The 48,792-nt window shown below is 32.2% G+C and carries 42 protein-coding genes; 20 read left to right on the plus strand and 22 right to left on the minus strand.

From position 1 onward, the window contains the following. From AC9UFV_RS04310 to AC9UFV_RS04355, 10 genes are all read left to right on the plus strand, one after another. The coding region (locus tag AC9UFV_RS04310; RefSeq protein ID WP_509573150.1) for a T9SS type A sorting domain-containing protein at positions 1 to 1,687 on the plus strand (1,687 nt) is incomplete at its 5' end. Positions 1,688 to 1,854: 167 nt separating this feature from the next. Further along, entirely contained in the window at positions 1,855 to 4,665 is a 2,811-nt protein-coding gene (locus tag AC9UFV_RS04315) for a helix-turn-helix and ligand-binding sensor domain-containing protein (RefSeq protein ID WP_509573152.1), read from the plus strand. A 251-nt stretch (positions 4,666 to 4,916) separates the two neighbouring features. Beyond that, entirely contained in the window at positions 4,917 to 8,000 is a 3,084-nt protein-coding gene (locus tag AC9UFV_RS04320) for a SusC/RagA family TonB-linked outer membrane protein (protein WP_509573154.1), read from the plus strand. Positions 8,001 to 8,010: 10 nt separating this feature from the next. Then, on the plus strand, positions 8,011 to 9,486 hold the full coding sequence (locus AC9UFV_RS04325) for a RagB/SusD family nutrient uptake outer membrane protein (RefSeq protein ID WP_509573157.1): 1,476 nt from the start codon (positions 8,011 to 8,013) through the stop codon (positions 9,484 to 9,486). 11 nt (positions 9,487 to 9,497) lie between these two features. Further along, positions 9,498 to 10,589, plus strand: coding sequence for a hypothetical protein (locus tag AC9UFV_RS04330; RefSeq protein WP_509573160.1), 1,092 nt, complete (start codon positions 9,498 to 9,500; stop codon positions 10,587 to 10,589). Between the two features lie 35 nt (positions 10,590 to 10,624). Continuing rightward, positions 10,625 to 12,265: a family 16 glycosylhydrolase gene (locus tag AC9UFV_RS04335; protein ID WP_509573162.1), complete on the plus strand. Its 1,641-nt coding sequence runs from the start codon at positions 10,625 to 10,627 to the stop codon at positions 12,263 to 12,265. 72 nt (positions 12,266 to 12,337) lie between these two features. After that, the gene (bglX, locus tag AC9UFV_RS04340; protein WP_509573165.1) at positions 12,338 to 14,632 is read left to right on the plus strand and encodes a beta-glucosidase BglX; all 2,295 of its coding nucleotides are present in this window, start codon (positions 12,338 to 12,340) and stop codon (positions 14,630 to 14,632) included. A gap of 8 nt (positions 14,633 to 14,640) precedes the next feature. Further along, positions 14,641 to 15,402 carry a glycoside hydrolase family 16 protein gene (locus AC9UFV_RS04345; protein WP_509573167.1) on the plus strand — a complete coding sequence of 254 codons (762 nt, stop codon included), beginning with the start codon at positions 14,641 to 14,643 and terminating at the stop codon, positions 15,400 to 15,402. A gap of 223 nt (positions 15,403 to 15,625) precedes the next feature. Then, positions 15,626 to 16,210 carry an RNA polymerase sigma factor gene (locus AC9UFV_RS04350; RefSeq protein ID WP_509573170.1) on the plus strand — a complete coding sequence of 195 codons (585 nt, stop codon included), beginning with the start codon at positions 15,626 to 15,628 and terminating at the stop codon, positions 16,208 to 16,210. A 56-nt stretch (positions 16,211 to 16,266) separates the two neighbouring features. Next, the gene (locus tag AC9UFV_RS04355; RefSeq protein WP_509573173.1) at positions 16,267 to 16,410 is read left to right on the plus strand and encodes a hypothetical protein; all 144 of its coding nucleotides are present in this window, start codon (positions 16,267 to 16,269) and stop codon (positions 16,408 to 16,410) included. Between the two features lie 17 nt (positions 16,411 to 16,427). On the opposite strand, the gene AC9UFV_RS04360 is transcribed toward AC9UFV_RS04355, so the two are convergent. After that, positions 16,428 to 17,087 (minus strand): endonuclease III domain-containing protein, encoded by a 660-nt coding sequence (locus AC9UFV_RS04360; RefSeq protein ID WP_509573176.1) that lies wholly within the window; start codon positions 17,085 to 17,087, stop codon positions 16,428 to 16,430. An 88-nt stretch (positions 17,088 to 17,175) separates the two neighbouring features. Here AC9UFV_RS04360 and bcp point away from each other — a divergent pair, with 88 nt between their 5' ends. From bcp to AC9UFV_RS04375, 3 genes are all read left to right on the plus strand, one after another. After that, a complete protein-coding gene (gene bcp / locus AC9UFV_RS04365) occupies positions 17,176 to 17,628 on the plus strand; it encodes a thioredoxin-dependent thiol peroxidase (RefSeq protein WP_509565555.1) in 453 nt (150 codons plus the stop codon). A 313-nt stretch (positions 17,629 to 17,941) separates the two neighbouring features. Next, entirely contained in the window at positions 17,942 to 18,340 is a 399-nt protein-coding gene (locus tag AC9UFV_RS04370) for a hypothetical protein (protein WP_509573178.1), read from the plus strand. Further along, a complete protein-coding gene (locus tag AC9UFV_RS04375; RefSeq protein WP_509573181.1) occupies positions 18,330 to 18,827 on the plus strand; it encodes a helix-turn-helix domain-containing protein in 498 nt (165 codons plus the stop codon). The genes AC9UFV_RS04370 and AC9UFV_RS04375 overlap by 11 nt, the downstream gene beginning before the upstream one ends. Positions 18,828 to 18,927: 100 nt before the next feature. Here AC9UFV_RS04375 and AC9UFV_RS04380 read toward each other — a convergent pair whose 3' ends face one another. Further along, a complete protein-coding gene (locus AC9UFV_RS04380) occupies positions 18,928 to 20,385 on the minus strand; it encodes a TonB-dependent receptor (RefSeq protein ID WP_509573184.1) in 1,458 nt (485 codons plus the stop codon). Positions 20,386 to 20,477: 92 nt separating this feature from the next. Here AC9UFV_RS04380 and AC9UFV_RS04385 point away from each other — a divergent pair, with 92 nt between their 5' ends. Then, positions 20,478 to 21,242 carry an MBL fold metallo-hydrolase gene (locus AC9UFV_RS04385; RefSeq protein ID WP_509573187.1) on the plus strand — a complete coding sequence of 255 codons (765 nt, stop codon included), beginning with the start codon at positions 20,478 to 20,480 and terminating at the stop codon, positions 21,240 to 21,242. Between the two features lie 2 nt (positions 21,243 to 21,244). Next, complete coding sequence (locus tag AC9UFV_RS04390; RefSeq protein WP_509573188.1) at positions 21,245 to 21,745, plus strand: hypothetical protein; 501 nt, start codon at positions 21,245 to 21,247, stop codon at positions 21,743 to 21,745. Positions 21,746 to 21,756: 11 nt separating this feature from the next. Here the strand turns inward: AC9UFV_RS04390 and AC9UFV_RS04395 are convergent, their stop codons facing one another. The 9 genes from AC9UFV_RS04395 to truA all read right to left on the minus strand — a co-directional run bounded on the left by AC9UFV_RS04395 (position 21,757) and on the right by truA (position 32,659). Beyond that, entirely contained in the window at positions 21,757 to 22,404 is a 648-nt protein-coding gene (locus AC9UFV_RS04395; protein ID WP_509573190.1) for an alpha/beta hydrolase, read from the minus strand. A 2-nt stretch (positions 22,405 to 22,406) separates the two neighbouring features. Further along, positions 22,407 to 22,733, minus strand: coding sequence for a hypothetical protein (locus AC9UFV_RS04400; RefSeq protein ID WP_509573192.1), 327 nt, complete (start codon positions 22,731 to 22,733; stop codon positions 22,407 to 22,409). Between the two features lie 15 nt (positions 22,734 to 22,748). Next, positions 22,749 to 24,002, minus strand: a complete 1,254-nt coding sequence (locus AC9UFV_RS04405) for a dihydroorotase (RefSeq protein WP_509573194.1) — start codon at positions 24,000 to 24,002, stop codon at positions 22,749 to 22,751. Further along, positions 23,999 to 25,927 (minus strand): BatA domain-containing protein, encoded by a 1,929-nt coding sequence (locus tag AC9UFV_RS04410; RefSeq protein WP_509573196.1) that lies wholly within the window; start codon positions 25,925 to 25,927, stop codon positions 23,999 to 24,001. The genes AC9UFV_RS04405 and AC9UFV_RS04410 overlap by 4 nt, the downstream gene beginning before the upstream one ends. A 140-nt stretch (positions 25,928 to 26,067) precedes the next feature. Next, on the minus strand, positions 26,068 to 27,420 hold the full coding sequence (locus AC9UFV_RS04415) for a DEAD/DEAH box helicase (RefSeq protein ID WP_509573198.1): 1,353 nt from the start codon (positions 27,418 to 27,420) through the stop codon (positions 26,068 to 26,070). A gap of 105 nt (positions 27,421 to 27,525) precedes the next feature. Continuing rightward, positions 27,526 to 28,398 (minus strand): hypothetical protein, encoded by an 873-nt coding sequence (locus AC9UFV_RS04420; RefSeq protein ID WP_509573200.1) that lies wholly within the window; start codon positions 28,396 to 28,398, stop codon positions 27,526 to 27,528. A 176-nt stretch (positions 28,399 to 28,574) separates the two neighbouring features. After that, positions 28,575 to 29,963, minus strand: a complete 1,389-nt coding sequence (gene lpdA, locus AC9UFV_RS04425; protein WP_509573202.1) for a dihydrolipoyl dehydrogenase — start codon at positions 29,961 to 29,963, stop codon at positions 28,575 to 28,577. 164 nt (positions 29,964 to 30,127) lie between these two features. Next, positions 30,128 to 31,882, minus strand: coding sequence for an ABC transporter ATP-binding protein (locus AC9UFV_RS04430; protein ID WP_509573204.1), 1,755 nt, complete (start codon positions 31,880 to 31,882; stop codon positions 30,128 to 30,130). A gap of 42 nt (positions 31,883 to 31,924) precedes the next feature. After that, complete coding sequence (gene truA / locus AC9UFV_RS04435) at positions 31,925 to 32,659, minus strand: tRNA pseudouridine(38-40) synthase TruA (protein ID WP_509573206.1); 735 nt, start codon at positions 32,657 to 32,659, stop codon at positions 31,925 to 31,927. A gap of 207 nt (positions 32,660 to 32,866) precedes the next feature. Between truA and AC9UFV_RS04440 the strand changes: the two genes are divergently transcribed. Beyond that, a complete protein-coding gene (locus tag AC9UFV_RS04440; RefSeq protein WP_509573208.1) occupies positions 32,867 to 33,361 on the plus strand; it encodes a metallophosphoesterase family protein in 495 nt (164 codons plus the stop codon). A 103-nt stretch (positions 33,362 to 33,464) separates the two neighbouring features. On the opposite strand, the gene AC9UFV_RS04445 is transcribed toward AC9UFV_RS04440, so the two are convergent. Next, a complete protein-coding gene (locus tag AC9UFV_RS04445) occupies positions 33,465 to 33,878 on the minus strand; it encodes a DUF4293 domain-containing protein (RefSeq protein WP_509573210.1) in 414 nt (137 codons plus the stop codon). A 182-nt stretch (positions 33,879 to 34,060) separates the two neighbouring features. On the opposite strand from AC9UFV_RS04445, the gene rho reads away from it, so the two are divergent. Continuing rightward, positions 34,061 to 35,773: a transcription termination factor Rho gene (rho, locus tag AC9UFV_RS04450; RefSeq protein ID WP_509573212.1), complete on the plus strand. Its 1,713-nt coding sequence runs from the start codon at positions 34,061 to 34,063 to the stop codon at positions 35,771 to 35,773. Positions 35,774 to 35,841: 68 nt separating this feature from the next. Here the strand turns inward: rho and AC9UFV_RS04455 are convergent, their stop codons facing one another. From AC9UFV_RS04455 to AC9UFV_RS04470, 4 genes are all read right to left on the minus strand, one after another. Next, positions 35,842 to 36,942 (minus strand): endonuclease, encoded by a 1,101-nt coding sequence (locus AC9UFV_RS04455; RefSeq protein ID WP_509573215.1) that lies wholly within the window; start codon positions 36,940 to 36,942, stop codon positions 35,842 to 35,844. Between the two features lie 84 nt (positions 36,943 to 37,026). Next, positions 37,027 to 38,244 (minus strand): RsmB/NOP family class I SAM-dependent RNA methyltransferase, encoded by a 1,218-nt coding sequence (locus AC9UFV_RS04460; protein ID WP_509573217.1) that lies wholly within the window; start codon positions 38,242 to 38,244, stop codon positions 37,027 to 37,029. Positions 38,245 to 38,317: 73 nt separating this feature from the next. Then, a complete protein-coding gene (locus tag AC9UFV_RS04465; protein ID WP_509573219.1) occupies positions 38,318 to 40,279 on the minus strand; it encodes a KUP/HAK/KT family potassium transporter in 1,962 nt (653 codons plus the stop codon). Positions 40,280 to 40,434: 155 nt separating this feature from the next. Beyond that, the gene (locus tag AC9UFV_RS04470; protein WP_509573221.1) at positions 40,435 to 41,424 is read right to left on the minus strand and encodes a hypothetical protein; all 990 of its coding nucleotides are present in this window, start codon (positions 41,422 to 41,424) and stop codon (positions 40,435 to 40,437) included. Between the two features lie 122 nt (positions 41,425 to 41,546). Here AC9UFV_RS04470 and AC9UFV_RS04475 point away from each other — a divergent pair, with 122 nt between their 5' ends. Beyond that, positions 41,547 to 42,596, plus strand: coding sequence for a WD40/YVTN/BNR-like repeat-containing protein (locus tag AC9UFV_RS04475; RefSeq protein WP_509573223.1), 1,050 nt, complete (start codon positions 41,547 to 41,549; stop codon positions 42,594 to 42,596). 7 nt (positions 42,597 to 42,603) lie between these two features. Here the strand turns inward: AC9UFV_RS04475 and folE are convergent, their stop codons facing one another. The 3 genes from folE to AC9UFV_RS04490 are packed head-to-tail and all read right to left on the minus strand — an operon-like array spanning position 42,604 to position 44,179. Beyond that, positions 42,604 to 43,203 carry a GTP cyclohydrolase I FolE gene (gene folE, locus AC9UFV_RS04480; RefSeq protein ID WP_509573225.1) on the minus strand — a complete coding sequence of 200 codons (600 nt, stop codon included), beginning with the start codon at positions 43,201 to 43,203 and terminating at the stop codon, positions 42,604 to 42,606. A gap of 13 nt (positions 43,204 to 43,216) precedes the next feature. Then, positions 43,217 to 43,900, minus strand: a complete 684-nt coding sequence (locus AC9UFV_RS04485; RefSeq protein WP_509573227.1) for an SDR family NAD(P)-dependent oxidoreductase — start codon at positions 43,898 to 43,900, stop codon at positions 43,217 to 43,219. Continuing rightward, entirely contained in the window at positions 43,901 to 44,179 is a 279-nt protein-coding gene (locus tag AC9UFV_RS04490) for a TIGR03643 family protein (RefSeq protein ID WP_509519975.1), read from the minus strand. A gap of 109 nt (positions 44,180 to 44,288) precedes the next feature. Between AC9UFV_RS04490 and AC9UFV_RS04495 the strand changes: the two genes are divergently transcribed. Beyond that, on the plus strand, positions 44,289 to 44,876 hold the full coding sequence (locus AC9UFV_RS04495) for a pseudouridine synthase (protein ID WP_509573229.1): 588 nt from the start codon (positions 44,289 to 44,291) through the stop codon (positions 44,874 to 44,876). Between the two features lie 7 nt (positions 44,877 to 44,883). Next, positions 44,884 to 45,333, plus strand: a complete 450-nt coding sequence (locus AC9UFV_RS04500) for a tRNA (cytidine(34)-2'-O)-methyltransferase (RefSeq protein ID WP_509573231.1) — start codon at positions 44,884 to 44,886, stop codon at positions 45,331 to 45,333. Between the two features lie 2 nt (positions 45,334 to 45,335). Here AC9UFV_RS04500 and AC9UFV_RS04505 read toward each other — a convergent pair whose 3' ends face one another. From AC9UFV_RS04505 to AC9UFV_RS04515, 3 genes are all read right to left on the minus strand, one after another. Beyond that, positions 45,336 to 46,121 carry an ABC transporter ATP-binding protein gene (locus AC9UFV_RS04505; protein WP_509573233.1) on the minus strand — a complete coding sequence of 262 codons (786 nt, stop codon included), beginning with the start codon at positions 46,119 to 46,121 and terminating at the stop codon, positions 45,336 to 45,338. An 11-nt stretch (positions 46,122 to 46,132) separates the two neighbouring features. Then, a complete protein-coding gene (locus AC9UFV_RS04510) occupies positions 46,133 to 46,903 on the minus strand; it encodes a carboxypeptidase-like regulatory domain-containing protein (RefSeq protein ID WP_509519968.1) in 771 nt (256 codons plus the stop codon). 87 nt (positions 46,904 to 46,990) lie between these two features. Continuing rightward, the coding region (locus AC9UFV_RS04515; RefSeq protein WP_509573235.1) for a DEAD/DEAH box helicase at positions 46,991 to 48,792 on the minus strand (1,802 nt) is incomplete at its 5' end.

Here is a 48,792-nt window from a genome sequence, read left to right on the forward strand (position 1 = left end):
TGCAGATTTTGATGGTGGTGTTGCAACTAAAATTGCGAATCCAAATTCTGGTGGTATTAATACTTCTGCTAATGTAGCTAGAATGGTTAAAAACGCTGGTCAACCTTGGGGAGGAACATCAATGGTGTTAGCTGCTCCAATTAATTTTTCTGTTAATAAAATTTTTAAAGTAAAAGTTTATTCACCTAGAGTTGGTGCTAAAGTATTAGTTAAGGTTGAGAATTCTGCCAATGGTGCAATTAATTTTGAAAAAGAAGAATTAACTACTGTAGCTAATGCATGGGGGGAAATGACTTTTGATTTCAGTTTAATTTCTACAACAAATTCATATGATAAATTAGTTTTAATTTTTGAAAGAGGAACAATGGGTGATGGTTCAGCTAATTTTACATTCTTGTTTGATGAAATTAGATTAATAGCTCCTACTGTAGTAGTTGTGGCGCCTTCACTTCCTATAGATTTTGAATCTACAACAGTAACTTACGGTTTTACTGATTTTGATGGTGGAGTGGGAACTAAAATCGCTAACCCAAATCCAGGTGGAATTAATACTTCTGCTAATGTTGGTAGAATTGTTAAAGGAGCTGGTCAACCATGGGCAGGTAGTTACCTAACTTTAGCTGCACCAATTGATTTTTCAGTAAATAAAATATTTAAAGTTAAAGTATATTCTCCTAGAGTAGGTGCTAAACTTTTATTAAAAGTGGAAGGTGCTGTTGGAGTAGTTCCATTTGAAAGAGAAGTTGTAGGAACTGTTGCTAACGGTTGGGAAGAAATGACATTTGATTATCAAGCCGTTTCAACAACTAATCAATATACCAAATTAGTATTTATTTTCGATCTAGGAACAGTAGGTGATGCATCTGCTAATTTTACTTTCTTAGTTGATGACATTCGTTTAATTGCTCCAATTGGACCAGTTTTATCTCAAATGAATTTACCAGTTACTTTTGATGATATTACTGTAAATTATAACTTGAATTCATTTGGAGGGACTGTTTCTACTATCGAGACAGATCCAACTTTATCTACCAACAAAGTTGCTAAAGTAATTAAAAATGGTGAGACTTGGGCAGGAACTACTCTTGGGGTAGGAGCTGGAACAGCTGAGACTGGATTTAGTTCAGCTATTCCTTTCACAACAACTGAAAGAAAAATGAATGTTAGAGTATGGTCTCCAACTGCGGGTACTCCAGTACGTTTAAAAGTGGAGGTTGCGGGACAACCTACGCAATCTGTTGAAACAGAAGCATCAACTACTGTTGCTAATGGATGGCAAGTTATGGAATTCAATTTTGACACTCCAACAACACCTGCAACAACACCATTTAACCCTGCATTTGCATATAACAAAGCATCTATCTTCTTCAATTTTGGTACTGCTGGATCAGGTCAAACTTACTATTTTGACGATATGAGATTCGGTGCTGCTGCTTTAGGTGTTAATTCTTTTAATGCTTCAAACATCAGAATGTATCCAAATCCAACATCATCAGTTTTCACAATTGAAGCTAATGATGTGATTGAAAATGTTACTTTATTCAATGTACTTGGTCAACAAGTTCTTGCAAAAACCGCTAATGGTAATTCTGTTACTTTAGATGTTGCAAATCTTCAAACTGGAGTTTACGTTGTTAAAACAGTAATCGGAGGAGTTGTTTCAACTTCAAGATTAGTAAAAAATTAGTTTAGTAAATAGTTTATATTGTTTAGAAAACACGTTCCGAAAGGGACGTGTTTTTTTTATTAGTTAATTAAGAATATAGTATAAATGAATTTAATAAATATTGAGTTTTATATTGTTTAATTTGATTTTTTTTTATCTTTATAATCCCTTAAAATTAATATATTATCATGTTTAATAATAAATTCTATTTTTTAATAGTATTCTTACTAAGTTTCCAATTTTCATTCTGTCAAGAGTTTCCTCCTATCGTGAAATACAATCCCGTTACCTATGGCGCTGGAAATCAAAATTGGATGATATCGCAGGATAAAAATGACTTTATTTATTTTGCAAATAATGAAGGATTATTAGAATATAACGGAACTACTTGGAGTTTATACCCATCGCCAAACGAAACCATTATTCGTTCTGTTAATGTAATTGACAATAAAATTTATACAGGTTGTTACATGGAATTCGGTTACTGGATTCGTCATTCAAATGGCCAACTAAAATATACTTCATTAAGCAAATCATTAAAAAACAAAATTCAAGACGACGAACAGTTTTGGAACATTTTGAATTACGACCAATGGGTCATATTTCAGTCTTTAAATAAAATATTTATTTACGATACAAAAACAGGAAAATTCAATATTATTGCTCCTAAAAACGGAATTGTAAAATCATTTAGAACCAACAATTCTATATATTATCAATCTCCCGGTGAAGGTCTTTTTGAAATCGAAAATGGAATTAGTAAATTAATTTCAAATAATATTATTTTTCAAAAAGGAAGAATCGTATCTGTTTTTTCTACAATTGAAGGTTTATTAATCCAAACCCAATCGGATGGATTGTATAAATTAATAGCTGGAAATGTTACTAAGTCGCCAACCTTCATGGATTCTGGGATTTCATCAAGTACAATTTATAGTTGTAGAATTTTATCGGACGGCAGTTTTGCTTTAGGAACTGTATCCAATGGAATTTTTATAGTTTCTAGAGAAGGAAAAATAAAATACCACATTACTCAGAATAAAGGACTTAGTAATAATACTGTTTTATCTCTTTTTGAAGATTCTGATAAAAATTTATGGCTCGGTTTAGATAATGGGATTAATTGTATAAACATTCAATCGCCAGTTAGAAGTTTTGCTGATAATACTGGAATTCTTGGGACTGTATATACTTCAATTGCTCATCAAGGAAAATTATATATTGGGACCAATCAAGGTTTGTTTTACAAAAGTTATGGATCTAATGATGATTTTCAATTTATCAGCGGTACCAAAGGACAAGTTTGGTCGTTGTTTGAAAATCAAGGCACTCTTTTCTGTGGCCATGATTCTGGAACTTTTATTATAAATTCAGGTGTTGCAACTTGTATTTTCTCTCAATCGGGTACTTGGAAATTCTCAAAAGTTCCAAATCATAGTAATTTATTACTTCAAGGAAATTATTACGGAGTTTCAGTTTTGGAGAATCTAAACAACAAATGGGTTTTTAGAAATAAAATAACAGGATTCGATTATTCTTCGCGTTATTTTGAAATTACCAATTCTCTAGATGTTTTTGTGAGTCACGAATACAAAGGGGTTTTCAGATTTAAGTTGGATCAAAATCTATTGAAAACCAATAAATTCTTTACATACAAAACACCAACAAAAGGAAAAAATGCAAGTTTAGTAAAATTCAACAATCAAATATATTACGCTTACAAAGACGGAATATTAAAATTAAATTCAAAAACGAATGAATTTGAGAAAGATAAATTATTAAGTTCTGTTTTCGAAAACGACGAATATACATCAGGGAAAATGATTGTAGATAATTCAAATAAAATATGGTTGTTTTCAAAAAATTACATTCATTATTTTACCTTGAGTAAATTAAGTTCTGACTTAAAACAAAACAATATACCAATTCCTGCCGCATTAACGAACTCAATGTCGGGTTTTGAAAATATTACTCAAATTTCAAATTATGGCTATTTAATTGGTACTACTGATGGTTATTATACGATGAACATCAATGACTTGAGTTTTAAAAATTATAATGTTTCTATTTCAAATATTAGTGTCAATAAAATTAATGAGACTTCCTTTTTTGCTCCAATAACCGAAGAAGGGGAGTTTAAACATGCTGAAAACAATGTGACTTTCAACTATACTGTTCCTGAGTATAATAAATATATTAATGCTGAATACCAATACTTGCTTGAAGGTGTTCAAGATGAATGGAGCGAATGGAACGCAAAGTCTTCAGTGAGCTTTAAGAATTTATCGCCAGGTGAATATACTTTTAAAGTTAGAGCTAAAATTGCAAATTCTACACCAGAGAATATGGCAACCTATACTTTTGTTATTTGTAAACCTTGGTATGCAACCAATTTTGCAATTATCTTTTATTTAATTGTAATTATGGTTTTAGGCCATTTTATAAACAAAGCATACAAAAACTATTACCATACACAAAGAGAAAAACTAATTGAAGAAAACAACTTGTTGCTTGAAATAAAAGAGCTTGAGAATTCACAAGAATTAATGAAGATTAGAAACGAACAGCTTTCTCAAGATGTGGATAATAAAAACAAAGAGTTGGCGGTTTCAACAATGAGTTTAATCAAGAAAAATGAATTATTAGCATTGATAAAAGAAGATTTAAAGAATACTTCTGAAGAAAGTAATAATAGTATAAAATCGGTGATTAAGAATATTACAAAGAATATTTCTGAAGAGGATTCTTGGACTGTTTTCAAAGAAGCCTTTGATAATGCAGATAAGGACTTTTTGAAGAAAGTTAAGTTGGCGCATCCTTCACTTACGCCCAATGATTTGCGACTTTGTGCCTACCTAAGATTGAACCTTTCATCGAAAGAAGTGGCCCCTTTGATTAACATATCTGTTCGAAGTGTGGAGATCAAGCGCTATCGATTGCGTAAAAAAATGGAATTGCCGCACGAACAAGGCCTTGTTGAGTATATATTATCAATATAAAGCTACTTTGTTATTATCTATTTAACTATACAACGCCACAACATTAAACTGTTTTATCATTGTTTTTTCATTAATTTTTAAATAAATTTTATACAAAAAACCTCAATAAAAGCCTGGTATAATTGATTTTTATTTACGTTTAATCACTCTCAAAATATTATTTCATATTGTATGATTTTTGTTGTGGTTACTTTTAATTTTTTTACGCCACTTAACAATATTTTTATATTCCTAAAACAAACCAATTTATTATGAAATCAAAATTAATGTTTATTGCTTTTGTGCTCTTTTCTTCAATAGGTTATTCCCAATTGATAGAAGTTAGCGGAAAGGTAATTGATTCCAAAACAAATACACCATTAGTAGGTGTAAATGTTGAAATTCAAAACACCTCACAATTTTTAATTACCGATGTTGATGGTAACTTCAAATTTTCTAAAGTTCCTGCCGGGGCTAAGTTGATTTTTAGTTTTGTTGGCTACAAAAATTATGAAATAAAGGTTAATAAATCTCAAAAAATAACCATTGAAATGCAAGCGTCTTCTGAAGCTTTGGATGAAATTGTCGTGGTTGGTTACGGATCTAAAAAGAAGCGTAATGTTACTGGTTCTGTTTCGGTTGTTTCAAGCAAAACAATTGATGATTTAAAACCGATTAATGCTACACAAGCTTTACAGGGAACTGTTGCTGGAGTCGTAGTAACTAGTGGTTCTGGAGCTCCAGGTTCTGGTTTTAATATTCGAATTAGAGGTATTTCTTCCAACTCAAATAACGCTCCTTATACCTTAATTGATGGTTATGAAGGGGATATTAGTTTGTTAAACCCTTCAGACATTGAATCGGTAACGGTTTTAAAAGATGCTCAAGCTTCTGTATATGGTTCTAAAGGAGCTAATGGTGTTATTTTAGTGACTACCAAAATGGGTAAGAAAAATTCTAAAGTTAAAGTTTCATTTAACTCTTATTTTGGTTACCAAGAAACTACTAAAAAAATTAAATTGTTAGATGCTACTGAGTACGCTCTTTTATTAAATGAAAGTTATGGAAACGGCGGACAAGCATTGCCTTATCCAATTGTAACTGGTTTAGGAAGTGGTACTGATTGGCAAGATCAAGTTTTTGAAAAAGCGGGTATTTCTAATAAAGATTTTTCTTTGACAGGAGGTTCCGATAAAATTACGTTTTCTTTAAGTGCTTCTAACATTGCTCAAGATGGTATCATAGGATTGGATAAATCAGGATTTGATAGAAGCAATGCGAGAATATCTTTAGGAATTGATATTTCTCCAAAATTAAATTTCTCAACTAACTTAATTTATACCGATTACAATAGAAAGAGTTTAAGTGAAAATGGAATTGGGTCAGTTTTATTTAATGCGATTAATACTCCAGCAACATTAACTCCATATGATGCAAATGGAAATTATACTCTTGTACCTGCTACTCCTGGTTTTGGTAATGAAGTAATCAATCCATTGGCTCAAATTGAAAATACCTATAACAATTATAACCAGCAAAGAATCAATGGTAATTTTGTATTGCAATACAAACCAATAAATGATATAAAAATTACTGCTAGATATGGTTTTGATTCGGCTAATGATGTTGGAAAAACATTTAGCAAAAGAATTGATTATGGAAATTCAAAAGTTTTTAACGTAACCAATAACAGTGTTTCTCAAAAAGCCACTCGTTTTAGCAGTTATACATTTGATTTATTTGGTGAATATGAAAAAACATTTTACGAGGATCACAAAATTAAATTAACTGTTGGTGGAACTCTATATGAGAATAGAGGAGAAGGTTTATTTGCTACAGGATTTAACGTACCTTACAACTCTTGGCAATTTGCAGATATCGCTTTAGCTGGAGCACCTACTTTTGTAGATTTAGAAATTGATCCAAATTCACTTCCAAGACCAGGAATTGTTACTAATGGATCTTATAAATCCACACCTTATAAAAGACCTTCAATTTTTTCTACTTTAGATTATAATTATAAAGAAAAATATTTGTTGTCTTTCATTTTCAGAAGAGATCAATCAAGTAGCTTCTCTGAAAATAATAGTGTTGCCTATTTCAAATCAATATTAGGAGGTTGGCTAGTTTCTCAAGAAGATTTCTTCAATAAAAATGGAGTTGTAAACTTCTTGAAATTAAAAGCTAGTTATGGTACTTTAGGAAATGATGTTGCTCCTGCAAATGCCTACAGATCACAATTATCTGGGGAAGGGGTTTATGTATTTGATAACGTAATTACTCCTGGTGTTGCGGTAGGAACAATTCCAAATAAAGATTTAAGATGGGAATCAGATACTAAAATCGATTTAGGTTTTGAATCTAAATTATTCGACAATAAATTAGAAATAACAGCTGATTATTTTAACAATACAAGAACAGATTTAATTATTGGTGGAGTGCCAATTTCAGGAATTAACGGTGGATATGCACCAGGTTCAGGAGCTCCTGCCGTAAATGCTGGTAAAGTTAAAAACTCTGGAATTGAATTGGTTTTGAATTATAAAGATAATATCAATGATTTTAAATACGATATAGGATTTAATATTACTACTATCAATAATGAGGTATTGGAAGTAAATAATTCTACTAATTTTATTGAAGGTGGTGCATTTGCAATCGGACAATTGCCTCCTACAAGAATGGAAGTGGGCCAACCAATTGGAGTTTTCTATGGTTTACAAACTGACGGTATTTTCCAAAACCAAGCTCAAATTAACGCATCTCCTGTTCAGAACTTGGGTTCACCAACTTCACCTGGAGATATAAAATTTAAAGATGTGAATGGTGATGGTGTAGTTGATTTTAAAGATAGAACGTACATTGGGAAATCTATCGCAGATTACACACTTGGATTCAATATTAATTTGAGTTACAAAAACTTCGATTTATTAACTTATTCATATGCTTCTGTTGGTAACGATATGATTCGTAATTATGAAAGAACAGAGAACAAGTTGAATAAACTTAATTATCAATTGGATCGTTGGACTGGGGAAGGAACAAGCAATACTGTACCAAGAGTAACAACTGGGGCTTCAAGTAACAATTTGTTTTCTAGCTATTTTGTTGAAGACGCTTCTTTCTTAAGAATTCAAACCATTCAATTAGGATATTCACTACCTAAAAAGGTTATCGATAGTTTTGGAATTTCTAAATTCAGATTATACGGTTCTATAAATAACGTATATACCTTCTCAAAATACAGAGGATTTGATGCAACTGCAAATACTGGAGATCCTATTGCAGGAGGAATTGATTCTGGATTCTATCCAATGCCAAGAATAATTTCAATTGGTTTAAATCTTAATTTTTAATCTCTTTAAAATGAAAAAATATACTATTCTAGCCGCTTTTTTATTAGTAACAACATCAGTTGTAACTATTTCTTGTTCTAAGGAATTTATAAATGAAGAAGCTCCGTACACTATCGATTCTGAAAACTATTTCAACTCAGAAGCCGATTATAATAGAGCCCTAATAGGTGCTTACGATATGTTGCAATCAACTTACATTAATGTAATGTTAGGAGAAATTGCATCGGATAATACCTTATCTGGTGGTGAAAGTGCTACCGATGTAATTGGTATCCAACAAATAGATGAAATGACACACACTGCTGTAAATCCAAACTTAAAAGACGTTTGGAATTGGATGTTTGCAGGTGTTCAACGTTGTAACTACATCATGGAATTTAAAGATAAAACAGATTTTGCTAACAAAAATCAAGTTATCGGTGAAACAAGATTCCTAAGAGCGTATTACCATTTTGAATTGGTTAAATTCTTTGGTGGAATTCCATTGAAAGGAGATAAAAGATTTAGTGTAAATGATGAAAAATCAATCCCAAGATCTTCAACTGCCGATGTTTATGCGTCAATTGAAGCTGATTTACAATTTGCTATCAATAACCTAAATCCAATCGCTTCTCAAAAGGGTAGAGCTACTAAAGGTGCAGCTCAAGCGCTATTAGGAAAAGTTTATTTGTACCAAAATAAATTTGTCGAAAGTGCTGCTGTATTGGAAACTTTAATTACATCAAACTCGTATTCATTAGTTAGTAACTACAATACTATTTTTGAAAATTCAGGTGAAAACAATGCGGAATCCGTTTTTGAAGTTCAATATACTGATGCTGAAGGGGCTAGTTTTGGATGTCTCCAATGTAGTGAAGGTAATGTAGCTGTAGGTTTCAACGGAATTAGAAATTATGTAGGACCACTTTTTGATTCTGGATATAGTTTCAATGTTCCAACCCAAGAAGCTTACAATGCATTTGAAACCGGAGATAGAAGAAGAGATGTTGCAATATTGAACATCGCCGCTTGGGCGACTTTAAATACTGGAGTTTCATATGGAACTGGTTACAAACACACTGGTTTCTTCAATAGAAAGTACATTGCTCGTCAGGGTGATGCTAATGTTGGCGATCAAAACTTAACCAATCCAAATAATTACCGTTCAATTCGTTATGCTGATGTGTTGTTAATGGCAGCAGAAGCTTACAGCCGCTCAGGGAATAATGCAAAAGGACAACAATATATAAATGCAGTTAGAGATAGAGCATTTGGCGATACCAACCACAGAATTACACTTACAGGTCAGTCTTTGACAGATGCAATTTGGACAGAAAGAAGATTAGAGTTATTGGGTGAAGGTCACCGTTTCTTTGATCTTGTTCGTACAGGAAAAGCGGTTGGAAGAATTACGGGCTTTGTCGCAAATAAAAACGAGTTATTTCCATTGCCATTTGAAGAAATTCAATTTTCAAATGGAAATTGGCAACAAAATATTGGATACTAAAAATTAGAACTATGAAAAATATTAAATTATTAATAAGCCTATTCGTTTTGACCATTCTAACAGGATGTTCAAAAGAAAGTGAAGAAATAAATTTAGATGCTATTGCTGCACCTTCAAATATTTCTGCAAAAATATCTATAGCTCCTGATAATACTGGAACAGTAACAATTATTCCGATAGGGGAAGGAATTTCTCAATTTGAAGTTTATTATGGTGATACAACGGCACAACCTGCTTTATTAGGCGCTGGTGTTCCTACAACTCATAGATATAATGAAGGAAATTATACTCTTAAAATTGTTGGAATTACTTTAAATGGAAAAAGAACAGAAAGAACATTTCCTTTGGCAATTTCATTTTTTCCGCCCACCAACTTGGCAGTGAATTTAAGTATTTCTTCATTAAATACAATGGAAATTAATGTAACTGCAACAGCTGATTTTCAAACTAATTTTAAAATCTATTATGGTGAAAATCCTAATGAAGTTCCAGAAACATTCTTAGAAGGAGAAACAAAAACGCACGTTTATACTAATCCTGGAACTTACCAAGTTAGAGTTTTTGCTGTGAGCGGAAGTGCTCAATCGGCAGTTCCATTTACAAGAATGGTAACCGTTACAAGATCGGTACTTTTATTATTACCAGTTGATTTTGAATCGACTTCAATCAATTATTCTTTCTTGAATTTTGATGGAGGAAACTCAATAAGAGTAGCCAATCCTTTTCCATCAGGAATTAACACATCGGCATTTGTTGCAAGAATGGTTAAAGGACCTGGACAAGTTTGGGGAGGAAGTTTATTATCACTTTCTTCACCGATTGATTTTTCAGTGAACAAGAAATTTAAAGTAAAAGTTTATTCTCCAAGAGCGGGCGCTAAATTGTTATTGAAAGTCGAAAACTTGACCAATTCAGGCATCAATTTTGAAAGAGAGGTAACCATAACCACAGCAAATGCTTGGCAGGAACTAACATTTGATTATACAGCTATTTCCACAACAAATTCATATCAAAAACTAGTATTTATTTTTGATTTGGGAACTCAAGGAGATGCTTCTGCAAATTATACTTTCTATTATGACTCTGTAATTTTGACTAATTAATTGTGATTGATTTTCATAAACTTAAAAATATAAAAATGAAAAAAATATTAAATTTTGTATCCGTAATTGCATTATTCTTTTTGGTAAGTTGCCAAGAGGATATTTATACATTTGGTGATATTGACACCCCATCAAATTTTGTAGTTACCGCTCAGGTCTTAGGCCAAAATGCTACAACTGCACCAAATGGTGACGGAAGTGGAAAAGTTTTATTTACTGCAAAAGCTGATAATGCAATTTCCTACCGATACATTTTTGGTGATGGAACTACAACTAATGCGCCTTCAGGTATTTTTGAAAAAAGATACAATCAAACAGGTTTAAATACTTTTACTGTGACGGTAATTGCAACAGGTAAAGGCGGAGTAGCAGCAACTACAACTTTAGATGTAACTATTTTAAGTAATTTTGAAGACCCTGAAGCAGTACAATTTTTAACTGGAGGTTCACAAAAAACTTGGTATTTTTCAGCTTCTGAGCCTGGACACCTTGGCGTAGGACCAAACAGCACGGACGATACTCAAAATTATTTTCCACTTTGGTACCAAGCAGCTCCATGGGAAAAAGCAGCATCAGCTGAAAGCTCTTGCCTTTATGCAAATGAATTGGTTTTTTCTAAAGTGGGTAACCAATTAAAATTCCAATTAAACAATCAAGGACAAACGTTCTTTAATAAAGATTTTCAAAGTGTAGCTGGTGGAACTGCCGGTTACGATTTTTGTTATAATTATAATGCAGGTGGTTTGAAAAATGTAAATCTAGGACCGTCTGAATCAGTAGTTATGTCTAGCCCAAGTGCTGCAACTCGTACACGTGGAACGATGATGAATTTCTCTGACGGTGGTTTTATGGGTTATTATATTGGTCAAAGTTCTTATGAAATCTTATCAATTTCAGAAACTAGAATGGTAGTTCGTGCCGTAATGGGAGGAAATCCAGCTTTAGCTTGGTACCATACTTTTACATCGGTTCAACCTACACAAGATGCAACTGATTATTCTAATTTGGTGTTTTCAGATGAATTTGCTACCGATGGAGCTCCTGACCCAACTAAATGGGGTTATGACTTAGGTGCCGGAGGTTGGGGTAATGGTGAACTTCAAACGTATACAAATAGTCCAACAAATGCAGTTGTTCAAGGTGGAAATTTAGTAATTACAGCCGTTAGAAATGGAAATTCTTATACTTCAGCTAGATTAAAATCGGAAAATAAATTCGAATTTAGATATGGTAAAGTAGAATTTAGAGCGAAGTTACCTGCGGGAGCTGGAACTTGGCCTGCACTATGGATGTTAGGGCAAAATTACGCAACGAATACTTGGCCTGCTTGTGGAGAAATAGATATTATGGAGCACAAAGGTTTTGAACCAAACATAATTCACGGTACAGTTCACTATACAGGTCGTTCAGGTGGTAATGGAGTTACTTCACGCATTACAGCAACAAATGTTTCTAGTACTTATCATATATATAAAGTTATTTGGAGCCCACAATCTATCCGTTTTTATGTAGATAATGTATTGTTCCACACTGTATTAAATACAAATTCACTTCCTTTCAACAGCGACTTCTTCTTAATTATGAACGTTGCCATGGGAGGAACATTTGGAGGGCCTGTAGATCCAGCATTTACACAATCTTCAATGTCGGTTGATTACGTAAGAGTCTACCAATAAAAATATGATATTGATAACAACAAGCAATTATTTATTGCTTGTTGTTTTTATGAATAATTGAATTATCATTTGATGAAAAACCTATTAAAATCTCTAATTGTATTAATTACCATATTCTTTTTAAGTTGCTCTGCTCCAAAAGCAGTAGTAGTTACTAATAATACTAAAAATCCAATTGATCTAAAAGTGGATTCTATTTTAAAACTAATGACTTTAGAAGAGAAAGTAGGTCAAATGAATCAATACAATGGTTTTTGGGATATTACTGGACCCACACCAAAAGACGGTCAAGCAGCAAAAAAATATGCAGATTTAAAAAACGGTATGGTTGGAGCTATGCTAAATGTAAAAGGGGTAAAGGATGTTCGCGCTATTCAAAAAATTGCAGTTGAACAAACTCGTCTTGGTATTCCATTGCTTTTTGGTTTTGATGTAATTCACGGATATAAAACTATTAGCCCAATTCCATTAGCTGAAGCTGCAAGTTGGGACCTACAAGCAATTAAAAATTCGGCTTCTATGGCTGCTGAAGAAGCTTCTTCGGTAGGTATTAATTGGACTTTCGCACCAATGGTTGATGTTGCTCGTGATGCTCGTTGGGGTCGCGTAATGGAAGGGGCTGGTGAAGATCCTTATTTGGGAAGCCAAATTGCGACTGCAAGGGTTCAAGGTTTTCAAGGTGATAATTTTAAATCAAATAAGTCAATTATAGCTTGCGCCAAACATTTTGCTGGTTACGCTTTAGCAGAATCAGGTCGTGACTATAATACGGTTGATATTGGAGAATCGACTTTACAAAATATTATTTTACCTCCATTTAAAGCTGCTTCTGATGCTGGAGTAAGAACTTTTATGAATTCTTTCAATGAAATTAGTGGTATTCCTTCAACTGGGAATTCCTATTTGCAAAGAAAAATCCTAAAAGGAGAATGGAATTTCAATGGTTTTGTAGTTTCTGACTGGGGTTCAATTGGAGAAATGATCAATCATGGTTATGCTAAAGATAATAAACAAGCTACTGAAATTGCCGTGAACGCAGGATCAGATATGGACATGGAATCTAATGCTTACGTTGAAAATTTAGTAAACCTTGTTCGTGAAGGCAAAGTTAGTGAAAGCCTTATAGATGATGCTGCCGGACGAATTCTTAAAGTGAAATTTGAATTGGGATTATTCGAAAATCCCTATAAATATTGTGATGAAAATAATGAAAAACAAACCGTTGGAAAACAAGCTTTTCAGGACGGAGTTTTAGATGTTGCTAAAAAGTCGATTGTACTTTTGAAAAATGAAAATGAAGTTTTACCACTTAAAAAATCAGGTTTAAAAATCGGATTAATTGGTGCTTTGGCAAATGACAAAACAAGTCCGTTAGGAAGTTGGAGAATTGCTGCCGATGATAATACTGCCGTTTCTGTTTTAGAAGGAATGCAAAAATACAAAGACAACCAACTTACTTACGCTAAAGGTGCTGATGTAACTATTGGAAGAACGCAATTCGTTTGGGAAACTAAAATTAACACCACAGACAAATCAGAATTTGCGGAAGCGATTGCCTTAGCAAAAAAAGTAGACGTTGTTGTAATGGTTTTAGGTGAACATGGATTGCAAACAGGTGAGGGTAGAAGTAGAACCGACTTAGGATTACCTGGAGTTCAGCAAGAGTTATTAGAAGAAATATATAAAGTAAATCCTAATATTGTTTTAGTTTTAAATAACGGTCGTCCATTAGTAATTCCATGGGCTGATGCTCATATTCCAGCAATTGTTGAAGCGTGGCATTTAGGAACTCAAAGTGGAAATGCAATTGCACAAGTACTTTATGGCGATTACAATCCAAGTGGAAAATTGCCAATGACTTTTCCAAGAAATGTGGGTCAAGTGCCAATATATTATAATTATAAAAATACAGGAAGACCTACAATGAGTGAGCCTGAAAGTGTATTCTGGTCGCATTATTCAGATGAAAAAAACACGCCGCTTTATCCATTTGGTTATGGGTTGAGTTATTCTAAATTTGAATATTCTAATCTGAAATTAAGTACAAATTCATTGTCGAAAAATGGTGAAATTAAAGTTAGTTTCACACTCAAAAACACTGGTAAAGTAGCTGGAAAAGAAGTTGCTCAATTGTATATCCGTGATTTAGTTGCTAGCACTACAAGACCTGTAAAAGAACTTAAAGGATTTGAAATGGTTGAATTGCAACCAAACGAATCTAAAGAAGTTATTTTTACTATTAACGAAAAAACACTACAGTTCTTCACTGCAAATTCAAAATGGGAAACAGAAGCAGGTGATTTTAAAGTATTCATTGGCGGAAGCTCAAATACTACTCTTGAAGGTAGTTTCCAATTTTTAAATTAACGAGCTTGATGAAAAAATTACTTATTGTTCTTGTTTTAATTAGCAGTCTTAATTATGCTCAAACCCAAAAACGAAAATTGGTTTGGAAAGAGAATTTCGATTCTAAAACTCTAAATCGCGATTCTTGGAATTTTGATATCGGAAACGGATGTCCCGATTTGTGCGGTTGGGGAAACAATGAACGTCAAATATATACAGAAACAAACCATACTTTAAAAGACGGGAATTTAATCATTCAAGCCAAATTAGAGAATGAGGTATTTACTTCTACAAAAATCACTACTAAAGGCAAAAAGCAATTCCAATACGGTCGTTTTGAAGCCAGAGCTAAATTACCCGTTGGTCATGGTTTATGGCCTGCTTTCTGGATGTTGGGATCTAATATTTCTTCAATTGGATGGCCAAAATGTGGTGAAATTGATATCCTAGAATACATTGGCCGAGAGCCACATATGGTTTTTACTTCTTTGCATACGCAAGACAGTCATGGAGAAACTATCAACACCAAGAAAACAAAATTTGAGAATATCGAAGAGGGCTATCATATTTATGCAATGGATTGGACAAAGGATAAAATTGAATTTTTCGTTGATTCCAAATTGGTATATACCTTTCAACCAAGTGTAAAAAATGATGATACTTGGCCTTTTAACCAACCTTTTTACCTAATTGTAAATCTAGCCGTAGGGGGTAATTTTGGTGGTCCAGAAGTAGATAAATCAGTTTTTCCACAGCAATTTTATATAGATTACATTAAAGTCTATCAATAGCTGATTATTATTCAATATCTCCCTTGATTTATTAAACATATATCATACTTTTTTATATTTTATTGCATTATAAATGTTAAATTTTTAAATTTTATTTGTTTTATAAATTTTATTTATAGTATATTTGTCTCAATATTAATCTTAATTTAACATTTGCCTATACAAAAAACTACTTTTTAGAGATAATTCTCCAATTTTATTTTAACAACTAAAAAGTATTTTTATGGCTAATGTACAAACCTCAGACGCGTTATTGGTAAAAAATTACATAGCAGGTGATGAAAATTCCTTGTCTATATTAATCAACAGACACCAATCTAAGATTTACGGTTTTATCTATTCTAAGTTATCAGATAGAGATATAGCAGACGATATCTTTCAAGATACTTTTATTAAAGTAATTAAAACCCTGAAATCCAATTCTTACAATGAAGAAGGAAAATTCTTACCATGGGTTATGCGAATTTCTCACAACTTGATTATCGATTATTATAGAAAAAACAAAAAAATGCCAATGTTCAGAGAAACAGAGGATTTTTCAATCTTTTCTATCATGTCAGATAATGTTCCAAACATCGAATCTCAATTGATCACTTCACAAGTAGAATCCGATTTAAGAAAATTAATCGAAGAACTACCTGAAGATCAAAAAGAAGTTTTGGTGATGAGAATGTATCAAGACCTAAGTTTTAAAGAAATCTCAGAGTTAACAGGGGTTAGCATCAACACTGCCTTAGGTAGAATGCGTTATGCAATCATGAACTTAAGAAAAGTTATTGACAAACATCAAATTATATTAACAAATTAATACTATTTGAATACCTTTTTCGTTATAATAAAAATAGAAATTAATTCTAATCAATTATGGCGAAAATTTACTCTAAAGAAGCTTTAGAAATTTCAAAAAAATTACCAAAAAAAGAAACAATTCAATTCTTATTGAACTATTCAAAAGCCTTGAATATCGTTAAAGTGGGTAATAAAAATTTCGAAATTCTAGCTAACTAATTAAAATCCCGATAACTTTATCGGGATTTTTTTTTGTAGTAATCCTCAATCACCGATTTACGGCCGATGGTTTTCGTAATAATATCCGTATCTAAATTCCAACCTCGAGCGGGAGAATATTCACGTCCGTACCAAATAATTTGCAAGTGTAAATCGTTCCATAGTTCTTCTGGGAATATCCGTTTTGCATCTTTCTCTGTTTGAACCACGTTTTTTCCATTCGTTAAATTCCATCGGTACATTAACCTGTGAATGTGCGTATCTACTGGAAAAGCGGGAACCCCAAAAGCTTGCGACATCACCACACTTGCCGTTTTATGTCCCACAGCCGGAAGTTCTTCTAGGGCTTTGAAATCCTGAGGAACTTTGCCGTCGTATTTATCAATTAATATTTGCGACAAGCCATAAATTCCCTTAGATTTCATAGGCGATAAACCGCAAGGACGAATAATTTCCTTAATTTCTTCCACGGTCATTTTCACCATATCATATGGATTGTCGGCATTAGCAAACAATAGTGGCGTGATTTTATTAACTCTAACGTCAGTACATTGCGCCGAAAGCAACACCGCAACAAGCAAAGTATACGGGTCTTTGTGGTCTAGCGGAATCGGAATACTAGGGTATTTTTCTTTTAACGTATTTATAACAAATGTTATTCGTTCTTGCTTATTCATTTTTCGTTAAATTTGAATCGTAAATTTACTACAATTATTGTATTGATTTTCATTTTCAAATAAGCAGTTTCAATTTAAAACACATACCATGACAACATTAAAAAAAGGTGATAAAGCCCCACAATTTTCAGGAGTAGATCAAGATGGAACTACTCATAAACTAGCCGATTACAGCGGAAAAAAGTTAGTAGTTTTCTTTTATCCAAAAGCAAATACACCAGGTTGCACCGCTGAAGCCTGCGATTTAAGAGACAATTTTGAGCGTTTCCAAGCCAACAATTATGCTATTTTGGGCGTAAGCGCTGATTCTCAAAAAGACCAAGCTAAATTTAAGAATAAGTTTGAATTTCCTTTTCCACTTTTGGCAGACGAAGACAAATCGGTAATTCAGGCATTCGGAGTTTGGGGACCTAAAAAATTCATGGGTAAGGAATACGACGGAATCCACAGAACGACTTTCATTATCGATGAAAACGGACTTATTGACGAAGTTATTTCCGATGTAAAAACCAAAGAACACGCAAGCCAAATTCTAAAATAGTTTTTTAATTATTGGGAGCAAAACCTCTAGTTTCCATTCACGATTAGTCCCGCTATTCGCTGTATCTGTAGTGGCGAACCCCGCCACAACAGGATGCCGCTACTATCGGGGCTAGTTGTTCATGTTTAGATTTTTCAAACTGAAAACACCTTTGATTTGTCAATCGGATTTTATTTCAGCTTCTATTAGATGCTGAAACCAATTCAGCATGACAAATACTTAAATTATAAAATTTAATGTTAAATATTCCTCCCAATGATTGGGAATATAATTATAATTGATATATTTGTATTTATATTATAAACCATACAAAATGATGTTAGAATTGCCGAATAATGCAGAGAATATTACTTTAATTCAAAATTTTTTAGACGAAACTAGAAGGAGACTCATTGAAGGTGTAGAAATTACATTTACAGGTAAAGCTAATTCAGAATTGCAAGTTCTAGTTTTGGATTTCGATATAGAACTTGACGATATAGAGGAGGCGATAGAAAATTTAACTACAGAAAATTATTATAGGGGTATCGACCCGTCGACTTCTTCCGATTTTAATGTTTGTGCTTTTTGCACTAAAATAGGAAAAAGTAATGTAGAAATTTATCTAAAATATGGATTAGAAGTTAGTGGTTTACAGATACTATTATTTTCAAATCATTTGCCAAAACACCCAATGGCACAACCTTTTAAAAATTTGAACTATGGAAAATAAAAAAATATTAACAAGAGATAATTCAACTACTAACGAGTTATCTGCTGTTGTGAAAAAAGAATACAAAGGAGTAAAATTAGAATATAATGAGTTCTATTATTTGGATTATTCTGTAGATGAAAATACAGGTAAAATAAATACAGATTCAAAAGAGAAATATTATACAAAAAAGCAAATGGAACGCAATATAAAAGCATTGAAAAATGCCTATCATATTGCTAAAGGAGCTGCTTCACCCAACGAAATAATCGATTTTAGAAACAAATACAATATTTCGGCATCTATGTTTAGTGTAATATTAGGTTTTAGCAAAAACACCATTTCTAATATTGAAAATGAAGGCATTACTTCCTTGTCTAGCGGTAGATTGATAAAAATGTGCCTTGAAAATAAAAAAGTGATATACAAATACGTTCAATTGTGCGATGCAATCGATAATGTAAAAAAAGAAGAGATATCAAAAAGATTAATGGAAGAATGTACTTAATTTAATAATTGTTAATGTTGCTAAATTTCAAGATGCTGAAACCAATTCAGCATGACAAAAACAAAAAAAAGCCAGGAAAATTTCCTGGCTTCATAATTATTTAGTTATTGATTTCCAATACTTTATTTGGGTCGTAACCAAAAAGATGGTGTTTTTTAATGATTTCGCTAATTCCTTGTGGAAGCATAATTTCCCAACCCGATTGTCCCTCGCTAATCATTTTTAGAACTTCCCTAGAGAAAATTTCTAAATTTTGAGGGTCATAATCTTCAATATCTATTACTTTACCATTGAATTTAAAGAATTTGTACAACTCTTTCATTCGTGGGTGAACTTTTAAATTCTCAGAATTAATAATCTCTTTATTATCTCCAATCATTGGATATAGGAAAACTTTTAAATCGCGATAGAATAATTTTCCAAACGCCTCCAAAATCCCTCCACTTAAATGGCGGTAGTATTTTTCGTCAAAAATATCAACTAAATTATTTACTCCCATTGCCAATCCCATTCTGGATTTAGTATAATTTGAGAAATATTCAACCACACGATAAAATTCTTGGAAGTTCGAAATCATAACGGTTTGTCCTAACGAACAAAGTAATTCAGCTCTGTCCATGAAATCGCGTTCGTCAATTTCTCCGTCAGAACGCAAGTTAGAAAGTGTAATTTCAAAAACAACTAATGTATTTTCTTTATCAACCTTATTTTCATTGAGGAACATTTTTAAGGAATGCTCGTACATGTCCATATTTACCTTAGTTACCGGTCTAAAACTACCACGTAGCGCTAAGATATTTTTCTTATACAAAATCGCAGCAGGCAATATATTATTTCCGCTTGGGTCAAACATCACCGCGTCGGTCATTCCGTTTTTAACGAGTTGCAAACTCATTAATCGGTTGTCAACATTGGCAAAGCGAGGACCAGAAAAATTGATGGTATCAATTTCTAATTGGTCTTTGTCTAAGTGATCGTATAAATAGCGAAGAAGTTTTTTAGGATCGTTGTATTTGTAGTAAGCGCCATAAATTAAATTAACTCCTAAAATACCTAAAGTTTCTTGTTGTAAACGAGCATCCGTTTCTTTAAATCGAATGTGAATTATAATTTCGTTTATTGCTTCGTCTGGTTCAATTTGGAATCGGATTCCAACCCATCCGTGACCTTTAAATTTTTTAGCAAAGTCAATTGTAGCTACCGTATTCGCGTAACTAAAAAACATTTTATTAGGATGTTTTTCACGACTTAATCGGTTTTCAATTAAGGCATATTCGTGAGAAAGCATTTTTTTTAAGCGACTTTCAGTAACGTATCTTCCGTCTTCCTCATCGCCGTAAATAGCGTCACTAAAATCTTTATCATACGCCGACATTGCCTTTGCAATTGTTCCAGAAGATCCGCCAGCTCTAAAAAAATGTCTAACCGTTTCTTGTCCAGCACCGATTTCCGCAAATGTCCCGTAGATATTTTCGTTTAAATTAATACGAAGTGCTTTGTCTTTAATTGAAGGGATTTGTTCGATGACTTTGTCACCTTTTAATTTAATTTCAGTCACTTTTTTATGATTTACAATAAACTTGTTTACAAAGTTAGTAAAATAGCACCTCAATAAAAGAATTTTAATATTATTTTTGTAAAAAAAATTAGGTGAAAGTTTATTTTTTGGGCACAGGCACTTCACAAGGAATTCCAGTAATTGGTAGTAATCACCCTGTTTGCTTAAGCGAAAATCCAAAAGACAAAAGACTACGAGTTTCAGTTTGGGTTTCGTGGGATAACTTTTCCTTAATTATAGATTGCGGCCCTGACTTCAGACAGCAAATGTTAGCTTCAAAATGCCCAAAAGTGGATGCCATTTTATACACCCACGAACATGCCGATCACACCGCTGGTTTAGACGATATCCGACCTTTTAATTTTAAACAAGGTGATATTCCAATTTATGCACACCAACGTGTTTTAAACAATTTAAAAAGACGCTTCGATTATGTTTTTGAAACAGAAAACAAGTATCCAGGTGCTCCAACAGTTTCTACTTTTGAAGTGGTAAATAATGAAACGTTTGAATTGGGAGGAAAAGAAATTACCCCTATAAATGTCATGCACGGAAGTCTTCAAGTTTTTGGTTATCGAATTGAATCTTTTGCTTATTTAACCGATGTTAAAACTATTGACAATCAAGAGCTTGATAAATTAAAATACCTTGATATTTTGGTAATCAATGCTTTACGGGAAGAACATCATAATACCCATTTTAATTTGCAGGAGGCTTTGGATTTTATTGCATTGGTCAAACCAAAAAAAGCCTATTTAACTCACATAAGTTATCATCTTGGTTTTCACGATGAAGTTCAAAACAAACTTCCCGAATCTGTTTATTTAGCTTACGATAATCTTGAAATAAATTTATAAATATGAAACATTCTCTATTACTTTATCTTTTCATTCTGGCATTATTATTTAATATTTTTACTTATGCCTATTATTCAAAACAGGTAGAATTTCAAAATACGCAAATAGAGAAATTGACTAAAAAGTTAAATTCAAAAGAGAAAGAATTTAATTCAAAACTTCAGGACGCAAATTATTTTTCTCTTGATAATAATAAAAAAGCACAATATTATTTCACTTCAAATCCCGATCAAAAAAGTGATGTTTCTAAATTAGTTCCTGAAATTAAAGAAGCATTATTAAAATTGAATGAAAATCCGAATGGAAATCCTTATACATGTCAAAAAAAGTTAGGAAATAATAAATTTGTCATTAACAAAATTAAAGTGATCAATTACCGATGGATTATAGCAGATTTCAATGATGGTGATAACTATGGGGAAGTCTTATTGAAGTATTTTGTAAAAGAAAATAACACCTTTACATTTGAAATCAATCAATCATTGATGTTTCCAAAAAAGTAATATTTTAGGTATTATTTTCCCTGCAACCAATCTTTTAAATCAAAAAAGTTCTGTGGAGAAACGCCATGACCAATAGGATATTCTTTATAGGTAGAATTTATCCCTAAACTTTTCAAAATAGGATCTGTTTTACGCGCCCATTCTACAGGAATTACTTGATCGACAGTTCCATGAGAAGCAAATACTTTTAAATTACTAAAATCATTGTTTTGGTAATTTTCACTATTTATATCCAAGTTTAAATAGCCGCTCAATGCACCAACACGTTGAACAATATTTGGATTAGAAAGCGCAATTGAATAACTCAAAATCGAACCTTGGCTGAAGCCAATTAAGGTAATATTGGAACTATCAATTGGGAATTTTACTTTCAATTCTTCGATGAATTTAACCACTAAATCTCTTGATAATATTGCCTGATCGTGATCAGAAAATTTATTTTGATCGGCATCAAAATTAATCGCATACCAAGCATAGCTACCATATTGTAGATCATAGGGTGCTCTAGGGGATATTACATAATATTCTTCGGGTAATTCAGAAGCGAATGAAAACAAGTCGGAATCATTACTTCCATAACCGTGTAATAATAGCAATAATGGATTTTTTTCTACAATTATTTTTGGTTCGCGAATTTGATATTCTAATGATAATTCCATTATTATGAGATGGTTTTAAACCAATTTTGAAAATAGTGACCTAAAATTGGAATTGGTTTTTCAGATCCACTAATTGCGCTAAATATTCCATAAGTCCATAATATGGAAACTGAAATCCACATTGGAACAGAAATAAAAAGGGAGTTGAAATTACTAATTATTAATCCTAAAGAAATGAATGTCAATGAAATACCCAATGCTTGACGAATGTGAAATGAAGCATATGAATTTTTATTTTCACTATTCATAGACATTGCAATAAGTACACCCACAATTAAAATATAGCTTGTAATTGCTATTGTTTTTCCTTCTTCAACAGAATTTTCCATTTTTAATTTAAATATTTATGATAAAACTAATTTTCCTTGATTGTAAATTCCATATACTTTTCCTTTCATTTGAGCTCCTAAAAAAGCTGAGTTTTTCGATTTTGAAAGGATGTTTTCTTTTTCAAATGTCCAATTTCCATTTGGATTGAAAAGAGTAATATTGGCTTTTTCGCCTTCTTTTATTGTTGAACTTTCAATTCCGAAGTGGCTTTTACCCGAAGTTAATTTTTCAATTATTTTTTCTATTGCTATTTCGTTAGTTAGTGCTCCAAAAGCAGATTCTAATCCGATGGTGCCGTATTTAGCTCCTTCAAATTCCATTTTCTTGTGCTCAATGTCAATCGGATTATGATCGGAAGTGATCATATCAATGGTATTATCATTAATTCCGGCGATTAGCGCTTTTCTGTCATCATCAGTTCGTAAAGGTGGTGAAACTTTGTATCTTGTGTCAAATCCTTCTAATTTTTCATCGGTTAATACCAAATGATGAACTGCTGCGCTACAAGTGACATTTAACCCTTTTGCTTTAGCATTTCGAATTAATTCTACCGATTTAGCTGTTGAAATAGTTGGTATGTGCATTTTTCCACCTGTGTATTCTAATAGAAATAGGTTGCGAGCTATTTGGAGTTCTTCAGCCAAATTTGGAATTCCTTTTAATCCTAATCTAGTAGAAACAACCCCTTCATTTACCACACCATTTCCTTTAATGTTGGTATCTTGTGAGTAAGCGATAATTAATCCATCAAAATCTTGAACGTACTGTAATCCTATTTTTAGTAGGTTGGCATTGTCTATATTTTTATTGTAATCTCCAAAAGCGACTGCACCAGCATTTTTCATATCGAATAATTCGGCCATATCTTTTCCTTCGCTTTCTTTTGTGAAAGCTCCTATTGGATATAATTCCGTAGCAGCTCCTTCGGTTTTATTTTTTACAAAATTAATTTGCGATTGATTGTCAATAATAGGGAAGGAGTTGGGTTGTAAAGCGACCGCTGTGAAACCGCATTTTGCAGCTACATTTAATCCGTTTGCAATAGTTTCTCGATCTTCAAATCCTGGCTCACCAAGCGAAACACTACAATCGAACCAACCTTCTGAGAGGTGTAAATTTTCTAATTTTATTTCTTCAAAACCATTTTCATTTGGAATTTTACTTCCAATTTTTTCAATGATTCCTGAATTAATTTTCACGTCAACCTTCTGATTATGGAAAGGACTTTTAGAATCAATTATTGTAGCTTCACGGATAATTAGGTTCATTTTACTAATTTTTGAATTAATACTTCTAAAAATAAAAATAATAAGGCCAATATTACAAATATTTTCCAAATTTCGTCATTACTTCGGTCAGAAAGTAAACTATTAAATACAGTTTCTATTGATTTAACTACCTTATAGTCAGATAATAATTGGCTTTTCGATTGCTCTAAATTGCTTTCTGAACGATTGTAATTAAAACTGATGTTTCTAACAACTTCGTCTTTTTTGTAAATTCCAAAATTCCCTGCAAAGATAGGGTAATCATTGAATTGTAATTTAACTTTATTGTTTAATATTTGCTGAGTTGGTATAAACTTTTCATCATTATTTTTAACCTCCAAAATTTCATCCTTTGATAAATTTGTTTCAACTAAAAAAGGTTGATTTTCACCAATTTTCAATGCATTAACTCCTGTTTTTTGAACGCTTTGAGCCATATTATAAAATATTGGAACTATTAAAGGCGAATTTTGAAAGTTTGAATTCAGCTTATTAATTGGAGCAGCAAAAACATAAACATTGGAAACTTGATTTTGAAGGGAAGTCAGAAAACAACTTTGGTCTGCGTAACTTAAAATTGCTGGTTTTGTGGTTTTTAACTCAAAATTTTGCTTCGTATTTGGATATTGAAAATTATCAATTTTTTTCTCAAATACCGATTGAAATAATGGGTGTTGAAAAGCAATTTTAGTAATTAATCTGTTTTCATTTTGGTAATTACCAAATTGAATTTGACCAAATGTTCCTAAAAATCGATTGGTGTCTGTAATTTTACTTTCTGCCGATGGAATAAATACTAGATTACCACCTTTTTCAACAAATGATTTTAAATTAGTTACCAATGCTTGAGGCAAATTATCAAGTTCATTCAATACAATTGCGTCTTGTTTTTCAATAGTATTGTAATCTAATGTTTCAATCGTAGAATTGCTATAATTGAATTCTTCAGTAGTATAAATGCGATTTAAGAATCCACTTTTTTCTGTTTTACCAATGCTAATAATATTTGTTTTTTCAGGCTTAGTAATGCTAAAATAATAAGTATTGTCGTATTTCAAACTGGCATCATTAATTGAAACATAACCGTTAAAATCTTTCTTGGGAATTGTAAAATTAATTGCAGTTTCTGATTTTTCAAATTTAACTAATGTCTTGGCAACTAGTTTGTTATTGTTGTACAAACCAATTGGAATTGCATTGTCCTGTTCGCCATAAGATTTTAGGTCGACACCAATTTCATAAAAATCGTTCAGTGTTTGATTCATATAAACACTGTCAATAGCAATATTATTTCTTTGTTCTGCTTCAGGATTAATGAAGTAGGTGTTGAAATTTCCGTCAATGCTTTTTAGTTGTTTTGGTTTTAATCCAATAGCGTCGCTGATGATAATTACATCTTTATTTTTGGCACTTTTTCTAGATTTGATTTTCGCCATTGCACTCTCCAATTGAAATGGTAGTGGGCTGTAAGTGATATTTTGAACTTCTTTTTGAATTGATTTAATGTCGGTATTCCAATAAGTTTCGTTATTGGTAATCAAAGAAAAAGTTTGATTTTCAGGAGTGTTTTCTAACAACTCTTGAACCGCTCTTTTCAACAATTCTCCTTTATTTCCTTTTGCTTGCATCGAATAGGAATTATCCAAAACGATATACATTTCGTTGGAAATATTTTTAGAATCTTTGGCTTTGAAAAAAGGTTGAGCAAATGCGATTATTAAAGCGGTTAATAATAATAATCGGGTAGCTAATAACAACCATTTTTTAATTTTTGAACTTTTGCGGGTTTGAATAGAAAGTTCTTTTAAGAAGCGAACGTTCGTGAAATATTCTTTTTTAAAACGACGCAATTGAAACAAATGAACCAGAATTGGAATCACCAACACAAAAAGAAAATAAAGTAGTTCCGGATGTTTAAATTGCATTCTTAATTTTGTTTGTCAAAAATACTACTTTTTCTTATTGTTCAAATCATATTTACTTTATAAATTGATATTATTGACAGGAAAACGCTAATAATTTAATTTACCTAGCTTTAGATAGTTTGCTTTATTATTAAGATTGCTTATTTTTTATCTTTTCTTTTCTTGTCTCTAGTTTTAAGCATGTTACGATTAACTGAACCGGAAACTTTCTTTTTGGTTTTTGAAGGTCCTCCAAGATTCACTTTTTTATTCTTTTTAGCTTTCTCATGAAATGCTCCATTTCCGTCTAATTTTGGTTTTTTAAGAAGGAATTTTATCGGTTGCTTGTCTTTTTCAGGCTCTATTAATTTGGTTGAAATTTCAACTTCTTCAGGAAATTCAACAACTTCAATTTCATGATTCATTAATATTTCTACTTCAGTAATTAGGTCAGCTTCACGAGGTGTGATAAAACTAATTGCTGTTCCGGTGGCGTCTGCACGCCCTGTTCTACCAATTCTATGCATGTACAATTCTGGCATTTCAGGAGCCTCAAAATTGATTACGTGAGAAATATTGGAAATATCCAAACCTCTAGCCATAATATCAGTTGTAATAATTCCCCTCAATTCTCCTTCTTGAAATGAAGCCATCGTACTCAAACGATAATTCTGAGATTTATTAGAGTGAATTACCCCAAATTGCCCATCAAAATGTTCTTCAATACGCTCATGAAGCATATCAGAAATCTTTTTATTATTTACAAAAACTAATATTCTTTCCATCGATTCATCGCTTTCCAGCAAATGGATTAGCAGATTAACTTTGGTATTAAAATTGGGTACATTATAAGTGTATTGTTGAATATTTTCTAGCGGAGTTCCAGATGGAGCAAGGGTGACTTCTTCAGGAAAATCAAAAAAATCATTCAAAATCGCATCGACTTCATCAGTCATTGTAGCTGAAAAAAGGATGTTTTGACGTTTGTTTCTAGTCATCATTGCTAGAATGGATGTCAATTGTACTCGAAATCCTAAGTTGAGCATTTCATCAAATTCATCGATAACTAATTTCTGAGTATCATCAAAACGAATTACACTATCCAAAGCCAAATCCATCACACGGCCGGGTGTTCCCACTAAAATATCAATTCCTTCATATACGGCTTTTTTTTGAGTGTTAATGTTTACCCCTCCAAAAATTCCTAATGTTCGAACCGACATGTATTTGGTTAACTTTTCAACTTCTTCAACCACTTGAACAACCAATTCACGGGTTGGAACCAAAATTACAATTTTAGGAGTATCGGTAGCGGTGAATTTATATAACTTCAATAGCGGAAGTAAATAGGCAAACGTTTTCCCAGTTCCCGTTTGTGCAATTCCCATCATGTCGCGACCCGACATAATCACAGAAAATGATTTTTCCTGAATTGGAGTAGGGGTTACGAAACCTAAATCATCAATTGCTTTTTGAACTGATTTAGGAAGATTGAATTGCTCGAAAGTAGTCATAAAATGTAAATTTGGTGCAAATATACGTTTTTTAGACCGCTAATAGCACTTTTACTGTTTTGAAAGTTGTAGTTGTAACAGTAAATTAGCATTAAACTCGATAAACTATTGTCCTATTTTTTTTCGTAATCCAAAAAGGTAGAATGAGAAAATTGAAAATAAAAACCCTATTAGGATAATGATATAATTCATTGGTTTTTCAATTGTTAGTGACATTCGAATTAAAATGGTCGTAATTATAAAACTGGCATTTCTAAAAATGGTGAAAAACGAAAAGTGATAGGTAAAAGAAATAATCAATAGCAATACATCAACAAAAATCATGATAGAGAAAAAATCGGAATAGAAAACAGCATTTGAATTGGGATAATTTTTATCTATTTGTAAAGCAATGATCATGTCAGAACCCCAATTGTAAAAACTGCTTATACTTAACAATAATAATATTACTATCATCCCCAAAGAGACCATTTTTTTAATGTTTATAAAATTGTTAAGCTGATTAACGACTTCTGCTTTTCCATTTTTTTGATATATTTTATAGTATAAAATGGTCAAACTAAGCATTACTAATGCAGCGCAGAGATCGTACATCAAACTTATAAAATCGGGATTATAAATATTAATCGAGTTTTTTAAATCGAGTTCAGCAATATCGTGGAAGAAGCTCCGAAGCGTGATTAACGTAATTACTTCAAATTGTTTTCCCACGAATTCAGAAATTGATTTTGGAATAATTATTACTAACAGAAAAACTTCATAAAGCAAAATAAAACTAAATGGGGTGTAAATAGCTTTAAGGTAACTGTGCTGAAAATTTCGGAAAAATAAAAAATTGTTTCCTAAAAATATTAGCGCTAAATGAAGTAAAAATGAAAAAACGGCTACACGAAGAATGACTAATTCTATTTTACGTATGTTCTTTGTACTAAAATAAGTGTCGAAGTAATTGCCTAAAATAACGATGATATTATTCATAAATTCTAAGAGTTTAATGATTTATAACTTTTTGAATTTGTGGCGCTTAAACTAATTTTTTGGGATTATTTTATTCACAAATGTATATTATTTATTTTGATTCTATTCAATAAAAAAAATAAAAAAAAATCCGTTTTGAATTCACAAAACGGATTGATATCTTAAATAGATACTTTTTACAAGTGAATTACTTCGCCATAAGCATCAGCAACCGCTTCCATAACCGCTTCACTCATTGTTGGGTGTGGGTGAATCGCTTTTAGAATTTCATGACCAGTAGTTTCTAATTTTCTAGCAACCACAGCCTCCGCAATCATATCGGTAACTCCAGCACCAATCATATGGCATCCCAACCATTCTCCATATTTTGCATCGAAAATTACTTTTACAAATCCGTCAGGAGTTCCTGAAGCTTTTGCTTTTCCTGAAGCAGTGAATGGGAATTTTCCGATTTTTAAATCGTATCCTTTTTCTTTAGCTTGTTTTTCAGTCAATCCTACTGATGCAATTTCTGGAGTTGCATAAGTACAACCTGGTATATTTCCATAATCGATAGGATCTACGTGCAATCCCGCTATTTTTTCTACGCAAGTGATTCCTTCAGCAGAAGCAACGTGAGCCAATGCAGGTCCTGGAACAATATCCCCAATAGCATAATAACCTGGGATGTTAGTTTGGTAGAAATCATTTACAATAATTTTATCTCTATCAGTGGCAATTCCTACCTCTTCCAATCCAATATTTTCAAGGTTAGTTTTAATTCCAACAGCCGAAAGTAAAATGTCAGCTTCTAGAACTTCTTCGCCTTTTGCTGTTTTAACATAGGCTTTTACACCAGAACCAGAAGTATCAATTTTTTCTACCGAAGAGTTAGTCATAATATTCACTCCCGCTTTTTTCATTGAACGTTCCATTTGCTTAGAAATGTCTTCGTCTTCCAAAGGAACAATATTAGGAAGGAATTCTACAATAGTAACTTGTGTTCCCATTGCATTATAAAAGTGAGCAAATTCTACTCCAATAGCTCCTGAACCAACAACGATCATAGATTTTGGTTGTTTTTCTAATGTCATAGCTTGACGGTAACCAATAACTTTCACACCATCTTGAGGTAAGTTTGGTAATTCACGTGAACGAGCACCAGTTGCAATAATAATATGATCGGCATCGTAATCAGTAACTTTACCATCAGCAGCGGTAACAGCAACTTTTTTTCCAGGTTTCATTTTACCAAAACCATCAATTACATCAATTTTATTTTTTTTCATTAGGAATTGAACTCCTTTGCTCATTCCGTCAGCAATTCCTCTGCTACGACCTACAACTGCTGTAAAATCTTTATCAAATGATGAAACCGACAAACCGTAATCAGAAGCGTGTTTAAGATAATCAAAAACTTGTGCCGATTTTAGTAATGCTTTTGTTGGAATACATCCCCAATTCAAGCAAACTCCACCCAAGTTTTCTTTTTCAATAACGGCAACTTTAAAACCCAATTGTGAGGCTCTAATTGCAGTTACATATCCTCCAGGCCCACTTCCTAAAACTATTACATCGTATTTCATTTTTCTAATTTATTTAATTATGGTAAAAATGCAGTCGCTTAAGCTCGTGTCATTTTTTTTCTTATTTATTTAATAATGGTAAAAAAGCTGTCGCAAATTTATGAATTAATTTTTATTTGATAATAGGAAAACTTCAATTAGTTGACCAATTTTATAATGTCTATTTATGAGTTTAAAATGAACTGAGAATCGTATAAATTTTTGTAGAAACCCGAGGCTACATTTAATAATTCTTGATGTGTTCCTTGCTCCACAATGAGTCCTTTGTCCATTACAACAATTTTATCTGCATTTATGATTGTTGCTAAACGGTGCGCGATGATTATTGAAGTTCTGCCTTTAGTAATTGTTTCGGTAGCTTTTTGAATTAATTCTTCTGAGTACATATCGATTGATGAGGTAGCTTCGTCTAAAATTAATATACTTGGATTGCTAACATAAGCACGTAAAAACGCAATTAATTGACGTTGTCCCGAAGATAACATTACGCCGCGCTCCTTTACATTGTAATCGTAACCACCTGGCAAACTATTAATAAATTCATGAACTCCAATTTTTTTGGCTGCAGCCAATACTTGCTCGCGAGAAATTTCTGGATTGTTGAGTGTAATATTGTTTAATATCGTGTCGGCAAATAGGAAAACATCTTGCAAAACCACTGCAATTTGTTTTCTAAGGGAATCCAAAGTGTAGTCGTGAATATTCTGATTATCGATGTAAATGGTTCCGCTATTGATTTCGTAAAAACGATTTAGCAAATTGATAATAGTCGTTTTTCCAGCTCCTGTTGCCCCAACAATGGCGATTGTTTGCCCGGGCTGAACATTTAAATTGATTCCCTTGATGACTTCTTCATTGTTGATATAACTGAACTTTACCTCTTTAAATTCGATTGCTCCTTCAAATGTTGGTGCTTCAATTGTTCCAATGTCTTGGATGTGTTCTTTAGTATCTAATATTTCAAAAACACGATTGGCAGAGATCATTCCCATTTGCATTTCGTTGAATTTATCGGCAATTTGTCGCAATGGATTAAATAACATTCCGATATACATTGTGTAAGAAAAGATATCTCCAAAAGTAGTTGTAGTATCACCATCTAATATTCTGAAACCACCATAAAGAACGATGAAACCTAAAGTTAATGATGAAATAATATCAGCAATCGGGAAAAAGATCGAGTTGTAAAGAATTGTTTTTACCCAAGCATTTTTATGCTTGTTATTGATTTGTTTAAATTTTTCATATTCAATATTTTCTCTATTAAAGAGTTGAACGATTTTCATTCCTGTAACTCGCTCTTGTACAAAGGTATTAAGGTTAGCTATTTGATTTCTTACTTCTTCAAATGTAACTTGCATTTTACGTTGAAAAATTCGAGTTACAAATACTAATATTGGCATTGCAATGAATACAATAATTGTTAATTTCCAATTTTCTTTGAGCATGAAAAATAGAATCACAATCATTTTTAATAAGTCACTTGCAATCATAAATAGGCCTTGACTAAAAATTTTCGCAATAGATTCCATATCGGAAACCGATCTTGTAATCAATTGACCGACAGGAGCTGTATCATAGTATTTCATTTTGAAACTCAACATGTGTTTGAAGAGTTTTACACGAACGTCTTTTACGATATCTTGACCCAACCAATTCGCCCAATAAACAAAAAAGAAATTGGAGAGTACTTCAAGAATAAGTACGATTCCCATTAATGTTACGTACCATAAAAGTCCAACCTGATCGTTCGTTTTTATGTAATCATCAACGGTTAGTTTTAATAAATAAGGTCGTAAAGCAGCAAAAATCGATAAGAATATTGCAAATAAAATTACGCTATTAAATCGCCATTTATAGGGTTTAGCATATTTTAATATCCTTTTAAATACAATGGTATCGAATGCTTTTGCTTTCATATTATTTTGACAGTGTAACTTCTATTATTTGATTAAAAAGCATTATAAATAGTCATATTCAATTTTTGTTAGAAATAAACCTTGTGCAGGAACTGAAAATCCAGCTTCATTTCTATTTTTATTTTCAATAATCGAATTGAAATCAGAAATCGTGATTTTATGCAAACCAACATTTACGAGAGTTCCTACAATTGCTCGTACCATATTTCGTAAAAAACGATCGGCTGAAATGGTAAAAATCAATTGGTTGTCTTCTTGTGTCCAATAGGCTTCAGAAATAGTACAATTGAAAGTATTTACGTCGGTATTTACTTTTGAAAAACATTGAAAATCGTTGTGATTTAATAATATTTTAGCCGCTTGATTCATTAATTCCACATCTAGATTTTGTTGATAATACCAACTTTCTTCCTGAGAGAAAACGTCTTTTACAGAAGTAATATAATAGTTGTAAGTCCTTTTTTTGGCGTCGAAACGAGCGTGCGCATCCTCATGAACGGGAATTATATTGTAAATCACAATGTCTTTTGGAAGATAGGAATTGAGTTTATGAAGTATAGAATCGATTTCAAGAGTAGGAGTGTAGTCAAAATGAGCGAACATTTCTTTGGCATGAACTCCAGTATCGGTTCTTCCTGCGCCCATTATATTTATTTCTTCATTTAGTATTACTGAAAGTGCCTTATTCAAAGTTTCTTGTACAGAAGATGCGTTAGGTTGGACTTGCCAACCGTGATAATTTGTTCCGTTGTATGCTAATTTTATGAAATACCTCAAGAGACTTATTTTGAAGGGGTAAAGATACTTATTAATTTTTTCGCAACGAAATTGAAGTTGACCAAAGTTGCTTTAAATATGATTTTTTATTTGGACTTGGAATGTTTAAATTTACCACAAAATCTTAGCCCAGATTGAAAAAAAAATCCTGCGCTTTTTTGCGCAGATTGTAACGAAAAGCTGGAAATAGCTCCAAAAAAAACAATTTTGAAAAAAATACTGCTTCTTTCAGATACGCACAGTCATATTGATGATACGATTTTGAAATACGTTAATTTGGCGGATGAGGTTTGGCATGCGGGCGATATTGGTGATTTGTTAGTGACTGATACCATTAAGAAATTGAAGCCTATGCGTGCGGTTTTTGGCAATATTGATGATGATAAAGCGCGAATGGAATTTCCGTTGCACAACCGATTTATGTGTGAAGGAGTGGATGTTTGGATTACTCATATTGGCGGTTACCCAGGAAAATACAATCCGAATATTAGGACAGAAATGCAAAATAACCCGCCTAAATTATTTATTTGTGGACATTCTCACATTTTGAAAGTTATGTATGATAAAAAGCATGATTTTTTGCATATGAATCCTGGAGCTGTCGGAATTAGTGGTTTTCACCAAATGCGAACCATGTTACGATTTGAAATTGAGGGAGAGAAAATTGCAAATTTGGAGATCATTGAAATCGGGAAAAAATAGCCACCGATTCACCGATTTAATTTGCGAATAAAAACCATTAAACGAAAAAAAACCCAAACTTACGTTCGGGTTTTTCTTCGCATTAATAAACAAGTTTATAGGTTTATCGTAAACGGTCAGCAGATTTTACAAGATCTTCATCCTTTTTGATGGCTCTATTGGCCAAAGCCAAGAAAACGATAGCAACAATAGGAAGGAACATCCCAATACCTTTCTCAGAAACTTGAACAGTTTCTCCAGATAAATTTAGCGAACGGAATACAAATAATCCTAATAAAATTAAGTTCAATATGATAGTCAATCTGTTAAGAACAAATTGATGCTGTCTTTTTTTAAAATACATTATACTAATTAAAGTTAATGTTGTTGACAATCCAAAAAGTACCGTATAAAAAGAATCGTTCATGAAACGAAATTCCTTACCATCGCTCATTGTAAATAGTGGAAAAACAAAAGGAAGTGCTCCTAAAATCACTAATGCAATTAATAAATAGACTGTTTGTATTCTTTGGATCATTATTGTAAATTCTTAAAACAAAAATATTAATTAAAATTATAAAAAACACTATGATTATTAATATTATTTTGTATTATTGCATGACAATTACGTAAGTACTTCATCCTTTGAAGATTTCATTTAAAAAAAATCACACATTCTTTATTTATTATTCCACAACAATTAAATTCAAATAACATTTTATGTTTGAGATTTCTGTATTAAAAGAAATGAAGCTTTCTGAGCTTCAAGAAATTGCGAAAGCAGCCAATATTACTAAAATTACCGGTGTTAAAAAAGAAGCATTAATCAATCAGATTTTAGAAGTTCAAGCTTCGTTTTCTGAGGGAAATTCCGAGACTAAGTTGGAGAATACAAATGATGCTAAGCCTAAAAGAGCTAGGATTACTGTTGACAAAAAAACAGAATCGATTTCTTTGTTTTCTGAATCAGCTGATAAAGTTGAAGAAAATAAAGAAGCGATAAATGATAAAGCTCCAGCGGTAAACCCAAAAGAACGCAAAGTTGTAAAGTTTAAAAAAGCGGATTTTGAAGCTAAAGTTGCAGCAAAAGCAGCTACCGAAACAACTTCTGAAAGCGATAACTCAGAAAGCAATAGTGAGGAATCACCGGTTGAAAGACCTAAAAATCCAAATCAGAAGCAAAACCCAAATCAAAAACAAAATCCAAATCAGAACCCAAATCATAATCCCAACCAAAACCAAAATCAAGCTCCAAACGGAAATGTAAATCCTAATTTTAAAGGCAAGAAAAGTAATTTTGGTCATTCAGACTTTGAATTTGACGGAATTATTGAAAGTGAAGGAGTTTTAGAAATGATGTCGGAAGGCTATGGTTTTTTACGTTCATCAGATTACAATTATTTAGCTTCACCTGATGATATTTATTTATCGACTTCACAAGTTAGATTGTTTGGTTTAAAAACGGGAGACACTGTAAAAGGAGTCGTACGTCCTCCAAAAGAAGGAGAGAAATTTTTTCCTTTAGTAAAAATATTAAAGATAAATGGTCATGATCCACAGGTGGTTCGCGATCGTGTTTCATTTGAACATTTAACGCCAGTTTTCCCTTCTGAGAAATTCAGAATCGCTGAAAAACAAAGTACGATATCAACAAGAATTATCGATTTATTTTCACCAATTGGAAAAGGGCAACGTGGAATGATTGTAGCGCAACCAAAAACGGGGAAAACCATGTTGTTGAAAGACATTGCTAATGCAATTGCTGCCAATCATCCAGAGGTATATTTAATTGTACTATTAATTGATGAGCGTCCTGAGGAAGTTACTGATATGCAACGAAGTGTTCGTGGTGAAGTTATTGCTTCAACATTTGATAGAGAACCACAAGAGCACGTTAAAATTGCAAATATTGTTTTGGAAAAAGCAAAACGTTTAGTAGAATGCGGTCACGATGTGGTTGTTTTATTGGATTCAATTACGCGATTAGCACGAGCTTATAATACCGTTCAGCCCGCTTCTGGAAAAGTATTAAGTGGTGGAGTTGATGCCAATGCTTTACAAAAACCAAAGCGTTTCTTTGGAGCTGCTAGAAATGTTGAAAATGGAGGTTCGTTAAGTATTATTGCAACTGCACTTACAGAAACAGGTTCTAAAATGGACGAGGTCATCTTTGAAGAATTTAAAGGAACAGGTAATATGGAATTGCAATTGGATAGAAAAATTGCAAATAAACGTATTTTCCCTGCTATTGATTTAACGTCTTCAAGTACGCGTCGTGATGATTTATTATTGGATGAAAACACTCTTCAACGCATGTGGATCATGAGGAAGTATCTTTCTGATATGAATCCAGTTGAAGCGATGGATTTTATCAACGACCGCTTTAAGAAAACAAAAAACAATGAAGAATTTCTAATTTCAATGAACAATTAGAATTTTGAAGTAATTAAATAAAAAAAACTCCGATGAAAATCGGAGTTTTTTTATGAGGTAATTCTAAATTAATTCACACTAATTTTTTTCGTTATTGAATTATTATTTGAGGTTAACTTTAAGAAATAAAATCCCTTCGGTAAATTTTCTATAGTATAAGTTTCATTTGATTTAACTGGGTTTTTGAAATCATTTATCACTTGCCCGTCAATAGAAATTAATAAGATATCATCAATTGAAGTAGTTGTATTGATATAAATTGTCCCATTATTTGTTGGATTTGGAAACACAGATAGGCTTGCAAATTCAAATTCATTATTTGCTAAAGCACATGCTGAAGACCAAACTCGGCAAACATATTCTGGGTGATCGATATATGGATTTCTATTTCCTTGAAAATCATAAACAGCATTGTTTTTTGCAATTTCGTATGTACTTACTGGGTCCAAATTATTCCATGTAACTAAAATACTAATAAAGGTATTGGTAAAAACTTGTGTTGAAGTTCCATTAAACATTGAATAGGACCACGATGGAATTTGATCTTCATATCTTGTTGCGAAATACAATAAACATCTAGCAATATCGCCTTTAAACTCATCCAAAGGTTCGAAAACCGTACCAACATAACCCGCTGCATAACCTGAATTATTGTTACTTCCAAGTTTAGAACCATTAGTTGAGGTCCAAGAAGCCACATTTACTTTACCGAATGGGAAATTGTCACGCATTGCATTTACTTTACCATCAGTTGGTAATACAAAATGAGCATCTGAATACATAGGATAGGTTCCAGAAACCCAAACGGATTGAGGTAAAGTATGCTCTCTATTGTAACAATCTCCTTCATTGGTGTAATTACCGCATTGTTGTGATGTTGAAGAAAAGTTATAGCTATCTGGACCAGCTGGTTTTTCAGAATAAATGTCTAAAAGGGTATTGTCATTTTCATAATATCGATCTCTAAAAGCATTTTGTGTGAATAAAGTCCACAAACCACCATAATTTGAAGAAGAATTTAATGCATTTGTATTATTGTTTATAATATTAAAAAGCTGTGTTTTTAAAGTATAACCAGTTCCAGTTGCGTTATTGTAATACCCTTGAGGTATTTGAGCAAAGCTCGTTATACAAACTAGAACAGCTAAAAAAGAAAAAAAATTTTTCATAAATTATTTTAAAGAGGGAGGTAAATATAAACTAAATTCTTGTTACAAATCGAATTTAGTTTAATTTATTGATAGTATAAGCAATTATGAATTTCTCTCAAGCAAAGCCATATAAAACCCATCAAACCCTGATTCTGAAGCTAGAATTTTAGTGTCTTTTAGAAATTTAAAATTTTTACCCATTTCGGTGTTTTCCAAAAAGTTTTTAACTTGTTCTTGGTTTTCAGATGGTAATACGGAACAAGTTGCGTAAACTAATTTTCCTCCTGGTTTTACAATTCTGGAGTAACTTTCAAGAACTTCGGCTTGTACTTTTCGTATATTGTTGATGAATTCTGGTTGGAGTTTCCATTTTGCATCTGGATTTCTTTTTAATACACCTAAACCGCTACAAGGAGCATCAATCAATACTCTATCGGCTTTTTCTTGTAGTTTTTTAATCACTTTTGTAGAATCGATAATTCGGTATTCAATATTAAAAGCACCATTTCTTTTAGCTCTTAATTTTAATTGCTTCAATTTACTTTCGTATAAATCCATTGCAATTAATTGACCTTTATTTTCCATTAATGAGGCTAGGTGTAGGGTTTTTCCTCCAGCTCCAGCGCAAGTATCTACAACTCTCATTCCTGGTTGAACATCTAAAAATGCGGCAACCAATTGGGAGTTAGCGTCTTGAACTTCAAACATTCCTTCTTTAAATGCATCAGTCATGAATACGTTTGCTCTTTCTTTAAGAACTAATGCATCAGGTTGTTCTTTTAAGAAAGTAGTCTCAATATCCAAATCCATTAACAATGAATGTAGTTTTTCACGTGAAGTTTTTAAGGTATTTACGCGTAAAATAACTTTTGCTGGTTGGTTTTGAGCTGCTATTTCTGTGGACCAAACTTTTTCCCCTAATTCTTTTACTCCTAATTCGTCCATCCAATCAGGGATTGATTCTTTTAAAGCTCTAATTTTGGATAATTCGTCAAAACGACCTTTTATTTTTCGTTCAGGAGTTCCTTCTAATTGTCTCCAATCTGGAATAGGGTAACCTCTCAAAACTGCCCATACAGAGAACATTCTCCAAAGATTATCTCGATCAAATGGCTCTTTTACTTCGGCAATTTCAGCATATAATCTTTTCCAACGAACAATTTCGTAGATAGTTTCTGCAACAAACTTTCGATCGGAACTTCCCCATCGTTTATCTTTTTTTAAAGCTCTCGCCACTACTTTATCAGCATATTCTCTATCATTGAAAATCGCATTTAGAGAATCGATAGTAGTGTAAACTAAATTTCTGTGTAATCTCATTATTTTTTATTGAGGTGCAAATGTACTGCTTTTTTTCAGAAGAGAATTTTGTAAATTTTAGTGGATAAAATAGTTATTCAACTCTATTTAAATGAATTTTTTCTGGTGGGTGAAGTACCATTGGGAATTTTTCAATTTTCACTGAACTACTATCCAATCCAAAAGCTTTTTCTTCAGACAAACTGAACTTCTTAATCAAGAAATAAGCATTCATAACTAATTTTTCATGCCATAGTAAATCGCTATCATTTGATAAGAATTTTTCAGACAAAACAAATTTGAAATCTCCAAGGATATTATTTTTATTCAATGATTCATATCGGCTTGTTACATCCACTTCGCCGTTTTGCACCATGTCTTTCAACACTTCTTTAAACATTAAGTTAATTTTTGTAGGCTCTCTAAATCCTAAATTAAAGTCAATTCTGAATAAATCATCTTTGATAATTTCAGTTACTTTATATTCTGTTTTGTAGGGTTCACTTAGAATATTCACGTGAACAAACCAATATAAATCTGCTCTTTTTGGTCGTTTTTGCAATATAGAATACATTACTTTTTCTTCTATTTCATCGGTACGACTAGCATTTGTCATATAAACTAAATGCGTTGCATATTTTGGAATTGAAAAATCGGCACTTAATTCTGTTAATACCTTTTTGTAGGAATCAATTTTTACAAATTTCGTATAGTTTTTACTAATTTTCTTAGCAAAATACCAGATTGTCATTATTCCAATTAACATCAATGCTATGAACAATGTTACATATCCACCATGTGTGAATTTATTCAAATTTGCAATTAAAAAGCTAACTTCAATAACTAAATATACTGCAATTAATGGAGCAATTATCATCCATGAAACTCTTTTTAAAATCATATAGAAATTTAAAAGTATAGTTGTCATAATCATACACAAAATAATTGCTAAACCATAGGCAGCCTCCATGTTACTAGATTCTTCAAAGTGCAAAACAATCATAATACAACCTGCAAAAAGCAACCAGTTAATTGATGGAATATACAATTGACCTTTTAATTCTGTAGGATATTTAATTCTAGCTTTTGGCCAGAAATTCAATCTCATTGCCTCGTTTATTAAGGTAAATGAACCACTAATTAATGCTTGAGATGCAATTACAGCTGCTAGTGTAGCAATTACGATTCCGAAAGGTAAAAACCAACTTTCCATTATTAAATAGAATGGATTTCCATTTTTACCACCTAATGATTGTAAAGTAGCACCTTCGTGTTTCAATAAATAAGCTGCTTGACCGAAGTAATTTAAAACCAAAGTAGTTTTTACAAAAATCCAACTAATTCTGATGTTTTTTCTTCCACAATGCCCCATATCGGAGTATAAAGCTTCAGCCCCTGTAGTACAAAGGAAAACAAAGCCTAAAACGTAAAATCCTTCAGGATGGATTGTTAATAATTGGATTGCATAATAAGGGTTTATAGCCTTTAAAACCTCAATGTTATTAATCACTTGAATGGCTCCTAATATTCCTAGCATCCCAAACCAAAGTAACATCATTGGTGCGAAAAATTTTCCAACTAATTTTGTTCCAAACTGCTGGATTGTGAATAGAATAAATAGAATTCCAATTACAATTGGGATCGTATTTATATCAGGATAGTAAGTTCTAATTCCCTCTACTGCAGAGGATACAGATATCGGCGGGGTAATAATTCCGTCGGCTAATAGCGCGCTACCACCAATAATTGCTGGGACAATTAACCATTTTACTTTTGTTCTTTTTACTAATGCATACAAAGCAAAAATTCCACCTTCACCATTATTATCAGCACTAAGGGTAATAAGCACATATTTTAAAGTAGTTTGTAACGTAAGTGTCCAAAAAATACAGGAAATACCACCTAATACAATATCTGAGGTTATAGCGTTAAGCCCAAGTATGGCTTTCATTACATAAAGTGGCGAGGTTCCAATATCTCCGTAAATTATACCTAAAGTAATTAATAATCCACCTAATGATAATTTACTGTGCAGATCGTGATGATGAGAACTCATAAAAATAGTTTAAAAAAAGTCTACAAATTTATTACTATATAATTTAATATTGATTAATGATTGCATTTTTTTTTTATAATATTGAAATTGACTTTAATAAAAAAAAAGCACCGTTTCTATAACGGTGCTTTATTTTTATTCTAATAATCAAATATTTATCTTCTAGAATTCGAGTTTCTGTTTTCTCTTGGCGAATTATTCCGAGGAGTTTTTTCTTTATTTTGCCTTCCTCTAGGAGCATTTGATTCTGATTGATTTCTTCGTGGAGTAACAGATTCAGTTCTTGTATTTTGTCTTGGATTTGCGTTTTGATTGTTTTGCCTTGGAGTTTCAACCTCGCTTCTAGAATTATTTCTTGGAGTGACTCCATTGTTATTATTTGCTCGATTATTATTATTTGAAGATCGTGTTCGATCCAACTCATAGCGATTGGAAACATTTATATTTCTATTTTCAAATGAGCGTTCTGGATTTCTAATTTCATAGCTATTTGCTCGAACATTTCTGTGAAGATTTACTGCAACAGTACTTCTTCTAACATTTACATAGTTGTAATTGTTGTTATAATTTATCCAATTACGAACGTTTCTATGGTATCTGTAAATTGGAATTGGACGCCAAAAAGAGTAATATCTAGGATAAAATCCCCAGTTCCATCTTGAATAATATATTCTATAATTTGGTGTCCAAAAATAGGAAAATAGTAATGGAGAATGAACATAAACAGGTTCGTAAATATAATTGTTTCCATACATGTAAGGATCACCAACCACTTGAATTTGCATGTTATTGTATATGTCTTTTTCAACTTCTATAGTAGCGACATCTTGAAAAATATCTTTTTCTAAAATGGCTTGAATCACAATTAAATGAGTATTTCCCTCAACACTTTCAATGACTCTTAAATAATCAACTTGACGGTCATCATTTAAATCTAAGTTAGATATTTTATATTTAGGATTATTTAAACGATTCTCAAAATCTTCCAAATTCTTAGAATCACCAAAAATTGATGCAACCGCTTTCAAATCTAAATTATCGCTAATTTCAGAATTTGAAGCGTTAACAGTAGTTCTAGTTTGCGAATGAATTGAATTCACAAATAATAAGGTAACAAATGATAAAATAATGATTTTCGTTTTCATGTTTTCCGATTTTATAATTACTATTACTTTAAAATCCAATTACTATGCCAATAATCAATTTTAACAAAACTTAAACGTTTTCAAATTATTCATGTAATTTAGCTTTTTTAAATAGTTACAATATGAAATACCTATTATCATTATTATTTTTAGTCTTGTTTTGCTTCAATTCAAAACCTTTATTATCTAAATTCAATATTTATAAAACTTCTGTTTCTATTGACACTCTATTTACAGATAAGATCAGTATTCGAGCAATTGAAATTGATGAAAATAAAGTCTGGTATGCCGCCGATAAAAATAGATTTGGGTATGTTGACTTAATCACAAATAAACGCATAGAACGAAAAATTAGCTTAGACTCTTTGAAAATTGAATTTAGAAGCATTTCGCAAACCAAAAATTCTATTTTTATTTTAAGTGTTGGTAATCCTGCGTTATTGTATAAAATCAATAAACAAGATTTATCTTATAAATTAATCTATCGAGAAAATCATGAAAAGGTATTTTATGATGCCATTCATTTTATTGATAACAAAAAAGGAATTGCAATTGGCGACCCTACAGAAGACACGTTTTCAATAATTATTACTATGGATGGAGGTTCAACTTGGAATAAATTATCTAAAAAATGGTTACCAAAACTGGCAGTAGGAGAGGCGGCATTTGCGGCAAGCAATACAAACATCTGTGTAAAAGGCAATAAAATATTTTTAGTTTCTGGTGGTGTAAAATCTAGAGTATTTGTAAGTGATGATTTCTGTAAAACGTGGCAGGTTTATGAAACTCCGATTATTCAAGGGCAAGCTATGACCGGAATTTTCTCAGCAGATTTCCTAAATGAAAATACTGGAATTATTGTTGGTGGAAATTACGAAACACAAACAGATAATAATTCGAACAAAGCCATAACATTTGACGGAGGTCAAACTTGGAAATTAATTGGAATTAACCAAGGTTTTGGGTATGCTTCCTGTGTTCAATTTGTTCCTAATTCTAATGGAAAAAGAATAATTAGTGTTGGAACCACAGGAATCTATAGTACAAATAATCAAGGCGATACTTGGAATAAATTATCCAATGATAAAGATATATTTACCATAAGATTTCAAAATTCTAATACCGCTATTTTAGCTGGAAAAAATAAATTGGTTCGAATGAAAATTAACTAATGTAATTTTAACTTAATTTATTTGAAATCAAACTGATGAACTCTTTTCTAGTTTTATCTTTTTCAAATGCTCCTGTAAATGAAGAAGTTGTAGTATAAGAATTCTGTTTTTGAATTCCTCTCATTTGCATGCACATGTGTTGCGCTTCAATAACAACTGCTACTCCAAGTGGATTTAAGGCTTCCTGAATACAGTTTTTAATTTCGTCAGTCAATCGTTCTTGAACTTGCATTCTTCTTGCAAATGCATCTACAATTCTAGGAATTTTACTTAATCCTACAATTTTTCCATTGGGAATATAGGCGACGTGTGCTTTTCCAAAGAAAGGTAGCATATGGTGTTCGCACATCGAGTAAACTTCAATGTCTTTTACCAAAATCATTTGTTGGTGATCTTCTGTAAACAATGCCGATTTTAATATTTCTAAGGGATCTAAATCGTAACCGTGTGTAAGAAACTGCATTGCTTTTGCAACTCTTTCTGGAGTTTTTTGAAGTCCTTCACGGTTTACATCTTCCCCTAAATTCTCTATAATTGTTTTGTAATTTTCAGATAGTGATTCAATTAATTTTGTATCGTAAATCTCAATTTTTTCGTAACTTTTCATTAATGTTTTTTTGTTATATTTTAAAACTTACAATCCCATAATCCATTTCAAAAACTTGACCCGAAATAGATTTTGCATTATTTGACATTAAAAAATTTGCCATTCCAGCAACTTCTTCTGGATTTAAATATCCTTTCATCGGATGCCTTTCAATCATATTTTCTTTCATTCGATCATTTCTTAGAATTGCTGCCGATAAAGAGGTTTCTGTAATTGTTGGTGCAATTGCATTTACTCTAACGGTTGGTGCTAATTCAGCTCCTAGAGATTTCACCAAACCTTCAACACCGGATTTTGCTGTAGCAATACTTGCGTGAAAAGGCATTCCTAATTTCGCGGCAACGGTGCTAAATAGTATTATTGAAGGGTTTGTTCCTTTCTTTAGTGTTGGTAAATATTTTTGTATTGATTTTACAGCGCCAATCACATTAATTTCAAAATCGTTTCTGAAATCATCAATCCCCAAACTCATAATTGGTTTCAAATTGATTGAACCAGGACAGTAGATTAAAACATCAGCTTGCTCAATATCTGGCAGTTCTGAAGCTAAAACGTCCAATTGAAAGTTGGTCAAATTAGGATGAGAAATTTCAGGAAGGTTTCTGCTGATATTTATAACCTTGTTATTTTCAATTGCCTGTTTCAGAATTGCATTTCCAATTCCTTTGCTTCCGCCTATGATTACTATATTTTTCATTTATCTTTTGGATATTTTATTATTGTTTATTTGTCTCTGACGAGTGCATTTAAATCTACCTTCACGAAAATCTCGAAGTTTTTCATGTTTTGTTTTACGTCCTTGAACTCGTGCACGCCACATTCTGAAACTTGAAGGTTTCATTTCTCTTCGCATTAAATCAATGACTTCCTGCTCTTTAAGGCCAAATTGCATTAGAATAGAATCAAAAGTAGTTCGGTCTTCCCAAGCCATTTCGATTATTCGATCAATTTCAATTTCAGAAAACTCCTTTTCCATTATTATTTATTTGAGACTGTAAAGATATAAATTGTTTAACTAATTTCAATAATTGTTAAACAAAATATTTATTATTTTAAATGTAAATTTGCAATTCAATCTTTTTCAAATGCACAAACATTTTATTTTAAATAAACCTTATGGTTATTTAAGCCAATTTATTTACCAATTAAAGAGGAATAAAAAGTTACTGGGTGAACTGTATGATTTTCCTGTAGGGACAATGGCGATAGGTCGTTTAGATGAAGATTCTGAGGGATTAATTCTTTTAACTACCGACGGAATGATAAGTGAATTAGTGCGAAGTAAAAAAGTAGATAAAGAATATTACGTTCAAGTTGATGGACTTATCACCCAGGAGGCAATTGATAAAATTCAAAAGGGAGTTGAAATCGGATTTAAAGGATCAAAATACATCACTAAACCTTGTAAAGCTTCATTAATTTCAGAAGTTCCAAATTTTGGAGAAAGAGGAAAGAAAATTCGTGATGAACGACATGGTCCAACTTCTTGGGCTTCAATTACTTTAAATGAAGGAAAATTTCGACAAGTAAGAAAAATGACCTCTGCTGTTGGTTTTCCAACGTTAAGGTTGGTTAGAATCAGAATAGGAAACGTATATTTGAACAATTTAAAATCGGGAGAAGTTAATGAAATAGCTGCTTCTCAAATCTTAAATCTTAATTCTAAAATCTAAAATCACTATGTTGAACATCGTTTTAGTAGAACCAGAAATACCTAATAATACAGGAAATATAGGAAGATTGTGTGTGGGAACTGGAAATCGATTGCATTTAATTCATCCTTTTGGATTTCAAATTACCGATAAAAATTTGAAGCGTTCCGGTTTGGATTATTGGGTTCATTTGGATTGGATAGAATATCAAAATATAGAGGAATGGATTACTCAAATTCCAGATAAATCTCGAGTATTTTTATTTAGTTCTCATGCAGAAAAATCCTATTTGAAAGAAAATTTTCAAGATGGTGATTGGTTGGTTTTTGGTAAAGAAAGTGTAGGATTGAGTGACGCTGTTTTAATTCAATTTCAAAATCACTTAAAAATTCCTATTTCACCATTGGTACGAAGTTATAACTTAGCGAATTCAGTTGCATTTGCAATTGGCGAAGCAAAAAGACAGATAGAATGGTAAATCTATTGAACTATAAATTTCCCTTTTTCGCTATCAAAAGCGATATTTTCGTCTTTGAATAAAGTATCAAAATTTCCTTTCGAAATAAAATTACATGGTTGGTCTTGAACCACATTTTCCTCAGTCATAATTATCATATTATCACTAATTTGAATTGCCATATCAATATCATGTGTTGAAAAAAGGATACATTTATTAGTTTCTTTTGTAAGTTTCTTCAATAGTTTGAACAAACTAACTTTATGTAATAAATCCAAGTGGGTGGTAGGTTCGTCCAAAATAATTAAAGGCGTATCTTGAGCTAAAGCTCTTGCGACTAATACATTTTGAAGCTGTCCATCGCTAATTTCATAATGTTTTTTATCTGCCAATGAAGTGATTTGCGTCAGTTCCATTGCTTCATTGATTTTAGAAATATCATTCTCTGATAAATTTCCCAACCAATTGGTATAAGGTTGTCTTCCTAAAGCAATTATTTCAAATACGGTTAAATTACTTGGCGGTAATTTTTCAGTCAAAACAATACTCAAATTTTGTGCAAACGAAATAGAATCGTAATCTAAAATATTCTTTTGGTTTAAAATGACAGTGCCAGAAAGGGGAGGTTGAATACCAATTAATGTTCGTAATAAGGTAGATTTTCCAATTCCATTTGCGCCAATTAATGCGATTAATTCTCCTTTATTTAAAGTCAAATTAATGTTAGATGCAATCGTTTTATTCTCCTTTTTTGAAGAATATCCAATGCATAAATTGGAAGTAGTTAAAATAGGATTATTACTTTCCATCTATTAGAAAATTAATTCTTTTTCAGGATTTTATATTCTTCATAGCATTCGCTAATTGCATCCATAATTTGGAGATCATTAGCTGTTTTTATAAAGGATTCAGAGTAATTGCAACGTCCTAAAATTTCAGGAATATCGTTTTTGTCGATACCTAAAAGTACCGAAATGGTTTCTCGGTCAAATTTTGATGCCAATAAATTCCTAACGGTATCGTCTTTCTTTAAACTTTTTAATCGCTTTAATTCTTTAGGTTTTTTGCCGAAGAAATTATAAAGCATATCGGCGGGATTAAATATGGAACCCATTACTTTACTGAATGCACCTGGAGAATATTCACCAGCTTCATAACCTTGTTGTAACCCAGAAATACTGTATCTGTAATTTTCTTTTGTAGGAATTAATTTTGAATCGACTTCTAAATATCCAGTTAAGTCGTAGGGACGAACGACCACTTCTTCAAGGGCTATAGCACTTTCAGTTAATTGTATTTTAGTAGTTTTAATTTTAAACCAGTCGTTGGTAACTCTGATTTTTATGGATTTAAATCCAATAAGTGAAATGTGTAGAGTATCTGTCGCGCTAACTTCTAATTCAAATTTTCCGTTAGAATCGGAAACGGTACCTCTAACTTTATTAATATTAATAATATTAACATTTGATAAGGGAAGTTGGGTAGTATAATTTACAATTGTTCCAAAAACTTTTTGTGATGGAGTGGTTTCTTGCGAAAAAAGGGTGTTTTTAGCAAATAAAATAAAAAAGAAAACTACAAAATATCTCATTTTTGGTTTTAAAACTCTAAAAGTAATAAAACATCAAAGATATTTTGTAGTTTAATGTTATAATTATAAGAAAATTAACAAATAATGTTAGCTTTTTCTTGGTCTTCTTTCTCTTGGAGCATCACTAAAACCTTCTGATCTTCTTGGTGCTCTTTCTGATGAACCTTCGTTTCTTGAACCTCTGTCCGATGAAAACCCACCAGTTCTCGGTGCAGTGCTTCTTCCTCCAAAACCACCTTCTCTAGGAGCGGCAGTTCTTCTTCCGAAACCACCTTCTCTTGGTGCAGAATTACGATCACTTCTAAATCCGCCTGAGCTTTCTCTTCTTGGTGCAAAGTTTCCTTCTCTTCTTGGAGCAGAGCTTCTTCCTCCGCCAAAACCTCCAGAATTTCTTCCGTTATGATCACGTCTACCGCCACCATCATTTTTAGAAATCTCAACATTGATTCTTCGGCCTTCTAATTGAACATTATTCAAAATATCCATTACTTTATCCGTATGTTCAGGTTCAGTATTGAAGAATGAGAATCCTTCTTTAACATCCACTTTGAAAACGTCGTCTCTACCTAAATCTAAAGTTTCTTTCAAATAATCTTTCAAAGACATCCAATCGAAATTGTCTCTAGCGCCGATATTTACAAAATAACGAACGGCACCATTGTTATTGAATTCTCTTTGGCCACCTTCACCATCATTGCGGTCACGTCTTTCAGAACCTGATGATTGAGAAGAAATATCTCTATTCTTTTTGTAATAAGCAATGAAACGGTTGAATTCAACAGACACCATTTTCTTGATTAATTCTTCTTTCGTTAAACCTTCAAGAACATTATTAATTGCTGGTAAGTAGTTGTCAATTTCGTGATCAACCTCAGTATCTTTGATTTTGTTTGCTAGGTGTAACAATTGAATTTCGCAAATTTCGATTCCAGATGGAATAGTTTTTTCTTCAAATTTTTGTTTGATAATTCTTTCAATAGAAGAAATCTTACGCAATTCACTTTTTGTAACAATTACTATAGAAGTTCCTAATTTTCCAGCTCTTCCAGTTCGTCCTGAACGGTGATTGTAAGTTTCAATTTCGTCAGGTAGTTGATAATTTACTACGTGAGTAATATTATCAACGTCAATTCCACGAGCTGCAACGTCAGTAGCAACAAGCATTTGAATTTGACGACCTCTGAAAGATTTCATCACACCATCACGTTGCGCTTGAGATAAATCTCCGTGCAAAGCGGCAGCGCTATAACCATCTTCAATTAATTTTTCAGCAACCGCTTGAGTATCACGTTTCGTTCTACAAAAAACAACTGAGAAAATATCAGGATTGGCATCGGCTAATCTTTTTAAAGCTTCGTAACGATCACGTGCATTTACAAGGTAAAATTCATGTGAAACTGTTGCAGAACCGGAATTTTTAGTTCCTACAGTAATTTCTTCGGGATTGTGCATGAATTGTTTTCCAATTCTTGCTACTTCAGCTGGCATAGTTGCAGAAAACAACCAAGTGCTTTTTTCGTCTGGAGTGGTAGATAGAATGTTTACAATGTCTTCATAGAATCCCATGTTCAACATTTCATCTGCTTCATCAAGTATGCAGTAATTAATTTGAGAAATATTTACTAAACCTCTATTAATCATGTCTTGCATTCTGCCTGGAGTTGCTACAATAATTTGTGCTCCTCTTTTTACTTCTCTCGCTTGTTCTGTAATGCTAGCTCCTCCGTAAACTGCTACCACATTAATACCTTTTTCGTATTTAGAGTAGTTTTTAAGTTCGTTGGTAATCTGCAAACATAATTCGCGTGTTGGAGATAAAATTAATGCTTGTGTATTTCTGTTGTCGGCATCAATTTTCTGAATGACTGGAAACCCAAATGCTGCCGTTT

Source organism: Flavobacterium sp., assembly GCF_044349645.1.
In the GTDB taxonomy this organism is placed as follows: domain Bacteria; phylum Bacteroidota; class Bacteroidia; order Flavobacteriales; family Flavobacteriaceae; genus Flavobacterium.

Excerpts from the sequence above, each read along its gene's own strand:
- AC9UFV_RS04510 (WP_509519968.1), bottom strand. The coding sequence starts at position 46,903 with ATGAGATATTTTGTAGTTTTCTTTTTTATTTTATTTGCTAAAAACACC.
- AC9UFV_RS04465 (WP_509573219.1), bottom strand. The coding sequence starts at position 40,279 with ATGAGTTCTCATCATCACGATCTGCACAGTAAATTATCATTAGGTGGA.
- lpdA (WP_509573202.1), bottom strand. The coding sequence starts at position 29,963 with ATGAAATACGATGTAATAGTTTTAGGAAGTGGGCCTGGAGGATATGTA.
- AC9UFV_RS04400 (WP_509573192.1), bottom strand. The coding sequence starts at position 22,733 with ATGGAAAATTCTGTTGAAGAAGGAAAAACAATAGCAATTACAAGCTAT.
- AC9UFV_RS04475 (WP_509573223.1), top strand. The coding sequence starts at position 41,547 with ATGAAATACCTATTATCATTATTATTTTTAGTCTTGTTTTGCTTCAAT.
- AC9UFV_RS04315 (WP_509573152.1), top strand. The coding sequence starts at position 1,855 with ATGTTTAATAATAAATTCTATTTTTTAATAGTATTCTTACTAAGTTTC.
- AC9UFV_RS04395 (WP_509573190.1), bottom strand. The coding sequence starts at position 22,404 with ATGGAATTATCATTAGAATATCAAATTCGCGAACCAAAAATAATTGTA.
- AC9UFV_RS04320 (WP_509573154.1), top strand. The coding sequence starts at position 4,917 with ATGAAATCAAAATTAATGTTTATTGCTTTTGTGCTCTTTTCTTCAATA.
- AC9UFV_RS04325 (WP_509573157.1), top strand. The coding sequence starts at position 8,011 with ATGAAAAAATATACTATTCTAGCCGCTTTTTTATTAGTAACAACATCA.
- AC9UFV_RS04500 (WP_509573231.1), top strand. The coding sequence starts at position 44,884 with ATGTTGAACATCGTTTTAGTAGAACCAGAAATACCTAATAATACAGGA.
- AC9UFV_RS04405 (WP_509573194.1), bottom strand. The coding sequence starts at position 24,002 with ATGAACCTAATTATCCGTGAAGCTACAATAATTGATTCTAAAAGTCCT.
- AC9UFV_RS04375 (WP_509573181.1), top strand. The coding sequence starts at position 18,330 with ATGGAAAATAAAAAAATATTAACAAGAGATAATTCAACTACTAACGAG.
- AC9UFV_RS04470 (WP_509573221.1), bottom strand. The coding sequence starts at position 41,424 with ATGAAAACGAAAATCATTATTTTATCATTTGTTACCTTATTATTTGTG.
- rho (WP_509573212.1), top strand. The coding sequence starts at position 34,061 with ATGTTTGAGATTTCTGTATTAAAAGAAATGAAGCTTTCTGAGCTTCAA.
- AC9UFV_RS04360 (WP_509573176.1), bottom strand. The coding sequence starts at position 17,087 with ATGAATAAGCAAGAACGAATAACATTTGTTATAAATACGTTAAAAGAA.
- AC9UFV_RS04390 (WP_509573188.1), top strand. The coding sequence starts at position 21,245 with ATGAAACATTCTCTATTACTTTATCTTTTCATTCTGGCATTATTATTT.
- AC9UFV_RS04345 (WP_509573167.1), top strand. The coding sequence starts at position 14,641 with ATGAAAAAATTACTTATTGTTCTTGTTTTAATTAGCAGTCTTAATTAT.
- AC9UFV_RS04495 (WP_509573229.1), top strand. The coding sequence starts at position 44,289 with ATGCACAAACATTTTATTTTAAATAAACCTTATGGTTATTTAAGCCAA.
- AC9UFV_RS04410 (WP_509573196.1), bottom strand. The coding sequence starts at position 25,927 with ATGCAATTTAAACATCCGGAACTACTTTATTTTCTTTTTGTGTTGGTG.
- AC9UFV_RS04505 (WP_509573233.1), bottom strand. The coding sequence starts at position 46,121 with ATGGAAAGTAATAATCCTATTTTAACTACTTCCAATTTATGCATTGGA.
- bcp (WP_509565555.1), top strand. The coding sequence starts at position 17,176 with ATGACAACATTAAAAAAAGGTGATAAAGCCCCACAATTTTCAGGAGTA.
- AC9UFV_RS04415 (WP_509573198.1), bottom strand. The coding sequence starts at position 27,420 with ATGACTACTTTCGAGCAATTCAATCTTCCTAAATCAGTTCAAAAAGCA.
- AC9UFV_RS04330 (WP_509573160.1), top strand. The coding sequence starts at position 9,498 with ATGAAAAATATTAAATTATTAATAAGCCTATTCGTTTTGACCATTCTA.
- AC9UFV_RS04335 (WP_509573162.1), top strand. The coding sequence starts at position 10,625 with ATGAAAAAAATATTAAATTTTGTATCCGTAATTGCATTATTCTTTTTG.
- AC9UFV_RS04430 (WP_509573204.1), bottom strand. The coding sequence starts at position 31,882 with ATGAAAGCAAAAGCATTCGATACCATTGTATTTAAAAGGATATTAAAA.
- AC9UFV_RS04355 (WP_509573173.1), top strand. The coding sequence starts at position 16,267 with ATGGCGAAAATTTACTCTAAAGAAGCTTTAGAAATTTCAAAAAAATTA.
- AC9UFV_RS04420 (WP_509573200.1), bottom strand. The coding sequence starts at position 28,398 with ATGAATAATATCATCGTTATTTTAGGCAATTACTTCGACACTTATTTT.
- AC9UFV_RS04455 (WP_509573215.1), bottom strand. The coding sequence starts at position 36,942 with ATGAAAAATTTTTTTTCTTTTTTAGCTGTTCTAGTTTGTATAACGAGC.
- AC9UFV_RS04490 (WP_509519975.1), bottom strand. The coding sequence starts at position 44,179 with ATGGAAAAGGAGTTTTCTGAAATTGAAATTGATCGAATAATCGAAATG.
- AC9UFV_RS04350 (WP_509573170.1), top strand. The coding sequence starts at position 15,626 with ATGGCTAATGTACAAACCTCAGACGCGTTATTGGTAAAAAATTACATA.
- AC9UFV_RS04370 (WP_509573178.1), top strand. The coding sequence starts at position 17,942 with ATGATGTTAGAATTGCCGAATAATGCAGAGAATATTACTTTAATTCAA.
- AC9UFV_RS04485 (WP_509573227.1), bottom strand. The coding sequence starts at position 43,900 with ATGAAAAATATAGTAATCATAGGCGGAAGCAAAGGAATTGGAAATGCA.
- AC9UFV_RS04460 (WP_509573217.1), bottom strand. The coding sequence starts at position 38,244 with ATGAGATTACACAGAAATTTAGTTTACACTACTATCGATTCTCTAAAT.
- bglX (WP_509573165.1), top strand. The coding sequence starts at position 12,338 with ATGAAAAACCTATTAAAATCTCTAATTGTATTAATTACCATATTCTTT.
- folE (WP_509573225.1), bottom strand. The coding sequence starts at position 43,203 with ATGAAAAGTTACGAAAAAATTGAGATTTACGATACAAAATTAATTGAA.
- AC9UFV_RS04445 (WP_509573210.1), bottom strand. The coding sequence starts at position 33,878 with ATGATCCAAAGAATACAAACAGTCTATTTATTAATTGCATTAGTGATT.